We start from the raw sequence: 57671 nt of genomic DNA on the forward strand, positions 1-57671 counted from the left end.
TCAAAGTAACAAAGGTGGTGCGAAGTTCTGTCAATTCCGCAGGATAATTGTTCAAATCAATTTTTAGCGATTGTCCTGTTTGAAGCCCATGTTGAATAGAGTTTTTCGCCAACTCCAGCAGGCGTTGGCGATTCGCCTCATTCAATGACATAAGCACCGTAGCCGACCACTCTGGATTTATCTCCGGCGGTATCGCCGGAGTTACGTAGATCAATGTTGGTGACCGACAGCGACTTTTTTTGAGCCAGTTTCAACAAACCGCTGACAGGCACTTTACCGCAAGCGGATTCGGAGGTGAGCCGGTCATATTCCAGCTGTTCTATGACTTGGCTGGTTGATTTATCCATCTGTTGGGCTGTTGCATAATCATGATAATGGCTCAGGTCGGAACTGATCACAATCAGCGTTTCATCACCGCCCCACAGCGCATCAAGCACCTGACTGACTTGTTCCGAGGATGCTTCGCCGGCAACAATGGGCACGATTTTAAAATTATCCAGCACTTCTTGTAAAAAAGGCAGATGCACTTCCAGGCTATGTTCATAAGTATGGGCTTGCTCAATGTATTCGACAAAGGGTAGTTGGACTATGGCCTGCACTGCGGCTTGATCTACAAGGACGCGTCCCAGCGGCGTGGTAAATGTTTCCGCTCTGCTCACGGCCAAGCCCCTGAAAGCGACGCGATGAGAGGGGCCGATAAGAATCACGCGGGTTATTTGAGCATGGGCATTTTTTAACCGGGTATAAGCGCTTGCGGCGATTGGGCCGGAATAAATATAGCCGGCATGAGGCACGATGATCGCTTTGGGGGCTTTTTCATCGGTCGCCGCATTATTCAAAAACTGCTCCAGCATCAAATGGAGCTGTTTGGGATTTGCAGGATAAAAAGAACCTGCTACGGCGGGCTGTCTATTCATTAGCTTGTCCTATTATTTAATCTATACAGCTTCAGGGAGCAGGATAGCAGATGGAGATACTCTCTGCGGCTAGCAACCCCTGGTAGCGTTTTTTGGAATTTCAGTCCGCAAGATAGTAACACTTAATTACTAACAAGTTATTAGCAACCATTCAGCTGTGAAAAGCACTCTACAGCACAAACCGACACGTTATCGCGGCACGGGATGATAGAATCAAAGTCACCTGTCATCTATACGTATCACTACCTATATATGCGAAAGTCATTTATTTTGTCCCGGTGATAAGTCATGCTAAAAAACAGAAACCTTAGGATTCGAATAAAAGCCCCAGTTCGCTCTCTATAGAATGGCTGAGCTATTTAAATAAGTTTTCATGCGCTTTTGTTACACGAATAAAGTGGCAGCTTTTACTATTTATATAGACAGGAGAATAATCATGACTGATTTTGTTACGAACGATACTGTAAAAACCCGTTACTGGCATATTTTGGCGGATGGCCGTGTGCAATGCGACCTTTGTCCCAGATTCTGCAAACTGCACAAAGGCCAGCGCGGTCTGTGCTTTGTCAGGCAGAATCTGGATGACCAGATTGTGATGACCAGTTACGGCCGTTCCAGCGGCTTTGCGATTGATCCTATCGAAAAGAAACCGCTGAACCATTTTTTACCCGGCACCTCGGTATTTTCTTTTGGCACCGCCGGTTGCAATCTGGCCTGCAACTTTTGCCAGAATTGGGACATCAGCAAATCGCGGGAAATGGACACCCTGATGAGCAAGGCATCGCCCGACGCCATTGCACAGGCGGCACGGGATAACGGTTGTCACAGCGTCGCCTATACCTATAACGATCCGGTGGTTTTCCATGAATATGCGATTGATACCGCCCAGGCCTGTCGAAGCCTGGGCATAAAATCGGTGGCGGTATCCGCAGGTTATGTCTGCGCCGAGCCCAGGGTCGAGTTTTATCAATACATGGACGCGGCCAATATTGACTTAAAAGCTTTCACCGAAAAGTTTTATTACAAAATTGCCGGTGGGCATCTGGAACCGGTATTGGAAACGATTAAATATATCAAGCATGAAACATCGGTTTGGCTGGAGCTGACTACCCTGATTATTCCTGATGAAAATGACTCGGAAGCGGAACTGGAAGCGATGACGCAATGGGTCGTAGAGAATCTGGGACCCGATGTGCCGATGCATTTTACCGCGTTCCACCCGGACTGGAAGATGCGTAATAAGCCGCCTACGCCGCTTTCATCGCTATTGCTGGCGCGACAAATCGCGTTAAAAAACGGGATGCATTATGCCTATGTGGGTAATGTGCATGATAAAGCCGAGCAGAGCACTTATTGCCACAGTTGCAAAAATCTGCTGATAGGCCGCGACTGGTACGAATTGTCCGACTGGAATCTGGATGCGTCAGGAAATTGCCGCTTTTGCGGTGAGCGTTGTGCGGGGGTGTTTAATCCGGAGCATGGGAACTGGGGAGCGAAGCGAAAATCGGTTGTTATGGGTTGATCGGGATGGGTAATGCCGGAAGCTGATAAGTTGGGCCGTAAAAAAGATACAGCCCAACTGACGCAGTTTTATCTAAAGCGAATCGCCAATATATTTTTTATAAAAAGGCCAGGTTTTAACATGCAGATGTTTCCTGATCGGGGACTTAATAACCGATACGCATAAAGCGATAGAAAACAAACACCAAACCGCCGCATATTCGTTGGGATCGGTCGTGGTAATGTCGGAAATAAACGGGCCGATTAAATAATGGAAACCCACGAAACGCCAGGAGCCGTACATAAGCGGCAGATAAAAAGCGACCACGATATAAGTAAACGCATGCAAGCCCCAGTTAAAGCCGAACAACCAGCCGACAGGATCTGACATCAAACCATTTAATGGCATCTGCCAAGCGATATGCCAGGAGCCGGAAGTGGAACAAACGCTCGGTCCGCAAAAACCTTCGACGCCGATATTGCACGAACCCGCCCAGGCAAAAGGATACATCTTGATCAGCATGAACAGCGTGCCGATCGCGCAAATGGTATAAACCGTCGTCCGGATTTTCAGTTTGACGCTTTCCGGGATGAAATACATCGCCACCATGTTGACGAAAAACGGCTGGAACGAGACATGCAAATAACCCAGCAGCGTGAGTATCTGATTGCTCGGATTGTCGCATAAATCGATATAAACGTAAGTTGCTGCCTGCAATAATTCCATTAAGGCAAAATAAGTTAGCGGAATCCAGAGCTCTTTTGATTCCCCTTGTTTGATCGCAACATAAGCTGCGGTACTAAGACCTGCGACGGCTAAAACGCCTGACGCTTCACCACTCCAACACATATAACTGACCTTTTTTTAATTATTAAATACTGTCTACTGATAAACAGGCAGCAGTAATGTTTTTATTGGCTATGCATTGGATGGGTGTGTTTCTATTGAAAATCAACAGCCAACGCAGCTATAGCCTTGTTTTTATAACCCGCCGGCAGGAACATTACGCGATCGAAACAAACGGTTGTAAACCCGCCCATTGTATTACAAATAGCCGGGAATTGAGAAAGGTAATCCATTTTCCTTGAGACTTGGAAGAAAGGTTTCGAATAGGCAGCTAAATGCCTTTATAACCGGAAGTAATCGGGTAACGCCGGTCGCGGCCGAATGCCCTGTCGGTAATCCTGATGCCCGGCGGAGATTGCCTACGTTTATATTCGTTGCGGTCTACCAAACTGATGGCTCTTGCTACATCTTCGCGCCTGAATCCGGCAGCGATGATTTGATCGGCGGATTGATCTTTTTCGATATAACGCTCCAGAATCGGGTCCAGCACGTCGTAAGGCGGCAAAGAGTCGGCATCGACTTGGTCGGGAGCCAACTCAGCAGATGGCGGGCGGGTAATGACCCGTTCCGGTATCACCGGAGATAACGAATTGCGGTATTGCGCCAAGCGGTAGACCAGCATCTTGGGTACATCTTTGATCGGCGCAAAGCCGCCGGACATATCGCCGTATAGCGTCGCGTAACCGACGCTCATTTCACTTTTGTTGCCGGTGGTTAATAACAGCTTGCCCTGCTTGTTCGACAGCGCCATTAAAATCACGCCCCGGCAACGCGCCTGAATGTTTTCTTCGGTAGCATCTTTGGCCGTACCGGAAAAAATATCGGCCAGCATGCCGGTAAAGGCATTAACCGCGGGTTCTATCGGAATGGTATGGTAGTGCACGCCCAAGGCTTTTGCTTCCAGTACCGCATCTTCGTTGCTCATGTCTTGCGTATAGCGTGACGGCAGCAGCACGGCTTCGACTTTATCTGCGCCCAACGCATCGACGGCCAAAGCCAGAACCAGCGCCGAATCGATACCGCCGGACAAGCCCAAGATGGCTCCCTGAAAGCCATTTTTGCGTACATAATCTTTAATGCCCAGCACCAGGGCCTGATACTCGCTGGAGATTTCAATATAAGACGGCGCACAGGTATTTTTTACCGGGTGATTGCCGGCAAACTCGACTACGCTGATTTGCTCTTTAAACTCCGCAGCACGAAAGACGATGTCTCCTTGGGCATCAACAACAAAAGATGCGCCGTCGAAGATCAATTCATCCTGGCCGCCGACCTGGTTGACATAAACCAACGGGATTTGCGCGGCTTTAACCTGGCTGCAAATAACAGCTTCGCGTTGATGGATTTTTCCCGAGTTAAACGGCGAGGCGTTAATGGTCAGCAGTAATTCCGCTCCTGCTTGTTGGGTATCTTCAATAATGCCGGGACGCCAAACATCTTCGCAAATGGTCAGCCCTATAAACGTGCCGTTGAACTCAAATACGCACGGCTGGTTGCCCGCCGTAAAATAACGTTGCTCATCGAATACGCCGTAATTGGGCAAAGCCCGTTTGCGGTAACAGGCCAGTATAGCGCCTTGGTGTAGCACCGCTACGCTATTGTAAAGCTTGTCGCCGTCGCGTTCGGGAAAGCCGACGACCAGTGCAATGCCGGCAACGCGGTCGGCGAGTTGATAAAGCGCGTTATTGGCGGCGTTAATAAAATCGGGGCGCAATAACAGGTCTTCCGCCGGATAGCCGGTCAGGGTCAGTTCAGGAAAGACGATCATATCCGCGCCCAATTCGTCTCGGGCGTGTATGGCGGCGCGGGCGATGTTGTCGACATTGGCGAATATATCGCCGACCAGGAAATTGGTTTGGGCCAGGGCTATTTTTAGAGTCATTGAAAGTGCAAAATTAAAAGGTGCTGGCTACTTGTTGTCATTTAGGAAATCTTTAGCTTGTTTTCTTTCATTTTGGATTGCTAAGGGCTGCGCACATTTGCGCTGTCTCGTTTGATTATGATTAGTATGATTATCATTCATGACTGAAATCTCTCTCCATGCTTTGCTTGATAGATAAGTATTCGCCAACTTGTAGATTGGCACCCAAAAGAATGTTTGAGATTTTTCCAATGACGTCACGAACGTTACGAAGGTTAATGCGGCTGATACCGGGTAGCGATGGTTTTCCATCTTTGTCTTGAGGGTATCGGAAAGCCATAGAGCTGGGATCGACTTCCGAGAACTCATTTATGAGGCGGCCGATCTCTTTAAGTTCAGCTACCGAATCACCGGGTGATATGTCCGAAAGAAGTTTGTGACAAACCTCCCACAGTTTGTCGATCCGGTGGTTTTTAGGAAAATCGCCGGAGATGTCTTGAAGGTGACGGGATTGACGAATGAGGTCTTTTATTGCAAGTTCGAGGTATTGCCGATAGAGAAACAGTACCGGATAAACCAAGGTATCTTGGGAGGCCTTGCGTTCGTCAATGTGCTTGACAAGCAGATCGGCTGCTTCTTGGTATCCATCGGCGTAAAGGCTCCAACCGTTGGGATACCAGTTAAGGCATGCGTTGTTCCACCAGTCATCCGGCGAAGAGAAAAGATTATCATCAGGTGATGGCAGCAGTGGCAGAGAGAGAGGCTCAAGCGATTCCACGCAATCAACGGGTAGTATGGGATCAGTCATGCCATATTCTATCTTCACAAACACCCCTTCATCGCCACACCAATATCAGTCGGCGAGCTCACCACCTCAATCCCCGCCGCTTTAAGCGCGGCGACTTTGCCTTCCGCCGTGCCTTTGCCGCCGGTCACAATTGCACCGGCATGGCCCATGCGTTTGCCGGGAGGCGCGGTTTGTCCTGCGATATAGGCAACCACAGGTTTGGTGACATGGGCTTTGATATAGTCTGCGGCCTCTTCCTCTTCGCCGCCGCCGATTTCGCCGACCATTACGATGCCTTTGGTTTGGTCATCAGCTTGAAAACGGCTCAGCACATCGACGAAGTTCATGCCGTGTATCGGATCGCCGCCGATGCCGACACAGGTGCTTTGTCCCAAGCCTTGTGCTGTGGTTTGATGCACCGATTCATAGGTCAAGGTGCCGGAGCGCGACACAATGCCGATCAATCCGGGCAGATGAATATGGCCGGGCATGATGCCGATTTTGCATTCGCCGGGCGTGATCACGCCGGGGCAGTTGGGGCCGACCAGCAAAACGCCGGTACCGGCCATCGCTGCCTTAACTCGCAGCATTTGCAATATCGGAATGCCTTCGGTGATGCAGACGATCAGTTTAATCCCGGCATCGACCGCTTCCAGAATCGCATCGGCGGCATAAAAAGGCGGTACGTAAATGACGCTGGCGGTGGCGCCTGTGTCGTTTACTGCATCCTGTACGGTATTGAATACCGGCAAACCCAAATGGGTTTCGCCGCCGCGTTCCGGGGTAACGCCGCCGACTAATCGCGTGCCGTAATCCAGCGCTTGCTGGGAATGAAAAGTGCCTTGTTTGCCGGTAAAACCCTGGCAAATCACTTTGGTGTCTTTGTTGATTAAAATGCTCATGCGGCCTCCGCCAATGCAACGACTTGTTCTGCGGCGTGCGCCAAATCATCGGCCGCATATAGATTCAATCCTGTGTTGCTCAGCAAGGCCCGGCCCTGCTCGGCATTGGTGCCTTCCAGCCGCACAACCACCGGCACGGCGACATGCACCTGTTCGACGGCGGCTAAAATACCCGCCGCGATAATGTCGCACTGGACGATACCACCGAAAATATTCACCAAGACCGCTTTGACGCTGTGATCCGACAGGATCAGCTTGAACGCCTCGCAGACTTTTTCAACGCTGGTACCGCCGCCAACATCGAGAAAATTGGCTGGTTGCCCGCCTTTCAATTTGACCAAATCCATGGTCGCCATCGCGAGTCCCGCGCCGTTGACCATGCAGCCGATATTGCCTTCCAAAGTGATGTAATTCAGTCCGAATTGTTGGGCTTTATTTTCTTTTTCGTCTTCCTGAGCAGCATCTTTCATTGCGCCTATATCAGGATGGGCTTCAACCGCGTTATCGTCGAAATTAATCTTGGCATCCAGCGCGATCAGCTCGCCGCTGTCGGTTTCTATCAGTGGATTAATTTCAATCTGGCTGGCGTCCTTGGCTAAAAACAGGTCGTACAAGCCTTGCATGATTTTTCCTAAGGCTTTGATCTGCGCTCCTTTAAGCCCCAAAGCGTAGGCGACTTTCCTGCATTGATAACCTTGTAAGCCGGCGGCAGGATGAACGGGAACCGAGATAATCTGTTCCGGCGTTTCGTGGGCGACGGTTTCGATATCCATGCCGCCCGCTGCCGAGGCAATAAAAATAATGCGCTCGCTGCCCCGGTCAACCAACACGCTCAGATACAATTCGCGTTTGATCGGGTAAGTTTTTTCTACCAGTACCGAGTTAATCGGCAATCCTTCTGCGCCGGTTTGGTTGGTCACCAGCCGTTTGCCAAGCATGTCCTTGCTGAACGCGGCTACTTCAGCCGGACTTTTGGCCAGCTTAACGCCACCGACTTTACCCCGACCGCCGGCATGAACCTGGGCTTTAACCACCCAGCCGTCACCGCCCAGTTCTTCGGCAACCCGCTCGGCGCTTTCGGGCGATGTTGCATGCTTACCATCAGGCACAGGTATGGAGTAATGCAAAAATAACTGCTTAGCCTGATATTCATGAATATTCATTAATTACTCCTTGGATTAACCGGCAAAGTCCGGCGGGTATTTTTCACACACGATAACAACTAAATGCTACGATTAAACGCTCTATTGAGCATTTTAACGAAGTCCCTGCAAAACGCCATTTTAAAAATAAACATGCCGCCAAATACCAACGAGACTATCTTTCCGTGCCCTTTTTCCAAAGGTTACGGTATTCCGGCCCAGCAAGCCTGGATGTTGTTAAAGGTTTTTTTAGGTTACCGACTGATTTTGGCCGGTATATTTATCGCTTTGTTTTACAGTTACACAGATTCTTCATTGCTAGGCACTTACGATAGCCGATTATTCGTCTACAGCAGCCAATGCTATCTGATTCTCTCAATCCTATCCGGTATTTGCATAGCTTGGCGGCTCACAAGCTACACCACGCAAGCGCAATTGCTGATTTTTACAGATATACTCATCCTAACCTTGATAATGCACGCTTCCGGCGGCGTTAACAGCGGCATGGGGACTTTGCTTGCTGTGTCCATCGCGGCTGGCGGATTATTAATCGGAGGCCGCTGTGCGATGCTTTTTGCCGCGATGGCCAGTTTGTCCGTGCTGACCGAGCAAGTCGTTGCCGATTACTCGCACAGCTTTGATTCGACCTCTTACGCCAATGCCGGAATGCTGGGCGCAGCATTTTTTACCATCGCCTTGCTGTCGTATATCCTGGCAAAACGTAGCGAGCAGATCTTCCAGCTTGCCGATCAACAACAACAAACCATTATTAAACTGGAAGATCTCAACAAATACATTATCCAACATCTGCAATCGGGCATTATTATCGCCAACAAGCAGCAAGCCATTCAGATGGCCAATGAGTCTGCATTACGGTTGGCAAATTTATCGGCATTGCCGGTCAAGCTTGGCGACATTTCGGCCTATTTGGCTGAGGCGTTTCATATTTGGTTATCCGATCAGGAACAAAACCTTGTGTTGCTGCAACTGCCGAATCAGTCCGAAATTCATATCCGGTTCATGCCGCTGCCGACCGGGCATGAGTTTTTTTATATGATTATTCTGGAAGATATTGCGCTTTATAATCAGCAGGTGCAACAAAGCAAGCTTGCATCGCTGGGCCGGCTCACCGCCAGCATTGCCCACGAAATACGCAACCCGTTAGGGGCTATCAGTCATGCCGGGCAATTGCTTTCGGAAAACCCGTTGTTATCTGTCCAGGATCGGCGGCTGACAGAAATCATTCAGACCCATTCAATTCGCGTCAACCATATTATTGAAGATATTTTACAACTTTCCCGAAGAAACGATTCAAGGCGGGAAAAAATTCGTCTGAAGCCGTGGCTGGACAATTACCTGAAAAATTTCACACTTGAACATGCTGTTAATATGGATGCATTCAAGTTATTACATCCTGGTGAATCTTTGTGCGCGTTTATAGATCCCAACCATTTAAGGCAGATTATGGACAACTTGTGCCGGAATGCACTGAAATACGGCAAGCCTGAGACCGGGCCGATAATTTTACGTGCTTTTGCGATACAGCAAGCACCTTGCATCGAGGTCATTGATAACGGTTCCGGCATCAGCAGCGAGCACCAGAGCCATTTATTTGAGCCCTTCTTTACCACATCTTCCAGTGGCACAGGATTAGGGCTGTATATTTCAAGAGAATTAGCCGAATTAAATCAGGCAAAATTGAGCTATTATTTGGCTGATAATCATCGGAGCAGTTTTCGGCTCTGTTTGTTGAATGCGGAACAGACCCTAATTGATATATGAATAAACCATCGGCATTGATTGTAGACGACGAACCCGATATCCGTGAGCTGTTGGAAATCACTCTTAACAGGATGAATATCGAAACATTCTGCGCTGAAAATATTGCTCAGGCCAAGACATTATTACAGCAAAAATCCCTCGATCTTTGCTTGACCGATATGAAGCTGCCCGACGGCAACGGTCTTGAGTTGGTTGACTTTATACAAACACTGCCGATCCCGATAGCGGTTGCCGTTATTACCGCACACGGTAATATGGAGTCGGCGATTTTGGCGATGAAAAAAGGCGCTTTTGATTTTGTTTCCAAGCCGGTTGATTTGCCCGCATTGCGTCTGCTTGTTAACAATGCCTTAAAGCTTTCCGTTACCGGTTCTGTCAAAGAGAGACGAACAAGGCACACGCTATTAGGTGATTCATTAATCATGCAGGAGATCAGGGCCAAAATAGAAAAACTCGCCCGCAGCCAGGCGCCGGTCTATATCAGCGGCGAATCAGGTTCGGGTAAAGAGCTGGTTGCGAAGCTGATTCATCAGCAAAGTTCCCGTAGCGACCATGCTTTTGTCGCGATTAACTGCGGAGCGATCCCGCACGAGCTGATGGAAAGTGAATTTTTCGGCCATAAAAAAGGCAGTTTCACCGGGGCTGTCAGCGACAAAAAAGGCTTTTTCCAGGCGGCGGAAGGAGGCACTTTATTTCTTGATGAAGTCGCCGATTTGCCATTGTCCCTGCAAGTCAAGCTACTGCGCGCGATACAGGAAAAAAAAATCCGTCCCGTTGGCGAGCAGCAGGAAATCCCGGTCGATATTCGTTTGCTCAGCGCTACCCATAAAAATCTTAACGATATGGTTCGGGACGGCAGTTTCAGGCAGGATTTATATTACCGGATCAATGTCATCGATCTTCTCGTTCCGCCTTTACGAGAACGGCCTGACGATATTCCCGTTCTTGTCGACCATATATTAGCCAAGCTGACCGGTGCCAACAAACAGGATAGGCCAAGCTTATCGGCATCAGCATTAACGGCATTGCAACGATATCATTTTCCGGGCAATGTTCGAGAGCTTGAAAATATCCTCGAAAGAGCTCTAGCGTTGTATGAAGGCAGCAGCATAGAAAGGGATGATTTGAACCTGCCGATAGATGCGCATAATGCGGCTAAATCGACGGAATATGGTACAGCGTTGGAGTCGCTGGAAGATCATTTGGAAAAAATCGAAAGAAAAGCCATCACTGTTGCGTTGGAAGACAATAACTGGAACAAAACAGCCACCGCCAAACAGCTGGGGCTCTCTTTCAGATCGTTACGCTATCGCTTGAAACAGCTGGATATGGATCATTAACACCGAAAACCACACCAATCCCTCCAAAGCCAATATTTTTGACTCTCCTGTCATCGCTGCCAGTTGGCACACTAAGGTGGCCAAAAATGTGAACCGATTCACACTTTTTACTGGATAGCTGCATTAACGTCCGAATTCATCATGTTGTAATAAAGGTGATCTACCCTTGTCGCATTTTCAATATGAAGGGAAGTCAATGTTAGATCAATCCTTATTAAACCAATCGAGAGCGGGACTGTCTGAAATTGAGGCGGAATATATCGCCAGCAGTCTGCTAAAACTCTGTCCTACGGTATCGCCCCAACAAACTAATCTTGAAGTGACGAAATTGTTGGATGAGCATCACGACCTGATTTCTATTGCTGTGGTAGAGAATGGCAAGCCGGTTGGTTTGATTAGCCGTAATATTTTTATGGAAGGCATGGCTAAACCTTTCCATCATGATTTATTCGACCGGAAAAGCTGTATTGCCTTCATGGACAAAAGTCCGCTTATTGTCGATCAAAACATGAGCATTCAAACGCTCAGTTTTAAAGTGTTGGGTTCCGGTCGTAAAACCATCAACGACGGATTTATTATCACCGATGAACAAGGCGATTACCTGGGGCTTGGCACCGGAGAGGATTTAATTAAAGTGGTGTCTTTCTTACAGGCGGAAAAAAACCGTTTGGTAACAGAAAGCATTAATTACGCAAGTATCATCCAAAAGTCCTTCCTGCGTTCGTCAAGAGAAGACATGAGCGTCGTATTGCAAGACTACTTCATGCACTGGGAGCCGCGGGACAAAGTAGGCGGGGATTATTATTTCTGCAAAAAATTTGATGACGGTTTCTTTCTCGCATTGATCGATTGCACGGGACATGGCGTTCCCGGTGCATTTATGACGCTGATCATGGCTTCTTTCCTCGATCATATTTTGCTTGACGATAATCGTCACGACCCAGCCGGTGCGCTGGCGATAATGAATAAAAAGGTCAAGATGGCGCTTGGACAGATCAATGAAGCGGGTACTGAAGGCATTGATTTCGACAGGTTTTCTTCCGCGCAGAACGGACAATCCGATGACGGTATGGACACGGCTTTCTGCTGGGTCAATACTAAAAACGATACCCTCACTTATGCCGGGGCTAAAACACCTTTATTTTATATAGGCAACGAATCATCCGACGTACATTTGCTGGACCCTGATCGTAAAGGCGTAGGCTATATCGATACGCCGATGGATTATCAATGGACCAATCAACAGCTCCAGCTAACCAAAGGGATGTGTCTTTACCTGACTACCGACGGGATCATCGATCAGATTGGCGGATTAAAAAAAATCGCTTTCGGCAAAAAACGCTTTTCGGGGCTGATTCAGGAAAATTACCTCAAACCTATGCCGGAGCAAGAGTCAATTGTCATGCAAGCCTATTATGACTATCAGGGAAAACAAAAGCGTCGTGACGATGTCTGCCTGATGGGATTCAGATTTTAATTAACCGGAAAATTTTATGCTGATCGATCTGTTTACAGTATTCCGCGAAGAGGCGGATGCTAACGGTATTGTTTTTTATTATAGCGGTATTCTTTCACAGAATGTGATTACAACCATGAGCGATTCTTTAAAACAAAAATTGCAAATTCAGGATGAAAAGGGAGCAAGGTCTCGCAAGGTATTCTCCACTTTTATCGAGATGATACAAAATGCGATGCATTACTCACCCGGTATGCCCGATTCTGACGATACCAAAGAAGGCTCTGTTATTGTCGGCAAAAAAGAAGACAGATATTTTATTATTTGCGCAAATTTTATTCAAAAACAGCATGAAGGACGTATACGCGACAAGATTGACCCGATCCTGGAAATGAGCGCCGACGAAATCAGGCAAGCTTATCGCAGCCAATTGAAAAATGATCAGCACAGTGCCGACACAATCAGCAAAGGTGCAGGTCTGGGATTTTTAACACTGGCAAGAGATTCAGCCGAACCTATCCAATACGCTATCAGAGATGCAGTAGGGTATGAAGATGAATTGTCTTGTTTTTATCTGAAAGCCACTATTTAAGGGGAACTGTCATGACCGATTTATACATTCCAGCAACTTCCGATACACCTGAAATTAACTTTAAATTTTCAAACAACACACTGAGCATGTCCGGTGAAGCGTATCCTGAAAACGGTGTTGAGTTTTTCCGTCCTATTCTTCGGCAATTGCAAAGCCATTTAAAATCACTTAACGGCGATCCTGTTGAATTTAATTTTCAGCTCACTTATTTCAACAGCGTCAGTACTAAGATTTTTTACAGCATGTTTGAGTTATTGAACGAATATGCCAAAAATCATCCGAATTGTGTTTTATTGAACTGGCACCATGATGAAGAAGACGACACGATTCTGGAATTGGGACAGGATGTTCAGGAAGACTTTACCTGGATTGATTTCAACGCGATAGTGTTAGCGTAGCGACAGAAACAGTTCATAAAAAAAGGGAGGCGATGCCTCCCTTTACATTTGCAGTTATCTAAGTCTTACGCCTTATATTTATCCATGGCTTCCAGTTTTGCTATAGCCTCTTTTATTTTCGCGTCAACCTCGGCATTCAGTTCGTTAGCGGTATAGACCTTTTCCAACAAGCTTTCTGTAACCAAGGCCTCTTTTATCCAGCGTTTGGTAAATCGGTAATTGCTATAAGCCGTAGCAACTTCTCCTGTTTTTGGGTCTTTTAAGCCGGTGCTCTGCGCCGCGGCCACAGCAGTGGTTTTTTTAGCGGTTGCTGCGGGTTTGGCTGTAGTTGCCTTTGGAGCTTTAGTTGCCGTTGCTTTGGGCGCTGCTGCTTTAGCTGTTGTTACCGGTTTGGCGGCTACAGGGGGGGCTGTTTGGGTTACCGCCTTAGGGGCAACAGTTTTAGCGGCAGCCGGTTTAATTTCGGCTGGTTTTTCTGTTGCGACCGCAGCCTGAGCCTTTGATTGTTCCGCGGGTGCTGCCTGTACTTCAGGTTCTGCCGCCGGCGCTTTGGATTTAGCAGTTGTTTTCTGTTCGCCTATAATCGCATAAACAACATAAGCGACAAAAATAGTAGTTAATATAAATAACCCTTCAGTCATAATGGCTCTCCACCTCTTTAAAAATTAATTTTTATTATTACTGCTTTGAAATTAAGCGTCGTTGCTCAGCAGGTAACCCGTATTGCCAGTGCCGGAATATACCAGAAGCCGGTAGCCAGGGAAAACTCTAATTCGAAAAACTGCAAATCTGCCAGATGCTTAGGACGAAGTCCGGCAATTACCAGCATGTCTGCTTTTTTGCCAGTTTGGGTAAATCGGCACGCAAGCCCATTGCGTAACGGTTAAAATAAGCTTTGACCAGTGCGGTGTTATTAACCCGGTTCATTCCCTCTGAACGCAGGCCGACAAAGGGCTGTGCGGTCACGCTGTAGGTCTTGTTGAGCAGATCCATGCTCGACATCATCATCAAATTATCGCCTTTGCGCCAGCGTTCGTAGCGACGCAAGAAGCGTGAGCTGGATAACGGCCTTTTTTCCTGCCGGGTCTGAATGACCAGCTCCGCAATGGCTGCGGCATCCAATAACCCGGCATTGACGCCTTGCCCGGCCAGAGGGTGCATCGCATGAGCGGCATCGCCACAGACCGCAAAACGCTGATCGACATAGCGGTTTGCATATTGAAAGCGTAAAGGAAATGCGGCCCGTGGACCTACGTCCAGCATTTTACCCAGAATACCGCCGGAGGCTTGCTCCAGAACATGCAGGAAGTCTTCGTCGGCAAGCGCCAAATGGCTTTTTGACGTTTCCGAACTCAGGGTCCAAACAATCGAACACTGCCCGTTTTTTAGCGGTAAGAAAGCCAACGGCCCTTCATCGAGAAACCGCTGCCATGCGGTGAACTGATGACTCTTTTCAGTGCTTACCGTAGCGACCAGGCCGTCCTGATGATATTCCCAGCCGGTAACGTCGATGCCCGCCATTGTTCTTAATGCAGAATCACGGCCGTCGGCGGCAATTACCAAATCAGCTTCAAGGATTCGGCCGTCTTCCAGGCGTAACTGCCGACCGTGTTCGTTAAGCTGCATATCGACAACTTTTGCCGGGGTAATGCAAGTGGCCGAGGGCAGGGTATCCAGCACATCCCAAAGGGCGGCAACGGTGACTCTGTTTTCGACCAAATGTCCGAGTTCGGGGAAGTCGGTGTCGGCGCAATCAAAATGCAGTTCCCCACCGCCGCGAGCATCCCATACCCGCATGTCCCGATAAGCGCAAACGCCGCGCTGCACCATGCCCGGCCATGCGCCTAACATTTCGAGAATATTCTGGGAGGCTTTGGTTAAAGCGGAGACGCGAATATCGATAGGCTCCGGCGGCCACTGTCTTTCCGGGTTAAAAGTTTCCAGCAATGCAACCTTAATGCCGCCATGAGCCAGCGCGCAAGCTGTTGCTGCTCCCACCATGCCGCCGCCGACGACAATTACTTCATAATGTTCGGTCACTGCGTTATCTCCTGTTGCCCAATCTGGGCATGCGTCCGGCCAATCCCATCGCATGACGGGTCAGCATGGATTTTGCGGCAGGAATATGATCCAGTATCGCCAAGCCGATATTCCTGGCGGCAGCCAATGCCAGCCAATCGTTGGAAAATATTTTCACTACGCTATTGGTAAAGCCGATAGTCCGGTCATGATCTTTTTGCCTTGAGTCAGCGTAAGCCGCTAAAAAACCGGCGTCGCCAATGTCTTGACCTGCCTGATGCTGCTTGATGATCATTTCGGCCAGTTGCACAACGTCGCGCAACCCTAAGTTAAACCCCTGTCCGGCAACCGGATGCAACTGATGCACCGCATTGCCGATGACCACGGTTCGATCTGCGGTCATTTTTTCGGCGCGGATCAGTGACAGCGGGAACGCTCGCCGAGGGGCTGCCAAACTTAGCTCGCCCAGTCTATAGCCGAAACATTGCTGAAGCTCGGCCAAAAAGTCCGCCTCGCTGCCGGACATCAGTGCATCCGCATCTTCGCTGGTGCGCGTCCAGACCACGGCGCAATGATCAATATCGACAGGCAGCATGGCCAACGGCCCTGAAGCGGTAAAACGCTCGAATGCGACATTTTTATGGGGAAGGGATGTTTTAACCGTGGTGACCAGAGCTGTTTGTCCGTATTCGGTGATGTGCCGGGGTATTTCCAGCAGATTGCGCACCGAGGAGTTGCCGCCGTCCGCGCCAACCAGCAGTTTGGCCGATATGTTTAACGATTCATCGCCGCGTTTCAGACTGATGTTGACGGCATCATTACCGGCCATCAAGCCGACCAGCCGGGCAGGGCAAATCAGTTCTATACTACTTTCCTTAACCAAGCCGGCGACATGCGCTTCAATGTCTCTTGCGGTAATCACATAGCCCAGCGCTTCCACATTTTCTTTTTGCGCCGAAAGCCGGGTTTTACCGAAATGGCCCTGATCGGAAATATGGATATCTTTGATTGCTGTGGCGGCTTGGCTGATACCCTGCCAAATGCCCAGTGCCTCAAGCATTTTTACGGTACCGGCGGCCAAAGCCAAGGCCCTGTCACCGGCGGGAGAATTATGATGTTGTTCGCGGGTGCTTGCTTCGACTATTGCAATTTTCAACCCGGTTTCTTTTAATGCCAGCGCCAGACAGTTACCTGCCAGGCCGCCGCCGGAAATCAATAAGTCATAATCATGTTGCATCAGCTCGCCTGCATTAAGCTTTCAATTTCGGCAATGGTTTTGGGTACGCCGCCGGTCAAAATCTCATGCCCCTCGGCGGTTACCAGCACATCGTCTTCAATGCGTATGCCGATGCCGCGCCATTGTTCGTCAACGGTCAGGCAATCCTCAGGAATATACAATCCCGGCTCGATGGTCAGTACCATGCCGGCTTCCAGTAAACGCCATTCTTTATCCAGCTTATAGTCGCCGACATCATGCACATCCATGCCCAGCCAGTGGCCGATCCTGTGCATGTAAAACTGTTTGTATTTTTCATCCTTGATCAGCTTGGACACCTTGCCTTTCAGTAATCCCAGTGTTACCAGTCCTTTAGTGAGCACCTCAACCGACGCTTCATGCGCCAAATGCCACGGTAAGCCCGGCTTGATCTGTTCGATTGCCGCCGCCTGGGCATCCAGGACCAATTGATAAAGCTGTTTTTGCGGATCGCTAAAACGTCCTGAAACCGGAAACGTGCGGGTAATATCGGCGGCGTAATGGTCGCACTCGGCACCGGCATCGATTAACAGTAAATCGCCGCTTTTTAATTTATCGGCATTTTCAGTGTAATGCAGTACGCAGGCATTTTTTCCTCCGGCGACAATCGAAGGGTAAGCAACCGCACGCAGGCCGCCCTGGATAAAGTTATAAATGATTTCCGCTTCTACCTGATACTCATACAGTCCGGGTTGGCATTTTTGCATGGCCTTAACATGAGCGCTGGCGGATACGTCAGCGGCCCGGCGCATCAGCTTGAGCTCTTCAGGACTCTTGAATAGCCGCATTTCGTGCAGGATATGCTCCAGTGAAGCCAGCTCTCCCGGCGCAGTAACGCCGCTTCTGGACTGGCTGCGGATATGGTTTATCCAGACCAGCAAATTGTGGTCAAGGTCGGAATCCCGTCCTATCGGATAATAGACCTTGCCTTTGTCTTCCAGCATGCCGGGCAAAATATCGTCCAGGTCGTCAATCGGAAAAGAATCGTCCGCCTTATAATGCGTGGTCGCGCCTTCGAGACCGGCATGTGCGCCTTCCCACAGGGCCTTTTTCTCATCGAATTCCCGGCAGAACAAGATATATTCGCCTTGTTTGCGGCCGGGAATAAAAACGGCCAAAGAATCCGGTTCATTAAAGCCGGTTAAATAATAAAAGTCGCTATCCTGCCGGAACGGGTAATTGACATCCCGGTTGCGGGCTCGAACTGCTGCGCTGCCGATCAGTGCAATATTGCCTTTGCCGATGTGCTGCATTAATAGCTTGCGGCGTTTTTTAAATTCACTTTGTTTCATGTTTAATCAGGTAAGTTTCAAGGTAAAAGGTTCAAGACGTTTTTGATCTTGAACTTTTTTGATTTAATTCGCTCCGCAGCAATAACACAGCCGATCTCATGTATTCGGTAATTTCCATAAAATCGCTCTCATCTTCTTCGCCTTCAGCTTCGGTATCCAACTTGGTGAATTCGATAATGTCTTTTAGTATTTCCCTGGCTTCCTTGGACAAGTCGGAGGTGGCATGGGTAAAACCCACGCCCAGTAAAAAGCCCTGGCACCAGTAAGTCAGGGCTTCAACCTGCTCACCCAATAATGCGTCATCGCCGGGTAAAAGTAAGTCAAATTCAAATTCATCGCTAACCAATAAGTCTCGGGTATCTTCGAACAAATGGACCAAGGTCGTCCGCTCATCATCAGCTACGGGTGTTCCATGCTGAAACAGCTCGGTTAGCCATTCAGCACTTTGTGCCTGCTCATTGGCGCATAACATGCCGGTCGCCATGCCGTGAGCGTGCGCCGCCGATAGTTCGGCATCGCTATGTACAACTATTGCATTAATTACTTGGTAAGTCATAAATCCCACATAATAATTTCACTATCGCGGACTAAAAATATCGCTTATGCTACCATGATCATTAACTTGGATAATATTTGTTAATCTTGAATCGCTTGGTAAAGACGCAAAATGGCGCATCTTTACTTGCTCGCAACAACCTAGTTACCACCATGACAGAATTAAATCAATCTTTAGAGTTAAAAGACCTCGAAGACAAGCTGGATCAGCTTATCGAGCAGTACAACCATGTGAAAAATGAAAACAGTTCGCTGAAAACCAAACAAGATTCATTAGTTCGGGAAAAGGCCAAACTTTTAGAAAAAACCACTTTGGCCAGAACTCGGGTTGAAGCGATGATTACTCGTCTAAAAGCAATGGAGAACGGATCATGAACAAGAAACTCCAGCCTGTGTCGCTGACCATTATGGGCAAAGAATATAAAATTGCCTGTGCGCCGGACGAGCAAAGCGACCTGATTAGGTCGGCGGGACAGCTTGATATGCAAATGCGTCAAATGAGGGATTCCGGCAAGGTGGCCGGCGCAGACAGGATCGCGGTTATGGCGGCGCTTAATTTGGCGCACGAGTTACAAATGATAAAAAGCCAAAATGCCGCACTTAACCAAACATTGAATGAATGTCTGGCGAAAATGACTCACAAGATAGAAAACGTTTTAGAAAATCAGTAAACACGATAAACTATTGTCTTGCATTTCCTGCAGCGTTCGAGAGTGTGCTGGGTGTTTCCTGAACCTGTTTTTACCCCGGGGGCGGATACCAGTATTGGTGAGCATGCCCGTTTTATACGGGAAGCCTGATTTACCGGCCATGTCCCCACTTGAACCTTCGGTTCAAGGACGAAAGCACATTACGGCGCAGGCGGGAGATGCACCATAACATCTCATAAAGAAATCCCCATGAACTACTGGCTAATGAAATCCGAACCCGATACGTTCGGGATTAACGATCTTTACAACATGCCTAACCAGACCGAACATTGGGATGGTGTACGTAATTATCAGGCCAGAAATATGATGCGGGATGACATGAAACTGGGCGACCAGGTTTTCTTTTATCATTCCAATTGCAGCATGCCCGGCATCGTCGGCATTATGGAAATCGTCAAAGAAGGCTACCCCGATTTTTCCGCCTTCGATCCGGACGACAAGCATTTCGATCCTAAAAGCGATCCTGAACATCCTCGCTGGATCATGGTTGACATTAAATATGTCAGAACCCTGTCCCGCACCATCACCCTACAAGAATTAAAGCACGAAGAAGCTTTGGTAGACCTCGCGCTGGTCAGGCGCGGTAATCGATTATCCATTATGCCGGTAAGCAAAGATCAGTGGGAGTTTATTCTTTCACTGGAATAAAGCAGCAAGCTTAACTGATAAAATTTACGAATATATGCAGGTCAGGCCAAGCGGCCTTAAGACTTAGTTAAATTGGCTTGCCTATGAAACAATTGAATAATTCACCGGCCTCGATAAAAACAAGAATATGCTTAATATTGAAAGGACAATGATAAGAGATGTTTTAGTGATCCAAGTTCGATCGGTATTGTCCTTGTTAATCCCTTTGCAAGCGCTCTATACGTTTCTCACAATAAACCGCTGCACTGCTCCTGCTTCCCCTTCTTCATCATTAGAAGCGGACTTCATGCAATTACGCGGTTGTCATGTCCGATAAGATTATGGCTAACAGTTATGCGATTATTCTTGCCGGCGGCAGCGGCAGTCGCCTTTGGCCGCTTTCCCGAACATTGCGCCCGAAGCAATTGCTTCCTCTCAACGGAGAGCAAACATTGCTGCAACAAACGGCATGCCGTTTACTCAAGCATGTGGATGCCGGATGCTTGTTGACGGTAACGCACCAGGATCACAAGTTTGAGGTAAAAGGGCAGTTGGCAGAAGTCGACGCACAGCTTCCTGCGGCGGTATTGGCCGAACCTTGTGCCCGCAATACATTGCCTGCGATTGCATGGGCCGTGTGGGAAATTTTCAAGCAGGACCCGGAGGCGATAGTCGGCGTTTTTCCTTCCGATCACGCGATCGGCGACGAACAAGGTTTTCTTTCGGCCTGGCAATCGGCCGAGTTGGCGGCGGCGCAAGGTTATCTGGTATTGCTGGGTATTACACCCTCCGAGCCGGCAACCGGTTACGGCTATATTCAGCCTGCGGAGTCTTTGGGACTCAACGCAGCCGATCCGGTTTTGAGTGTGTCCCGATTTGTTGAAAAACCGGATCTTGAGAACGCAAAACGCTTTGTCGAAAACGGCTATTTGTGGAACAGCGGCATGTTTGTATTCCGGGCGGGCGATTTTATGCACATGCTGGAATGCCATCAGCCGGAAATTCATCATGCAATAACATCAATGTCGGGAATGGCCGTGGTGGAAGCCTCTTATGACCAGCTGCCGAATCTATCCATTGACTATGGTTTAGCGGAAAAAGAGAAAAAAGTGGCGGTCGTGCCTGTTTCGATGGACTGGAGCGATCTTGGCAGCTGGGAGTCAATCTATCAGCATCGCGGCAAAGATGAATCGGGAAATATCACGCAAGGCGATGTCCTGACGCTGGATACGCAAGACAGTCTGCTATGGAGTTCGAACGGTCTGCTGGCCACGTTGGGCGTACAGAATATTGCAGTGATTCAGACCGCGGATGCGACGCTAATTTGCGACCGCAATCGCACCGAGGACATCAAGCAACTGGTCGCGCAGGTACAGACAACCCATCCGCATTTGACTGAAACGCATTTGACCGTGCATCGCCCCTGGGGAATCTACACGGTTTTGGAACAAGGCCCCAACTTCAAGATCAAGTGTATTATGGTTAATCCGGGCGCCAAGCTTTCGATGCAAATGCATAAACACCGCTCCGAGCATTGGGTTGTGGTCTCCGGCACCGCTAAAATCACCAATGGTACGCAGCAAATCCAACTGGAAGCCAACCAGTCGACTTATATTCCCAAGACCCACCGGCACCGTCTGGAAAATCCCGGCACTCTTCCGTTGCAAATTATCGAAGTGCAATGCGGCGAGTATGTCGGCGAAGACGATATTGTGCGTTTCGATGACACTTACGACAGAGCTTAAACCCAATGAGTAAAATAGCATTAATTACCGGCGTTACCGGGCAGGATGGCGCTTATCTGGCTGAATTGTTATTGGATAAGGGCTATGAAGTTCATGGCATCAAGCGCCGCAGCTCCTTGTTCAATACCGCGCGTATCGACCATTTGTTCCATGACGTGCATGAAGAAGGCAAGCCGTTCTTTTTGCACCACGGCGATATGACCGACTCGTCGAGCCTGATTCATATCATTCAAAAAGTCCAGCCGGACGAAATCTATAACCTCGCGGCACAAAGCCACGTTGCGGTCTCGTTCGAAGAGCCGGAGTACACCGCCAACTCGGACGCATTGGGCGCATTACGCATTCTGGAGGCGATTCGTATTCTCGGCCTGGAAAAAAAGACGCGTTTTTATCAGGCTTCCACGTCCGAGCTATACGGACTGGTGCAGGAAACTCCGCAAAAGGAAACCACGCCGTTTTATCCGCGTTCCCCTTATGCGGTTGCCAAACTTTACGCGTACTGGATCACCGTCAACTACCGCGAAGCCTACGGTATCTATGCCTGTAACGGTATTTTGTTCAATCATGAATCGCCGATTCGCGGCGAAACATTCGTCACGCGCAAAATCACCCGTGCGTTGGCCCGGATCAAACTGGGCCTGCAAGACTGCCTGTATCTCGGCAACCTGAATGCCTTGCGCGATTGGGGTCATGCGAAAGACTACGTTGAGATGCAATGGTTGATGCTGCAACAGGAACAGCCGGAAGATTTTGTGATCGCCACCGGGGTGCAATACAGCGTACGCGATTTCGTCAATGCCGCTGCCAAAGAGCTGGATATAGCTATCACATGGCGCGGGGAAGGCGTTGACGAGAAAGGCTTCGATGACGCCGGTCACTGTATCGTCGCTGTTGATCCGCGCTATTTCCGTCCGACTGAAGTGGAAACGCTATTGGGTGATGCGAGCAAAGCCAGGATCAAACTCGGCTGGACGCCCCAAATCAGCTTCGAGGCATTAGTCAGCGAAATGGTGTGCGAAGACCTTAAATCTGCCGAGCGTGACGAGTTGGTAAAGAAGCACGGCTTTGTTGTTTATGATTATCATGAGTAAACAATCAGCATGAATAAGCGCGCTAGAATATATATTGCCGGACACCAGGGCTTGGCGGGTAGCGCCATTGTTCGGGAGTTACAGCGGCAAGGCTATACCAACCTGATAGGGCGCACTCATGCCGAATTGGATTTGGAAGACGCTAGGTCCACGCAACAATTTTTTGAGCAGGAACAACCTGAGATCGTATTTCTGGCCGCTGCGAAAGTCGGTGGTATTCAGGCCAATAATAGTTATCCGGTGGAATTCCTAATGAATAATCTGTCTGTTGAGTCAAATGTTTGCCGTGCTGCTTATGCGACAGGTGTCAATCGTTTAATATTTTTAGGTAGCTCTTGTATCTATCCTCGTGATTGCCCGCAGCCGATCAAGGAAGAATATCTGCTCACAGGACCGCTCGAACCGACCAACCGCGCTTATGCTTTGGCTAAGATTGCCGGTATTGAAATGTGCTGGTCGTACAATCGCCAATACGGAACTAAATGGCTGGCAGCCATGCCCACCAATTTATATGGTCCGGGCGATAATTATGATTTGAATAACTCACATGTATTGCCTGCCTTAATACGCAAAATACACGAAGCAAAAATTTCCGGTACTGAAGAAGTTGTGCTGTGGGGTAGTGGTATGCCTAAACGCGAATTTTTGTATGTGGACGATCTGGCGAATGCGTTAGTATTTTTGGCGTCATTAGATGATGAGCGCTACAACGCGTTGATTAACCCTGATCTCTGCCCATTGATCAACGTGGGTACGGGCGAAGACTTATCCATCCGAGCACTGGCAGAAATGTGTGCCGATGTAGTAGGGTACACTGGTAACTTTGTACAAGATGTATCCAAACCCGATGGCACGATACGTAAGGTATTAGATGTGTCCAAAATTGGTGAATTGGGCTGGAGAGCGAGTACCGGTCTCAAAGAAGGGATCAATCTGACTTACAAAGTATTCAAAGGCAATTTGGTATGAAAGCAGTCATTCTTGCGGGTGGAATGGGAACACGAATCAGCGAAGAAACATCCATTCGTCCGAAGCCGATGATTGAAATCGGCGGTCGTCCCATGCTTTGGCATATCATGAAAGTGTATTCCGCACACGGCATCAATGAGTTTGTGGTCTGCTGCGGTTATAAGGGCTATGTTATCAAGGAATATTTCGCCAATTATTTCCTGCATATGTCCGATGTGACTTTTGACATGCAGAATAACAAGATGGAAGTGCATCAACGCAATGCTGAGCCATGGCGCGTCACGCTGGTCGATACCGGGGAAGAAACCATGACCGGTGGCCGCATTAAGCGCATTGCCAATTATGTAACGGGCGAAGATTTTTGCTGTACTTATGGTGATGGTATTGGAGATATTAACATCACGGCGCTGATTAATTTTCATAAACAGCATGGCAAATTGGCCACTTTGACCGCAACACAGCCACCAGGACGCTTCGGTGCACTTAACTTGAGCGGAAATAACATTGTTAGTTTTCAAGAAAAGCCGCAAGGAGACGGTAGTTGGGTGAACGGTGGTTTCTTCGTGCTCTCGCCCGAAGTACTTGATTACATTAAAGACGATCATACGGTATGGGAGCGCGAACCGATGGAGCGACTTGCCGGAAACGGACAAATGGCGGCTTATTTTCATTCAGGCTTTTGGCAGCCTATGGATACTTTGCGCGATAAAAACCATCTTGAAACATTATGGGCAAGCGGCAAAGCGCCGTGGAAAATATGGTAGAACCCTCATTCTGGGCCGGTAAAGTCGTATTGCTAACCGGCCATACCGGTTTCAAAGGCAGCTGGCTTTCACTGTGGCTGCAAGACATGGGCGCAAAAGTCATCGGCTATGCACTGGAGGCGCCGACGAATCCGAGCCTGTTCGAGGCCGCCAATGTGGCTGAATGCATGGTCAGCATCGAATCGGATATACGCGATTTTGCCGCGCTGTCAGCCGTATTTGCAAAATATCAACCCGAGATTGTCATCCATATGGCAGCTCAGCCCTTGGTGCGCTATTCCTACGCCAACCCGATAGAAACGTATTCCACCAACGTAATGGGCACCGTGCATGTGTTGGAAGCGGCAAGACTGACGAGCAGTGTGCGGGCCATTGTCAATGTCACCAGCGACAAGTGCTATGAAAACCGGGAATGGGCCTGGGGTTATCGGGAAAATGAAGCGATGGGGGGCTACGATCCTTACAGCAACAGCAAGGGCTGTGCCGAACTGGTGGCGGCGGCTTATCGAAGCTCCTATTTCAATTCGCACAATTTTACCGATCATCGCGTCGCATTGGCTTCGGTCAGAGCGGGCAACGTGATCGGAGGCGGCGATTGGGCCGAAGACCGGCTTATTCCAGACATCATGCGCGCAATCATGCAGGGCAAGCCGGTGCATATCCGCAACCCGCATGCGATTCGTCCCTGGCAACATGTGTTGGAGCCGCTGTCAGGCTATTTATTGCTGGCGCAAAAACTTTACCAAGAAGGCGCAGTTTATGCCGAGAGCTGGAATTTCGGTCCGAGCGACGAAGATGCCAAGCCTGTGCAATGGATAGTGGAAAGCTTGACTCAATCCTGGGGCGAGGACGCGAGCTGGGTCTTGGATGATGGCGATCATCCGCACGAGGCCCATTACCTGAAACTGGATTGTTCCAAGGCTAAAGCCCGCCTGCATTGGCAGCCGAAATGGAACCTGGATCAAGCGTTGAGTAAAATCGTGGATTGGCAAAAAAAATATCAGCAGGGCGCGAATATGAAAGCGGTAACATTGAAACAAATTAACCTTTATTTGAAAGAGGCGCGAACATGACTGGCGTTTTACGTAAACAACTGACGGCAGATGCAAATCATACTATTCACATTGTTCTGCCCGCCGAAATGGGTGACGAAGTTGAGGTTGTCATTTTTCCTCGATCAGCTTCCAAAGCTGCGGCACTGGAAGAAAGCTCGGCGTTGGCGAAATTAATGGATGAAAGCGGTTTTGCCCAAAATATCCTTAACAGCGCGGAAGAGGATTGTTGGAATGACCTTTGAAATTACGCCTGGTACGATTTACAGCGCGTACTTTCCGTTTAGCGATCTCAGCAATAAAAAGAAAAGACCCGTGTTGGCATTGGCCGGCAAGGATGAAAACGAAGATGTACGCATTGCCTTTATTACTAAGGCGCCGGTCGATGAAGCGAATGGCTTTGCGTTGGAAGCTGCGGATTTTGTCGATGGACCGCTCAAGCATCCAAGCCATATTCGAATCGACAAAACGTTTAATTTGCATAGCAGCCGCATAGAAAAGCCGGTCGCTCAGTTGAGTGATACCGGTTATGAGCGTGTGTTGCGTAAATTGGTGATGTTGAATATTGATAATTTCGCTGATTTAAAATATCAGCATAAATCTTTTCAGGCCGGTACCAGCGTCATTCCTCCTTCCGGCAAAGTCCTCGGAGCTGCCGAACTGAAAAACATGGTCGATGCCTCTCTGGATGGCTGGCTTACCACCGGGCGTTTTAACGCCGCATTTGAACAGCGTTTTGCCGAATTTGTCGGCGTGCCTTACGCACTGACGACTACTTCAGGTTCGGCCGCCAACTTGCTGGCGTTTACTGCGCTGACTTCGTACAAACTGGGTGATCGCGCATTAAAGCCGGGTGATGAAGTTATTACCGTAGCGGCCGGTTTTCCTACCACCGTTAATCCCATTTTGCAGAACGGCATGGTGCCGGTGTTTGTCGATGTCGATATTCCGACCTACAATATCGACCCGCAAAAAATCGAAGCGGCGGTGACCGAACGCACCCGCGCGATTATGGTTGCCCACACACTGGGCAATCCGTTCGACCTGGATGCGGTGATGGCGATCGCGCAAAAACATAACCTGTGGGTGATTGAAGATTGCTGCGACGCATTAGGCTCACTATACAAGGGCCAGCATGTCGGCACTTTCGGCCATATCGCCACCTGTAGTTTTTACCCGGCTCACCACATCACCATGGGCGAAGGCGGCATTGTTTTTACCAAAGACCGTAAATTGAAAAAAATTATCGAATCGTTCCGCGATTGGGGCCGCGATTGCTACTGCGCGCCGGGCTGCGACGATACCTGCCGCAAACGTTTTGGCTGGCAACTTGGAACATTGCCTAAAGGCTACGATCATAAATACACCTACTCGCATCTGGGCTACAACCTGAACATCAGCGACATGCAGGCCGCTTGCGCATTGGCGCAAATGGATCGCTTGCCTGAGTTTATCGCCGCGCGCAAACGCAACTTCGCGTTCCTTAAAACACGGCTGCAATCCTGCGAACAGTTGCTGATTTTGCCCGAGGCGACCGCGGATAGCGAGCCGTCCTGGTTTGGCTTCCCGATTACGATCAGGGAGTCGGCCGGTATCGAGCGGGTCGAGCTGTTAAAATACCTGGACCAATACAAAATCGGCACGCGCCTATTGTTTGCCGGTAACCTGACCCGTCAGCCGTATTTTAAGGACCGTATTTATCGTGTCAGCAGCGAGCTGACCCGCACCGACGACATCATGAATAACACTTTCTGGATCGGTGTGTACCCCGGATTAAACGAGCCGATGCTGGACTATGTCTGCGAACGGATTGAAGAGTTTCTGAGCTTAAGTATTTAGCTTGTTATGCAAACTTTATTGATTACCGGCGCTACCGGCTATCTTGGCAGTCATTTGGTTCACGCACTATTAGCGGCAGGACACAGAGTAGCGATATTAAAGCGTGCCGTATCAAATCTTTCTCGGCTTGATGACTGCATGCCCCAGCTTGCTGTATTCAATATCGAGGATGACCTGGACCTGCCGTTTAAGTCGTTGGGACATATCGATGCAGTGATACATACTGCAACCTGCTATGGTCGGAGCGGAGAAAAGGCATCCGAGATATTCGCAGCCAATACGGTTTTTCCCTTGCAATTGCTGGAAACCGCAGCCTTCTTTAATACAGAAAGCTTTTTTAATACCGATACCATCCTTTTCAAGTATCTAAATGCTTATTCACTCTCGAAGCACCACTTTGCGGAGTGGGGAAAGGGTTTTGCCGATACCGGCAAGATAAACTTTGTTAATATCAAACTTGAACATATGTATGGCGCGGGTGATGACTCCAGCAAATTCTCAACCCATGTTATTAGCGCCTGCCTAAAGAATATTGATGAATTGCAGCTGACGTTGGGCGAACAAAAGCGGGATTTTATACATATCGATGATGTGGTTAGCGCTTATTTATGTTTGCTCGGAAATGTCGGCAAAGTTGGGAAAGGATTTTCTGAATTTGCTGTTGGTTCAGGACAAGCGGTTAGCATCCGTGATTTTGTTAATACCGTTCATCGGTTGACTGTTTCGCGAACTAAGCTTGACTTCGGCGCCTATCCTTATCGTGAGCATGAACTCATGCAGTCGGAGGCAAATTTATCCGGCTTATTGGCGCTGGGATGGCAATGCCGTTATGACCTTGAAACAGGATTAAAACAAGTAATCAACTTTGAAAGAAAACACTTATGAAACTTCTAATTACGGGCGGCTGCGGCTTCCTAGGTAGCAATTTAGCTGAAGACGCACTGTCGCGCGGCGATGAGTTAACCATATTTGACAATCTTTATCGCAATGGCTCGCGAGAAAATCTTGTCTGGTTGCAAGGTCAAGGCAATTTCCGATTCGAGCATGGCGATATTCGCAACCAGAATGATATTACTAGGGTAGTTCAGTCGTTTAAGCCGGATGCAATTTTTCATCTGGCTGGGCAGGTGGCGATGACTACATCAATCGCAAATCCGCGCATGGACTTTGAAGTAAACGTAGTAGGTACGCACAACTTACTGGAAGCGGTGCGCTTGTACGCGCCCGATGCGACGGTAGTTTATTCATCGACTAATAAAGTGTATGGCGATTTGGAACAGTACGCTTATCAAGAAACCGATACACGCTATGAATGTATCGATAGGCCAGAAGGTTTTGATGAAACAACGTCGCTTGAGTTCCATTCTCCTTATGGATGCTCCAAAGGAGCGGCAGATCAATACATGCTTGATTATGCGCGTATTTTTGGTCTAAAAACCGTCGTTTTCCGGCATTCCTCTATGTATGGCGGCCGCCAATTTGCAACTTACGATCAAGGCTGGGTTGGTTGGTTTTGTCAGAAAGCGGTTGAAGCCAAGCAGGCTGTTGCTAAAGAGCCTTTCACCATATCAGGAACGGGTAAACAAGTACGCGATGTGCTTCACGCGGATGATATGAAGCGTCTCTATATGGCGGCTGTCAATAATATAGATACGGTCAAAAGCCAAGTTTTTAATGTTGGCGGCGGCATTGAAAACAGTTTATCCCTGCTAGAACTGTTCTCGTTGCTCGAAACAATATTGAATATAAAACTGAGATACATACACCTGCCTGTACGTGAAAGCGACCAGCGGGTATTCGTTGCGGACATCGTTAAAGCCAAACAGCGGCTTAACTGGCGGCCAATGGTGTCAGCGCAAGAGGGTGTCGCGCGCATGGTTCAGTGGGTGAGTCAGACATAATGAATGAGACTGTCTCAAAGGAACGAACCCATAACTATGTGCGCCAAATTAAGGGAGCGGTTGTATATAAAACGGTCTCTATGGCGGCCTCGTTTCTCGCTATTCCGTTGATGATTCGTTATCTTGGGCAAGAACAGTTTGGAGTGTGGTCAACTTTATTGACAGTCATGTCATGGATCGTATTCTTTGACCTAGGTGTCGGCAATGGTTTGCGTAACAAAGTGGCCGAAGCCCTTGCAAAAAATGACAAGGCTGAAGCCGCGGGCTATATCGCTTCGGGTTATAGCCTAGTTGGATTGATTGCTTTTACACTGTGGGCCTTGGTCACTGCGGCCTCATTTTTTGTGCCTTGGCAAATAGTCTTCAATACCCACGCAATTCAGGAAGCAACTTTGCGCCTGACGGTGCAGATTGCAACTTTCTTCATTGTATTAAATTTCTGGATTGGTTTGATCGGTGCGCTACTCGGAGCGATGCAAAAAACCTCGCTGACTGCACTGGGTCAATTGATCTCAAACGTCCTGGCCTTGATACTTGTCTTTGTTTTGACCAAAACAACTGATGCATCAATAAGTAATTTGGCCTTTGCGTATGGCGTTTCGCTGGTTATCGCAAACCTTTTGTTGAGTCTGTGGCTCTATCAACAGAACCCAGAATTACGCCCCAAGCCTTATCTGGACAAACAGCATGTGCATCCATTGCTGTCTGTTGGCATGCAGTTTTTTATTATCCAGCTTGCCGTACTGGTTATTTTTACAACTGATAAAATGCTAATTACACAGTTGTTTGGTCCGCAGTACGTCGCTCAATATGAAGTTGTCTTCAAGCTCTTCAGTGTGATTATATTTGCGCATACGCTCATCTCGGCGCCGCTCTGGTCTGCTTATACCGACGCCTATCATAGAAAAGACATCGGTTGGATTAAACAAATGCTGCAAAAGCAGATGGCTATTTATTTTGGAGTTGTACTTGCTGTTATCTTTATGGGACTGTTGGCGAGATCCATAATTGCCGTGTGGGTAGGTCGTGAACTGGAAGTGACATCGCCATTGGTAATTACAGTGGGGTTGTTTGTGTTGGTTTCTATCTGGAATAACGTCTATGCCATGTTCGTGAATGGAATAGGTAGAATTAAAGCACAGCTATATACAGCGGTGATTGCAATGCTGGTAAATATTCCTTTGGCGTTGCTCTTTACCAAGCATTTTGGCTTCGGGTTAAGCGGAGTTGTGCTGGCGACTTGTATAAGTTTGCTGATTGCAGCGGTAGTTCTTCCGATTCAAGTTCATCGCATAGTTTGTGATGGAATGAGAGGGGTTTTTGAATGACTCAAATTCAAGCATATATACCCAAAGTCAGTATCCTGATACCGGTTTACAATCGTAAAGACTACATCGCCGAATGCATCCAGTCTGCACTGAATCAAACCTTCATGGATTTTGAAGTCGTGGTGGTAGATAACGACAGTGAGGATGGGACATGGGAAATTTGCCGGCAATTTGCCGCAACCGATCATCGGGTACGAATATTCCAAAACGACACTAATATTGGCCCGGTGAGGAATTGGTTGGTATGCGTGGAGAAGGCGCAAGGGGAATTTGGAAAAATACTGTTCAGTGATGATTTGATGTTCCCTAAGTTTCTTGAGCACACGCTTCCGTATCTTGAAGATCCTGAAATTGGCTTCGTTTCTACAGCGGCATTGATTGGCGAATCACCGGATAATGCCGTTGTGTTTTATGCAGCACCTACTGAATTACAGAAAATATCAAGCAAACGTTACTTTAATTTACTGATTCCTCGAAAGCAATCTCAAATACCGTATTCGCCGGGCGCAGCCCTTTTCCGCATGGCAGACATCCGCGCTAATTTACGAGTTGAAATTCCTACAAAAATTCCTCGCGACTTTTCTAAGAATGGAGCTGGGCCTGATGTGTTGCTGTTCACATTGACAGCATTGAGCTATAAAACGGTGATGATGATTTCTCAAGCCGAGGTGTTTTTTCGTTCTCACCCAGGCTCGTTTGCAACGCTTGATACGGGCAATGAAGTGACTGAAGGGTATAGGGCAGCTATTGCATGGTTTTGTAAAACACAGTTGACTGAAAGACATTGGGCAAGCTATGTGGCGAGAATATGGTTGGCGGACATAAATAAAACTCGTGCCGTCATATTGCCAAGCAAATATTTATGTCGATATGAAGGCACGGGGTTTTTATCTGAAACAATATCTGTCGTTTTATCTATATTGAGGTTGGTAGCGTCAAATGTATTAATATTTTTAAAAGCTTGTGTTTATAAATCATGACTTCTCTCTCTCCCGATTTAATTTCGGTTATTGTCGCGGTATTTAATGGCATTGATACATTGCAGCAATGCATCGACAGCATTGCACAGCAAACTTATGCCAATAAAGAGCTGATTATTATCGATGGAGGCTCTAAGGACGGAACTGTTGATGTACTCGAATCCAACCGGGATAAGCTTGGTTATTGGGTTTCCGAGCCGGATAGCGGCATCTACAACGCATGGAATAAAGGGTTATCCCAGGCGAAAGGCGAGTGGATATGTTTTTTGGGGGCGGATGATTTTTTTTGGGACGCACAGGTACTGGAGCGGATGGCTTCGCAATTAATGACAGTTCCTCCCGATATTCGTGTGGCGTATGGGCAAATTATGCTTCTGAACAATAATGGGGAAAACCTGTATCCGATCGGCGAGCCATGGCAGGGAGTTAAAGAACGCTTTAAACAGGTTATGAGTATCCCGCACCCAGGTTTAATGCACCGGCGCAGCTTATTTGAGCAGCACGGAAATTTTGATGAATCGTTTCGCATCGGCGGTGATTATGAGTTATTGCTGCGCGAGCTAAAGGAAGCCGATGCGGTATTTGTTCCCGGCCTTATTATGATTGGGATGCGTCAAGGCGGACTCAGCAGCAGTCCGGCAAACTCTGTTGAATCGATGTGGGATGTCAGGCGCGCTCAGAAGATGCATGGCCTGCGTCTTCCCGGTTTTTTCTGGGTAATGGCGATGATAAGGGTTTATATCCGTTTGATATTATGGAATTTGATCGGGGAAAGAATGACGAGGAAATTTATTGATTTTGGTAGACGAGTCAAGGGCTTGCCGCCGTATTGGACAAAGACATAATCAACCCGCTGTTTATGTAAAAAAACAGGGCGCAGTTTATATGGAAACGCTAAGCGCTTCACTCGCAAATTTCAGGTTCGCTGGTCTGGCGTCCGGAATACAGAAAACACATTATGCCGGTAGTTGAAAGCATGCAAAACAGAGTGTTCATACATGCGACCAACGTGCATCAAGGCGGCGGGCGATCTTTGCTTCAGGCTTTGCTAAAAGCGCTCGACGGCAAAGTGCAGGTGGTGCTGTCCTTGGACAGCCGTATGCCTGCTCCGTCGAATATGATTCATAACGTCGAAATCAAGCGAGTGCAGCCCTCCGTCATACAGCGTTTGAAGGCGGAAAGATGGCTTGCTGACAGTGTTGGGCCGGAGGACATTATTTTATGTTTCGGCAACCTGCCACCCTTATTTAAATTGCGAGGACGCACAGTGGTCTTCGTGCAGAATCGGTATTTGATCGATGACGTCCAGTTGAATGGCTTCCCGCTTAGGGTGCGGTTACGGCTTGCTATAGAGCGGCTGTGGTTCTCTAGAACACTGTCAAACGTCAGTGAATTCATCGTACAAACGCCGACGATGAAAAGATTGCTGGATATAAAGACTCAGGGAAAGGTGCCTGTGCGAGTGCTTCCTTTTGTGGCGGAGCCAAATGGCGATGCGTATAGAGAGCTGCAACCGGAAGCGCAAAAAGAAAAGCACTATGACTTCGTGTATGTTGCGTCCGGCGAACCGCATAAGAACCATTGGCGACTCATTGAAGCTTGGTGTCTATTGGCTGAAGAGGGGCTATTTCCTTCGCTATGCTTGACTTTGGATGAGGCTCGCTTTGCTACGTTATACACGGAGATAGGTGCGATGCGTCAACGGTACGGGCTGAAAATAACGAATAAAGGAGAGTTACCTCATAACGGTATATTGGGACTCTATGAAAATGCGAGTGCGTTGATTTATCCTTCGACTTTCGAATCGTTTGGTCTGCCCCTGATTGAGGCGCACCAAGCTGGATTATCGGTGCTGGCGGCGGAACTGGATTATGTTCGCGATGTGCTTGACCCTGAGCAGACCTTCGATCCGAATTCGCCGGTTTCGATTGCGCGTGCTGTGAAGCGTTATCTTGGCGTCGTCGAGAGGCCTTTAAAAATAGTAGATGCGGGAGATTTTTTAAATATGCTCATAAACAGGCGTTGTTAATGTCTTGTTACGCTTCAAAAGCGAACCCGCAAAACTGTTATCTTCCTGTTAGTGTTTGCGAATGGAAAGGTTGTCAGGTGTTGGCTGAAAATCTGCGGCAGTTGTTTTGATGTCCGTTACACCGCTTTGCGTAGTTTCGGTCGAAATGGCGCGACGCAAGAAATCTCAAACTTTGCTCAAGCTCAGCGTTTCCAGCAAATTACCATAAAAAGCTGTTTCCCTCTCTCAGCCATAAGGTAGAATGCTGATATTGTCGTTTGCTAACAGGCATGTTTTTAGTAAAAATTCGGTTATTCATAAAGAGTTAAACGCACCCTCGGCGAACATCCGGCGGGGAAACAGGTATTTCGGGCATATTAAATGATTTTAGTAACAGGCGGCGCCGGGTTTATCGGTGCGAATTTTGTATTGGACTGGTTGGCGCAATCCGGCGAAACGGTCATTAATCTCGACGCACTGACTTACGCAGGTAATCGTGAGAACCTTGCCTCATTGGATGGCGATGAACGGCATATTTTCGTGCAAGGGGATATCGGCAATTCCGAGCTGGTGACCGATTTACTCGTCCGGCATCAGCCTCGAGCCATTATCAATTTCGCCGCAGAAAGCCACGTGGACCGCTCCATTCACGGCCCGGAAGATTTCATTCAAACCAACATCGTCGGCACTTTTCGATTGCTGGAAGCGGTGCGTGCCTACTGGGGCAACTTGCAAGACGAAGCCAAACAAAACTTTCGTTTTCTGCACGTATCGACTGATGAAGTATACGGCTCTCTTGCTAAAGACGATCCGGCTTTTACCGAAACCTACCGCTACGAGCCTAACAGCCCTTACTCGGCGAGCAAAGCCGCCAGCGACCATTTGGTGCGGGCTTATCATCATACCTATGGTCTGCCGGTGCTGACCACGAACTGCTCCAACAACTACGGCCCTTATCACTTCCCGGAAAAGCTTATCCCGCTGATGATCGTCAATGCGCTTGCGGGCAAGCCACTGCCGGTGTATGGCGATGGACAGCAAATCCGTGACTGGCTCTATGTCAAAGACCATTGCAGCGCCATTCGCCGGGTACTGGAAGCGGGCAAGGCCGGTGAGGTATACAACATCGGCGGCTGGAACGAAAAACCCAATATCGACATTGTCCATACCGTTTGTGCGTTACTGGATGAGTTCCGCGCCCGTGAGGATGGTAAAAGCTATCGTGAACAAATTACCTATGTTACCGATCGCCCCGGTCACGATCGCCGCTATGCGATTGACGCGAGCAAGATAGAACGTGAGCTGGGCTGGAAGCCGGCGGAAACTTTCGATACCGGCATCCGTAAAACTGTCCAGTGGTATTTAGAAAATCAGGATTGGGTAGCCAACGTCCAATCCGGCGCTTATCGCGAATGGGTGGAAAAAAACTATACAGGTCGCGCTGCATGATAAATACGCCGCGAGTGGATTTGCATGTAGTCGCCGGAAAAATGCCAGTCAAGGATAGATAATAATGAAGATTCTTTTATTCGGTAAAGGCGGTCAAGTCGGCTGGGAGTTGCAGCGAAGTCTTGCTCCGTTGGGTGAGTTAGTAGCCCTGAGTACTGACAGCCGGACATTATGCGGTGACTTCAGTAATCCGGAAGGCATCGCTGACACTGTTCGAGCTGTCGCCCCGGATATTATCGTCAACGCCGCCGCATATACTGCGGTCGATAAAGCCGAGAACGAGCTAGATCTATGCCGAACCATTAATGCGACGACCCCCGGTGTGCTGGCTCAAGAGGCCAAACGTAACGGGTCGTGGCTCATTCATTACTCTACCGATTACGTGTTCGACGGCAGTGGAGACAAGCCATGGCTGGAAAGCGATCCTACCGGCCCTCTGAGTGCCTACGGCAAAACCAAACTGGAAGGCGAAGAGGCTATTCTTGGCACTGGATGTAAACACCTCATTTTTCGTACCAGCTGGGTTTATGCCGCGCGTGGCGGTAATTTTGCCAAAACCATGCTGCGCTTGGCTCAAGAACGAGATTGTCTCTCCGTCATAGACGACCAGATCGGTGCGCCTACCGGTGCCGATCTGTTGGCGGATGTAACCGCTCATAGTATTCGCTCGGCTCTGCAACGTTCCGATGTTAGCGGTCTCTATCATTTGGTGGCCGGAGGCGAGACTTCTTGGCATGGCTATGCGAGTTTCGTCATTGATTTTGCCCGTCAGGCCGGGCTCGACATCAAGGTTGCGCCGGATGCGATCCAGCGGGTACCGACCAGCGCATTCCCATTGCCCGCTACACGGCCTAAAAATTCACGCCTGAATACCCGCAAACTGCAAAACGCCTTTGGCCTGGATCTGCCTCATTGGCAATCCGGTGTTACCCGCATGCTTACCGAAATTCTTGAGAAGTAATTATGACCCAACGTAAAGGCATTATTCTGGCCGGTGGCTCCGGTACCCGGCTTTATCCGGTGACCAAAGTAGTCTCCAAGCAATTGCTCCCCATTTACGATAAGCCGATGATTTACTATCCACTCAGTACGCTGATGTTGGCGGGCATTCGAGATATCCTGATCATCTCCACGCCGCAAGATACATCGCGCTTTGAGCAACTGCTTGGCTACGGCAGCGACTGGGGGCTGAATCTGCAATACGCCGTGCAACCCAGTCCGGATGGCCTTGCCCAAGCTTTTATCATCGGCAAAGATTTTATCGGTAACGCCCCGGCTGCATTGGTGCTGGGTGATAACATTTTTTACGGCCACGATTTACAGACCCAGCTTGAACAAGCCACTGCACGGACTCAAGGCGCAACCGTCTTTGCCTATCATGTACAAGACCCCGAGCGTTACGGCGTGGTGGCGTTCGATGAACAAGGCCGCGCCACCAGCCTGGAAGAAAAGCCTGTCAATCCCAAGAGCAATTATGCGGTTACGGGACTGTATTTCTATGATAATGATGTCGCCGATATCGCCGCCAACCTCAAGCCGTCTGCACGGGGCGAGTTGGAGATTACCGACCTGAATCGCATTTACCTTGAGCGCAACAAGCTTAATGTGGAAATCATGGGACGAGGTTACGCTTGGCTCGATACCGGTACTCATGAGAGCCTGATCGAAGCCAGCAATTTCATTGAGACCATTGAGCACCGTCAGGGCTTGAAAGTGGCTTGCCCGGAAGAAATTGCTTATCGCAAAGGCTTTATTGGCGCCGAGCAACTGGGGAAGCTGGCGTTGCCGCTGGCAAAAAACGGTTACGGTCAATACCTGCAAAGATTACTGAAAGAAGAGAGGTAAGTGTGAAAGCTATCCCAACTGCTATTCCCGATTTGTTCATCATCGAGCCTAAAGTATTCGGCGATGACCGCGGCTTTTTTTTTGAAAGTTTCAACCGCCGCCAGTTTGCCGAACTGACCGGGCGCGATGTTGATTTCGTACAGGATAATCACTCGCGTTCGGTCAAAAACGTATTGCGCGGACTGCATTATCAGATCCAACAGCCCCAAGGTAAACTGGTGCGGGTGGTGCAAGGCTCGGTCTTTGATGTGGCTGTTGATATTCGCAAAAGTTCGCCCACATTTGGCCAGCATGTCGGAGTGGAACTGTCCGCCGAAAACAAGCGCATGTTTTGGGTGCCTGAAGGCTTTGCGCATGGTTTTGTGGTGCTTTCCGATACCGCGGAGTTTCTCTACAAAACCACCGATTACTGGGCGCCCGAATTTGAGCGCAGCATTGCCTGGAACGACCCGGCCATCAGCATCCAATGGCCCAATCAGGGCGATCCCATTTTGTCCGCAAAAGATCAACAAGCCAAACTATTGTCGGAAGCGGAGCACTTTGCATAACTTTCAACGTTGTCCAAGTCCCATTTTTCCTGACAATAAGCAAAAGCTTCCGACGCTGCCACTAGCTCATCGTATAAATACGAAGTTGTCATCCAATCCCAGTTTAAAGACACCCGCTAAGCGGTGGCATTCCAGCAGCAGGGTAATGTTTAAAGTTATGAAAACTGCTGATTTTCCTTTCTAAAAATCCGGCTTGAACGAACAAGTCAGTAATCTAGTGATTTTGGAGTCATAAAGATAGGATTACTGAAACTTCCAGCTGTTTTGCACTGTGTATTGAAAAAGCTTCTCTATCAATTTAAACACAAATATGCAAAAATATAATGATTTTCAAATTGTTGTTGTCTAAGTAATGAAAGTAAGTAATAAGTCCGATTTAGAAGAAGCGCTGAAACTTTGTAAAGGCGCGTTTCTATCTGCAGCTGGTTTCAGCCTGCTCATCAATTTTTTGATGATTACTCCGTCTATCTATATGTTGCAGGTGTATGACCGCGTAGTTGCAACCGGCAACCAGTCAACGTTATTGATGTTGACGCTGATAGTGGTCGTTCTGTTTATCACCTTGGCTGCACTTGAGTGGGTACGCTCACAAATTCTAGTTAGGGTCAGCACTCGCTTGGAGTTGCTGTTAAATCAGCGATTATTTCAAATAGCTTTTAAGCAATCGCTGTATTCCGGTGGGCAGCGAGCAACAACTCAACCGCTGGATGATTTGACAGGTTTGCGTCAGTTTCTGACCGGTAATGGTTTATTTGCTTTTTTTGATGCACCGTGGATGCCGGTGTATTTGGCTCTACTATTCATATTTCATCCATGGTACGGCTGGTTTTCAGTATTTACCGCGATCTTGTTGTGTATTGTCGCTATGGCTACTGAGAAGGCTACCACCAAGATACTCAGTGAAGCCAATAATGTCGCCATGGCGACGCGCGGAGCCCTTGGCAAAAACCTGAGAAACGCTGAAGTTATTGAGTCAATGGGAATGTTAGTCAGGATAAGGCAACGCTGGATGGTGGGCGCCGTCAAAGTTTTGAATTTACAGGCTGTTGCCAGTTCGCGTGCAGGCTTGTTAATGGCATTGTCAAAAGTCATCCGTTTGTCCTCACAATCCCTGATTCTAGGTCTAGGGGCTTATCTGGTTATTGAGCGCGAAATATCTCCCGGTTTAATGATTGCCGGCTCTATTCTGATGGGCCGGGCGATGGCGCCGATTGATCTTATTATTGGTTCATGGAAAGGGTTTATTGCCGCCCGCGACCAGTACCATCGTCTTAATGATCTTCTGAGGCAAATTCCGGCCGATAAAGAGCGTATGCTGCTTCCCGATCCGGAGGGCCGCATTCAGCTGGAGAATGCCGTTGTTACGCCACCAGGCAGCAGAGTGCCGGTAATTAAAGGCATCAATCTGGTGATTGGAAAAGGCGATATTGTCGGTGTAATAGGTCCCAGCGGCGCAGGTAAATCCACTTTGGCACGAGCCATATTAGGTATTTGGCCTACCTCCAATGGCTCGATACGTTTGGATGGTGCTGAAATCTTTAACTGGGATCGTGAACATCTTGGTGGTTTTATAGGTTATTTGCCGCAAGATATTGAACTGTTTGAAGGGACAATTAGCGAAAACATCGCCCGTTTTGGAGACATTGATCCGGAGCAAGTCGTTGCGGCGGCAAAAATGGCTGATGTGCACGAACTCATCTTACAATTTCCCGAAGGTTACGATACCGTTATCGGCGCCACTGGTGGCAACTTGTCAGGCGGACAGCGGCAACGTATCGGTTTGGCCCGAGCGCTCTATGGTAATCCGGTGTTGGTGGTGCTTGACGAGCCTAACTCCAATCTTGATGAGCAAGGCGAAGCCGCCTTGGAAAAAGCACTGCTACAGCTCAAGCAAAAACAATCCACCGTATTAATTATCACTCATCGCAATAATGTGTTGTCGAAAGTCGATAAGCTATTGATTCTCAATGATGGCATGCTGGCGGTTTACGGGCCAAGAGATCAAGTCATTGCCCATTTGCAGCAATCGCAACAACAAGCACCTATCCCAGCTACGCAACCCGCATAATTTTAAGGGAACCTCTGTTATTCAAGTGTAAAAATAGTTCTTATAGGTTTCAATAGCTTAAATTAGCCGGTGTTATCAAAAAGCCATTAGTTAGAGGTCTTCTTAAAATATTATGATAGAAAAAACCGCTGTAAGTAGCACTCCTTCCCCTGCCTTGCATACCAATGATCGCCCCATTCGTAACATCGGCGCAGCAATAGTTTTTGCAACTTTCGGGGTTTTTGGCATTTGGGCGTTTTGGGCTCCTATGGATAGTTCCGCTCTGGCGCCGGGTGTTGTGGTAGTAAAATCTTACAGAAAAACCGTACAACATCTTGATGGTGGTATCGTCGCCAAAATCTTGGTTAAAGACGGTGATTTAGTGAAAGAAGATCAGCCGTTGCTAATCCTGGAGGATACCCAAATTAAAGCTCAGTTGGGAATAGCACGCGCTCAAAATATAACTCTTGCCGCCCAGGTAGCGCGGCTGCGCGCCGAAAGAGACCAGCTTAAACAAGTTGACTATCCTGAATTACTCGATGATGCTTCCGATCCTAGAACAACAGAAGCCAAATTGGCTGAAAATAATGTTTTCAAGTCCAGAATAAACGCCCACGAAGGGCAAATCGCTGTGCTGAAACAGCGTATCAGCCAGATTTCCAGTAAGATAAAAGGGCTTCAAGGTCAGGTCGACAGCAAAAAGCTATTGATCACTTCTTTTGCCGAAGAAATTCGCGATCAGAAGGAGCTGTTAGCCGAAGGCTTCGCAGACAAACAACGCTTGCGTGATGTAGAGCGTAGTCATGCATTGCAAATGGGTGAAGTTGCCCAACTCAATGCCGAAATCGCTACCAATCAAATGCTGATCAGCGAAACTCAGTTGCAAATTTTACAAGTGCAAAAAGATTTTCAGGAAGAGGTAACCGGTAAACTCAGCGAAGCCCAAGCACAGCTTAACGATGCCGCGGAGCGATTGGCAGCCAACCAGGACAAACTGAACCGTATTGTAATTAAAGCGCCGGCAAGCGGTATGGTGCTTGGTTTGACTGTGCATAACGAAAACGGAGTTATTGCTCCGGGGCGGCCTATTCTTGATATTGTTCCCCAAGATGCCGAGTTAATTATAGAAGCCCAAGTTTCGCCTATGGATATTGATCGGGTTATTGTCGGTCTACAGGCAGAAGTCCGCTTTAGCGCCTTCAAACAATCGAAAACACCCAAAATGACCGGCAAAGTTATTCATTTATCCGCCGACCGTCTTAGCGATGACAAAGGTAATTCTTATTATCAAGCCCGAATCGAGCTGACTCCTGAGAGCCGCAAAGAGCTTGGTAGTTTGCAATTATTGCCGGGCATGCCGGCAGAGGTTTTGATTAATACCGGCGAAAGAACGCTATTTGAATACCTGGCTCAACCTGCCACTAACTTCTTTGCACGCTCATTCACAGAAGACTAATCGCCATGAACATATTCAAATATTGGCTTATAGTCATTATGTTTGCGTGCGCCCAAACTGCGGTAGCCGAGGATTTACTGACGGTTTACAGGCAAGCGTTGGAAGCTGATCCGCAGCTAAAAAACGCCGAAGTTAAAGCCGAAATCGGTTCGGCACAAAAAGGCCAAGCCTTAGGACAGATGTTGCCGCAAATTATTGCCAGCGGTAATTGGTCGAAAAACAGGTACGCTTCAACAGCAAAAACACTAGCAGGAGGAAGTGTTGACTATGCTCAGCATTACCCAGGTACTCGTTACTCTGTTTCGCTCAGTCAAACCTTGATTGATTTTGGCAAGTTTTGGGAATGGCGGCGTGCAGCGAAAGTAGAGGATCAATATGCGGCCGAAGCCATCGAAGCCAACAACCAGCTGATGTTCAATGTGGTGGATCGTTATTTCAGTGTGCTGGAAGCAGAGGACGAACTTAATTTTACTAAAATGGAAAAGCAGTCGACCCAAAAACAACTTGAGCAAATACAAAAGCGATATGCCAAGCAGCTATTAAAAGTCACTGATCTTTATGCGATGGAAGCACGGCTGGATCAGATTATTGCCGCTGAGATTTTGGCTGAAAGCAAGCGTGTGACGGCACAAGAGAGCCTTAGGGAATTAACAGGCGCTACCCCGGCTACCCTGAATAAGCTTCGGGAGTCCGTTGATTACCAGGAAATTGAAGGCGATCTTCAGCAATGGGTTGAAATGGCGCAAAGTCAGAATCCGGGTATTTCAGCAAAACAGCTTGCTATAGAAGCGGCAGAAAATAATGTGGCGACTCAAAAATCCAAACATTTGCCGGTGGCTGAGTTGCAGCTTAACTATTATGATACCAATACTGGTTATCAGAGTGCTCAAGCTGCGCCATATCAAGTTGACGTTGCTGCAATTAACGTCAACGTTCCCTTGTTTTCGGGGGGGACTACCACTCACCAAGTGTATGAAGCTCAGCATCGCTTGCAGCTTAGTAAAAACGACAATGAAGCTTTGATGCGCGCTATCACTAAAGAAACCAGCGATGCATTTCTTAGTACCAATGCCAATGCTCGACGCATCAAAGCCGCACAAAAAGCGCTGGAATCCACCAGTAAATCACGGGAAGCCATGGAGCGCGGCTATCACTACGGCGTAGTGACTATCAGCGATGTTATCAAAGCGGAACAGGAGGAGTTTTCGGCTAAAAATGATTTCGCACAAGCCAAATACGACTACATCAAGAATCGCATTCGTTTCATGCATGCCATCGGTTCTATATCTGAGGAAAATTTGCAAGAAGTTAATGGCTGGCTGGAAGCAAGTAACCAGTGAAAGTAAGTCCGTTGCTAAACCATTTAGATTTTTTACCTATCGACTGCCTTGTATTGGTAAGGCGGCAAGAAGGCGAATTAAATACTTGGTTTTTTAATCAACTTGATAACAAATTCAGTAGTTAAACTTTAGATTTGTTTGCCGGCCTAAGTCTTTTATTCAAAATATGCCACACATTTATTACCGAGACATTCCGACCGGATTGAATTTGACGCCGTTTGCGCCACATTTTCGGAATGCCTTTGACCGCATCTAATTTGGCTTTTAATATCACTTTGCCTTGCCCGTATATTGAAAAATGGACAATAGTGGAAAAATTTAAAAGCAAATGAATGGGGAGTAATATCCAAAACAAAATTCCCGGCATATCTTTAATAAATGTCCACACCAAGTTGCGGTGGCCATGATACATGCAAAAATCGCTATGTTGTCCGCCGGTCGTGCCCGAGCCGACGTGATGCGCTACAGACTGAGGCACATACAGACAGCGGTATCCCGCCAGCCGCAAGCGAAAGCCGAGATCCACATCTTCCACATAACAGAAGTAGTCCTCGTCGAATCCTCCGACTTCATGCAAAGCACTACGCCGATAAAGGGCTGCCGCCGCACAGGGCGAAAACACTTCGCGCGAGTTCTCCACAGAAGTCGGCACAGGAGAGCCATGCCCCATGCGCCAAACCAGGCCGCTTACGTGGTAGGCATCACCGGCCCCATCCAGCAACGTTGGATCGGACGCGTTGATTAATCTGCTGCCGAATACATCGAATTCCGGATTAGATTCTGCCTCCTCCAACAGTGCCTCCAGCCAACGCGGTTCGGCGAACGCATCGGGATTGATCAGCGCGATCCATCCTGATTCGGCAGAAGCCGCCTCAATAGCCAGATTATTTCCGCGCGCGAAACCGGTGTTCTGGTTGAGTTGCATCAGCTGCACTTTAGGGAATTGCCGTGCGATCTTAACCGATCCATCGGAACTTCCGTTATCCAACAGGATAATCTCGTGCGGTTTGAGTATTTGATTGATCAGCGCGGTCAAACACCGCTCTAGAAACCTTTCACCATTCCAATTGACGATGATGACTGTGACTTTACGGTTAAATACATTGTGTTTAGAACTGCCAGTATTCAACCCGGTTTTCTCGCGACAATGACAAACTGCCCGCCAAGAAACCACCATATGGGGGGGAATGCTAAATAAAGCCTGACTAAAATAGGCCATTGCGGCAATCGGCTGGCTGTTGAAAATGGAACGAATTTGGGAATCACTTCCTCAACTATAAATCCCGCTTTTTCAAAAGCCTCTTTGCAGGACAAGTGGCTTAACGGCAGGATATGATCGTAATAATCCCAGTATCTGCCCGGCTCATAACGGATGTTGGGTTGCATTGTTACATACAGGCCGTTAGGCTGTAGTACGCGGAATGCCTCTTTCAAAACATCGTCCATAGTTTGCCTGTCAGGAAGATGCTCAAAAAAGTTACTGCTGAAGCAAACATTGATCGATGCCGAATCAATATTATCCATTGCACTTGCGCTTGAAAGATACAGCTCAACATCGTCCTTAAGATATTTCCGGGCATCAGGATTCAGGTCTATTGCGATTTTCCGCCCGGCTTCGATATGGTTGGAAAACTCGCCGTATCCGCAGGCAATATCTAAAATTGTATCTGTCGGCTTGACGTAGCGGCTAAAGAAACAATCGCACAACACTTTCCAGACAGCATCTTTTTTGGCCCTGTCTTCTGCACTAAACCTGATTTCGTACAGCTCTTTTAATCCCTGCATCGCCATATCAACTCCGATCTCTGCCATGAGGCAAATGGTATGTATCCGAGAATATTTCTTTCCGCATGCTCAACATATCGCTTATGGTAAAAATGATATTTTTTATTGATGTAGCCGAACCTGCGCCAAATTCTCGCGGAAATGTTTGGATTCCAACTTCACCAACCGGGGTACCGCTGAGCATGGTTTTGATTGCCATTTCCGCTCCAATAAATGGGCTGTTTGAGTTTAATTCAACATACTCAAGAACCGAGCGATTGAAAAGCCTTATTCCTGTTGAAATGTCTCTAAACCGCGTATCAAACAGAAACCTTAGAACCGCATTGTAAATATGCGAGATAAATATTCTTTTTGTCGAATACAGTTTCTTGTAGCGAAAGCCGATGATCAGTCCGTAATATTGGCGCAACGCCAACATTCTTTTAAGGTCGAGAATATCGTACTCATCATCACCGTCCACCATGCAGACCCAATCATATTTTGTATTGGCGATACCGGATTTCACCGCAGCGCCATAGCCCTTGTTTACTTCATGATGCACGACTTTAACTTGAGGATATTCGAGCGCAAGTTGATCGGCAATTTCTCCGGCTTTATCAGGGGATGCATCATTGACAATGACCACTTCATATTGATTGGCAATTTCATCGAATAGCTTAATGGCTTTTTCAGTGACCAATCGTACAGTGCTTTCATCGTTATAAACGGGAAAGAAAAAACTAATGTCAGGCTTATTCATTCACTCTCCAATCAATTTTAAAACTTTAAGTGTTTATAAATCGGCCACGGAATTAACTTGAGTATCATCGCTATAATCAACCAGTAGCGAGGGAAGAAACTCACGCCGATATCTTTATTAATATCGCGATATACCCGTTGCGCCAGTTCGCCGGGCGAGCCCTTAGACAAGGGTACGTTATACGCGAAGGCCAAATTTGTATCCATATATCCTAATACGTAAAACTGTACGATAATCTGTTTACCGACACAGGCATGGCGCAAGCTCTCAAAATAAAACTGCATCGCTGTTTTTGCCGTCGAATAAATCATGTTGGCTCCACGGCCGCGTATGGATGCAATACTTCCAAAACCAACAATAGATATCGCGCTGTCTTTGTGCGTTCTTTTTAATATTTCGGTAATGAGGCTGCAAATGGACAAGCAGTTCACCCTGAATAGTCCATCGATTGCTGATGCTTCTATTTCCAGGCTATCAGTATCGATCACAGCGCCCGCCGGAACAAGCATTCCTTTAAAAGCCTTACCTGCCAAATCGACGGCTTCCAGTATCTCCGAAAAGTCCGGCTGCGGAGCTGCAAGGTCTAATGTTACAGACGTGACCGAAATATCGAATCGTAGCATCAAGTCTAATGCGACAGCGTTAGTATCCCGTTTTTCACGGGAAACGAGCAGCAGGTCGTGTCCCTTTGCAGCAAATATCTCTGCAATAGCCCTGCCCACTCCTGAAGATGCGCCGACGATTATATACATATTAAACGCCTATCCTGGTACTTAACTCTGATTGATACATACGCAAAGGGTCAAATGTTTGCAATCGGGATTTGAATCCTGCGTAGCTAGGCAATGTTTGAGACACCACTTCTGCTGGAACTCTTGAGTCTTTGCTTAAATTAGGTTGCGCTCCCGTTTCAATAGCCAATTGATCGAGCAGCTTCAGGAAACCGGGCAGCCTACTATTTCGTTTAAAATTTAACGCGACCAGATAGCCTTCACCCGACATACTTAATGATGTTTGTTTGCCGAGGAACATTTTCAGGGAAATCATCACTAAAGGCGGATTATGTTGGTCGATCAAATCTTGAAGCTTCTGAATAAACGTTTCGGTAATCTGCTGACCGACAAGCACCTGTATTTCGGAGAAACCTTTCCGCCCGTAGAAACGGTGGTATAGCGTGTTATAAGCGAATGGGAATGTCGCTTTGTTCACGTCCATAATTTCAATGGGTCTCAATTTGTTCATTGCCATAAAGACGCGGTTCGCAACGGTTACTGTAGCATTATTCCAAAGTGAAAACCGTATCCCCGCGCGACTACGGGCAGTCATAGTCTTCTTTTTCGAACAAATGCCAATATCGGTTTGTTTGCCTTTCAACCAACGGCCCGAAAAGATTATCCCGGCACCAAAAGTCTTTCCTCGCCGCGTGCCGTCATGCCAACTGTAGATAAAATCCGATTGATCACTGTATTCGGCGAGTTTTTGCATCGCTTCGTTAAGCGAGGTTACCGGTATTTTTTTTACTTCAAACGCGTTTGAGGGTAATTCAATCAGCTGTAAAGTAACATCGAGAATAATCCCGGTCATACCGAACCCGCCGCAGGTCAGTTCGAATATTTCCGGATTTTCATTCCGGGACAACCGCATATAACCGTAAGTAGGATGGAACAAATTGATTTCTGTAACCCATTCCGAGAATGTTCCGTCTTTCCATGGATTCTTACCATGCGCATCTACTGCAACGCATCCTCCGACGGTTATTTCCGGGTAACCCGGCAGCACCGGAAAATACAAACTTCGTTGCATTGCCCAGTCCACCAGCTTTCCGAGGGGCATCCCCGCCTCAACTGTGACGGTCTTACGAGATTGATCGAAATTTAGAAAACGATCAAAATTATTCATCTCCTGAACAAGCGTGTTTTCGCCAAAACTGGCCGCCGAGAAAGAGTAGCCGCCACCGCGGGCTATTCGAGCCTGGCTGCCGAAATCCATTTCAAGATGCCGATAGCGATCCGGTCTTTGATGACGCGTACATAACTCCACCGCACCATCAAAAGAAATAAATGTTGATTCTTTTATCAGTTTTTCACTCATGTCTAATGCGCCTAAGTGCCTGTCTCGACTTCGAGTCAAATGTGAAAATCAGTATACCGACAACAGTAATACTGCCTAATAAAACGCCTTGAACCAACAGCGACGCCGCGACGCCAACTGATTTATCAAGATGCAACATTCCAAACGTTAACAGGAATGCGTATTGCAAGGTGCCTATGCCTGCCGGAGCGGATGGGATGGCGGCGGCCAAGCCGGTAATACCTTCCAGTAGTAGCACTTCCGAGAACGAAAGCGATACGCCAAGTGATTTAATGATTGCCCATATCGCTAAAGTATTAAATGTCCATATCAATAGGGTTTCTACAATAACCAGAGATAAATTTTTCGGCTTCAGAAGGATGTTAAATCCCTTTTTAAAATGCCCGAATCTTTCATGAAAAAACAATACCAGCTTATTCGAAAGCAGCCTGTTTTTGGTTAACAAATATAGCCCGCCGAGCATGAGAATACCCACTCCGGCGATTAAAAATGTAAAGCCCATATTGGACATTGCTCCCAATTGGCTCAATATCTCGAATGCTCCCCAGCAAGTCAACAAAAGCACAGCGGCAACATCAATCAGTTTTTCCAGCACTATGGTTCCCATAAGGGAAAAACGAGAAATATTTCTTTGAATGCCAAGAAGATGGGCTCTCAAAATATCCCCGACACGGAACGGAAATATATTATTTGCGGCAGTACTGATGCAGAACGAATTACTTACTGATGCGTATCGGATGGTATCATCCACACTAACCAGGATCCGCTTCCATCTAAGTATCCTTAACAGTATTTCGGCCCAATAAAATAGTAATGCGATCAATAGCCAGAATACATTTGTTTGCTGTAATAATTGGCTGATGTTGGCCACATCAACTTGCTTAACCACCAGGAAAATGAAGCACAAGCTTATCGCTATTCCAACATATCCTTGTAACCTGGATGCCATTTTCATTTTCTCAGGCCAGTATCAAGCTTTTACCGTGGCGCATGTTAGCCAAGCTGATAATAGAACCAGCCCATCGTTTTTGGAAACCATGACTTCTTGCGGATCAGCGACTGCTCCAATGGCGGCTACTTGTCGCGTGTTAAATATTCCCAGTGTATCTGCGCGCGCGCCGAGCAAGGCTATATTTACTGTAAGCTGAATAATCACCAGAAACAAAAGCGCTCTGCTGCTGGTACGATTTTGCATCCATTTCATCGATAGCAAAATTAATATGGGGAAGATTGCTTGAAAACCATGCAACGCGGGAACAGAAGGCGTACTAAAAATCATAACCAGCAGAAGTCCCGGCACTAAGATGCCGTAAAGAATAAGAAACTTATGTTCAGCAAAATATTGCTGACAGCCAGCATAGGCTTGGGCAAAAAACAAAATTCCAATTGCGCCTGGAATGCAAACAAGAGAGGCTTGCAATATCTGGTCGCCATTAAACGGGAATATTTCCAGGAACCTTGGGCTGACAAGCAGATAGAGATTAGGAATACGCACCCAAGCGGTATTGACGAGCGAGCCCCCGTTAAAAAGATTTTGAGCAATGAGGTCCGATGGCAATTTCAAAATGAATTTTGTCCAAATAAACCAAGGCGCGACAACGACTGAGAACGCTCCGCCATAGTGGATCAATTGCCGGTAAGATAGCGTATTGTTTTTAACCTGGTATCCAAGGTATACGGCAAAGCTCCCTGCAAATACTACAGCGTAAGGATGAGACAGATAAGCAAGTGCCGCAAATAACCCTGCCATAGCCGGCCAGCCTCGAACCGACAAGGTATGGATTGCTAAAAGAATATAGAACGCAGCCAAGGCTTTAGGCCATGTAAATATGACTTGAGAGATAAAATAAGGATTAATGACCAGAAGCAGCAGCCCGGCAACGGTAAACTCCCTGGTGAGCCCGAAGCTTTTGAACAGCAATGCAGCCCCTAGTATAAACATCGCATTTAAAACAATACCAACAACAAGAAATTGCCTGAAATATCGATCTTCACCCAATGTGCCTACATCGGGCCATAACGCGCCTACATATTGAAATTTAGGTAAAGGACTGTTTTGTCTGGGCGGGGGATCAAGCGCAGCCCGAAAGGGAATGGCCACGAGTGCCATAAGTATCGGTCTATTCGTCACTTCCTGGCCGGGCAGTATAGGATGTTCATCCTGAAATGAAATACCCCTTAAAAAATACTCTTCCACTAAGTAAGGTAGATAATTATCCGCAGGCAAATGGCCGGTTATCGTTTGTACTTTGACATGCAGATTATGATTCTTGAAGACATAGGGACCATCAAATAGGTCGTCCGGAAACTTTATAGTAGCGTGACTGATTGTTATGCAAATAAGTATTAAAAGTAACCAGGCAGACCAAGCTGTTGTTACACTTAGAGTGGTGTCAGTCTTCAGCTGAGCGAATAGCTTGACCTTCGACCAATAGACCGCGGCGATAGTATTAATGCCGATAATAAGGGCTATAGCAACGGCTTGCTGATGCGAAGGAATATTGCCGACAATCGAACCTATCACCGCATAAAAAAGAATACCGATGCCGGCCCCATAAGTGAATATTTCCAGCCGATCAAAGTTAAACCGACCGGCAAAGGCATAGAGCATGGCAATTCCGACAAACGGCAATGAGAGGGTAAGGAAGGTTGCAAAGATAAAATCAAAAACTACCGAATCAGGTGGAATAAACATCATCAAACTCCGTGTGACATTAAAATTGTCAGCATTTGCTTTGCCCTGGAAAAATAAGTATGGTCGTTCAATGTTCGAACTTGGGCTGCCTGTTGAATGACGGATGTATCTAATCGGCCTTCAGATATTTCCACCATAATTTCTTCGAACTCAGCTGCCGAATTGAACAGGATAATTTCCGTATTGGGCAGGTAATAGTCTTCTATTTCCAGGCTTTCGACAAAATAGAGCTGAGTCGTTCCGGCCATCGCAGCCTCGAATGTCCTCGGGCCGGGGGTAGAAGGAACTAACTTATACCGGTCGTTCGCATAATGAAAGTCGCGGCCAATGTTCAAAGTCAGCTTGGAGCGCGCATAAAAGTCGCTAAGCTCATCGTTGGCTAGTCTTAGGTTTTTTGCAAATGAGAGTTTGTTCTCGGGCCATTGATCGCCCAATACAGTTGTTTTGAATTTATTCAAAACAAGCTTAAGATCGTCTACCAACCTCACACGGTTCGGAAAAGCGACGCCACAGAAAAAAATGTCAATATCCTTGACCTGGGTCAATGGCCTCCAGTGGGCGGTCTTGCTCGCTGCAAGAGGTAAATGGAAAACCCGGTCATGATCGTAGTGTAGCGACGACCATTTGTCATTTGAAAAAATATAGTCGGCTATCGTGCAAACCTTGCTACTGTAATCAAATTCGTATGGATCGTCATGTAGCCAGAAAGCAAGCACAGCATTATTTTTATCGCACGCATAGCGTAATGCAAAATAATCCGCATCATCAGGCATGCATGACCCGAAGCAAACCACCAAGTCGGGGCTGTTTTGTTCGGTGATTCTGGCTGCCTGCTCCAACGGGCAATGGACAATGTTGTTCATGCCTGGCAATTGTTGAAAGCCTTCTACCACGTAGTTTCTCAATACAGTATTACGATTGGTTTGATCGGGAGATGCGCCTGTAATGAGTATGTTGGAAATACTCATAATATTTTTCTCTTCGCTGTTCGATAGAGCGCTATTTTTATCCCGTATATGACGCGTAACGCAGTTTTTTTAGTGCCGTGATTTCTTTTATATAGAAAAAGTTTATGGAGTAGGGATTCAAGTTTCTGAGGTTGATTGCTAATGACAGTCTGGGCTTGGCGATCATTGTTATGTTTAAACCATGTGTTCCGGTTTAGGACAATGCCGCAGTCGGATAAAGATAGACCTGATCCAGAAAGATGTTTTTTAGTAGACGCGTTCACCAAATAAAAATCCTGTAATAATTTGCCGTACAGGCCTTCGAGCCACGACATGTGTCCCTCGTTTGAAGCAAATAAACCGGGATTGATTTGGGAGCGTATTTTTTCAATCCGATCCGGCTGTGCAATAAGTTGTCTTAGGATGTCTACGACTGCACCAGGTTCCCCGATCGGAACCTTAAAGCCGTTTATGTCGTGGGTGACGCGTTCGCCGAGCGCGCCGATATCAGACACAATAGGCACCACGCCGGCCCGCCAGGCTTCCGATAAAGTAATGCAATAAGTTTCCGGCCAAATTGAAAGGTGCAGCGAGAGGGATGTTGCTTTCAGTCGGTCTACAATCGAACCCGCTTGAAATTCGCCATGAATTTTAACATTCGGATAGGCAAGGCGGCCGAAAAGTGTAGCGTAAGGCTCGGTAACCGTACCGAATACGTGAAATTGTACAGGGTCATCGCGCATTTGATTTAATGCATGTATAAGAACGTCGGCACCTTTATTCTTGGTAAAGTTACCGATGATCGCAATATGAATCGGATCTGATGAGCGCACATGATTTTTTATCGGATCAACGGCGCTATCGGCCGGCATTGGAATACCGTAAATTTGGAGTTGATTGCTCAAGCGCAGATTCGGGAACATTGCTTTGAACAATGCGGCAACGCTATCGGTATTTGCATGGAGTACGTCGACTTGCTCAAGAACACGGCCAAAGAACGCCCGGCGAACCGCTTGACTACCGGTTGCTGCATTGTCCATCGCATTTAAGCAAATATCACAGCTCACTGGCGGTAAGGCCGTTACATTGCAATAGCCCCCTTGATACCCGATTAAGTTGAAGTGACGACAGATGGCATAATAATCATGAAGGCTGGCAACGCTGGGTATACCTAATGCTTTTGTAATAAAAGGAAGTGAAGGTACGTGTCCAATTAAGTGCTGGAAATGGACGAGGTCTATTTCCAATAGCGATAAGATTTCTGAAAACTTGCGTTCCCGATTTGGGCATGAAAGTACGGTGTCGTCGATATCATTATCGAAATTGTGCGACTGGATAACAGCCATATCTTCATCATATAACGTATATTTTTTACCGAGCGGTAGTGCGGTACGGTCGACCGAATAAACAAAAAATCTGAAGCGCTCTTTGAGCGAATTGATAATTTCCTGTTGATAGACCTCTACGCCGCCATAAGGCTGTACATTTAATATATTGTGCGTGACAAACAAAACGTTTGGGCGTTGGTTATGAATATGGCTCTGCTTGGGTTTGTCAAGTTTGGCTACTTCAGAATAAATGGTGTCTATTCGATGAGAATACAAATGGGCATTTAATGCGCGTTCTTGTGCGGCCTTGGCTATCGCTATGCGTTTGTCCGGATTCGACAAAAAAAACTTAAGTTTCTCTATACACTCCTCCGGTGTGTGAAAGCCGGCAAATTGGGTATCTTCATCAAAGTATTCCGTTACCTCGGGTAATGACATATCAATTAATTGGAAACCGCCTGCCAAAGCGACCTCGAACAGACGTGGGCCGGGTGTTTGTGCCGCCGATATATTTCCAGACGCCGAAAAATCACGATGCAAGGTCAAGGTTACCCGGCTTCTATTTGAAAATTTGGCAAACTCGGAATTGGGCGTTTTCCATAGATAAGCGCTGGGCGCCATATTGAGCTTCGGTGCCGGTATATGGGGATTATATGGCAGTGCTATCTTTACCTTTAATCCTGCTAAACTCGACTGAAGACGCTTAATAAACTCTACCCGGTTTGGCCATGCGGTACCTACAAAAAAGAGGTCGTAAAGAAAGTCGTCATTCTGTTCGAAGCGAGTTTCATGAAAATGTATATAAGGGCTCGCGGCGAAAGGGAGATGGCGGCCTTTCTGCCCGTAAGTGTTAACGCTGCTGCTATTATTGGTGAAGATGAGATCAAAAAGATCCGCGTTCACCTGATTAATGCTGTTCTCATAAGGATCTTCAGTAACCCAGAGCAAACTTGTTCCGCAAAGCGTAGCGAGGCGGGCGCAAATACCGCGTTCAACTTCTTCACCATCAAAAGCGACGAACAGATTGCAATTGTTGGCAAGCGCTCGAGTGATGGCATTGCCGTAATCCGCTTTTACAATTTTTTCAGTCTGTGGATGCGCTTCAAACGCTTCTTTAATTGCGAGGCAGATATAATGATTCGGGTTACTTTTTTTAGTGTCTAAGAGCAGAACGCGCCACATTTTTGTCATCGTCAACGTCCTCTCACTTCGTAGTAGAGCTGATAGTAAAGAAAGATTTTGTGGCTCTTAATGGATAAGTTAAGCGCCAACTAGATGAGGCTAAGATTTGGTGTATTTCACGATCCTGCTCCGTCACGGTTTGATTAAGCTTGGCAATATATTCATCGCGTTCGACCACGGCTTGACGGAGGTTGGCGATTTGGCTGTCGCGATCGTCAATGCCCTGCTTGAGGCTGACGATTTGGCTGTCGCGATCGTCAATGCCCTGCTTGAGGGTGACGATTTGGTTGTCGCGATCGACTAGGTCTTGGTTGAGGTTGGCTATCTTGTTGTCGCGTTCCGCCAGTTTTTGCTCCAGGTCGAGTGCGCATTGGGCAAGGCCGTTTATTTCTTTTCCGGTCCACAGTAGGCGCCATTTTTCGAACAGCCGCTCACGGCCTTGCTGCTGCATATCTTCGTTTGCTATCAGGCCCACACCGGAATTTCCCTGCGCTCGATAGACAGCACTAATTTTGTTCACATGCAGGAAAGATGTGCGGCGTGAAAGTTGGAGCCAGAAATCCCAATCCTCATAGACATCCATATTTTCGTCGAAACGCGCCCCGCCGTCTCCAATTAGGCTGCGGGAAAACAGTAATGCATGGATAGGTATGAAGTTGGATGCAAATAACCTCTTTTGATCAAAAGGGAAATTGAAATCGCCCTTTACTTGCCCTTTATCATCTTCCACCCGAACACCGGCATAAACAGCATTGATTTGAGGATGTTGATGTAGTGCTTGAATCAGGTTAACGATGTGATCGGGATCAAGCGTATCATCATCGTCGAGGAAGATCAGCCACTGTCCCTTGGATCTTTCCAGTGCCAGATTAGCAGCATGTGCACGCGAAAGAGAGCTGCCGTTAAGGGCGAATTCCAAGCGCAGGGGAAAACGCCCACAGGTTGCTCCGATGGCGGGATGAGTTTTGCCGCAGGCCGCAACCGCTACTACCTCAATGTGACTATAGGTTTGCAAGCTCACTGAATCAAGGGTTTCCCTCAAGGTAGGCCGGTTCATACTGCGGATCAGGATCGATACTAGTGGCAAATCATCGGGTACTTGGGGTAGCTGGAGGGTATGTTGCCGGGCATATTCGGGTTGATAAAGAAGCAGCGGATCTCGCGCTAATTCCGAGCTCGTCACTAGTTGATAGGCTTCTGCAGCCGCGATCTCTTTGGGTAGGGTGTAAGCGCGGTAGCGGTTCAGTGCGAGGATGTGTTCGTCGTAACGCTGGAGTTTTAACTGGGAAACGAAGCAGGACATCGCTGCCTGTTTCCTATTCAGCAAGTCACTGATGTCGAGCAAGAAATTGGGTTGTTGCAGTGGAATACCGACCTCATACATAGCCAGGCGCAGGGTGCCGTCGAGTCGACGCACGGCCTCGACGACTGCCATCGCCAGCTGACGGTGGTCGGGGTGCATCTCGCGCAGGGAAGGGGCATACACAAGCAGGCCGTCTTGATGAGCTTCCATCGTTTGGACGAGACGTTCAATTAGCGCTTCTCCATATTCAATGCCGCGATCCGGCAGGCGCCAGAATTCGGGCTCTGGATACCCAAGTAGCTCGGCGGCAGCACAGCTTTCCGCCTCGCGGGCTTCGACCAGCGTCTGACGTTCCGCATCGCCCATATGGAACGCGCCATCGCTCAAAATCACCACATGCACTGGTACGCCCGCCGCGACATGGCGCATGATCGCTCCGCCACAACCGAAAATCTCGTCGTCGGGATGGGGTGCGAAAACTACTACGGAGTTCGCGTTAATGCATTGAACGGCTTGATAAGGGATAAGTTTGTTTTCCATTGGGGGTTAATCTAGGGGGGTTAAAATAGATTAGGCTGTGGGATCAATGAAAGTCCGTATCGCCGCCCATCAACCACCAGCGATCTTGCAATTCACTGGCAGAAATGCCCGGCGTCCAGCAAAAATTGGGCAGCACAATGTCGGTCGATGTTATCTCTCCTGTTTCGCCTGCCAACAGGGGCGCATGTTGCGCGGTGATCCAGGCATATGCGAGTGATTTGTCCAGATTCCAAGCTAGGCGACGGACATTGTGCACCAATATCGGCATGTGTTTTGGCGGTGCAATGAGATCCAAAAGTTCCACGCTGTCTTCCAATATCCGTACTACGAAGATGCCAATAGGGCTTCCTGTTAAGCGCGAAGAAACTAAAAATACTTGGTAATTTATAGTCGGATGACTGAGATAGCGGTGCTGCAAGTAATTCCAATCACGCACGCCGATGACTTGATCGCGCATGGCTTCGGCCATTTGATTCCATAACAAGTCAACTGTCGTATGCTGATCGGGCTTCAGGATGCGGGTGCTGGTTTTTAAGCTTGGGCGGGTTTTCAATGCCGGCCAAGCGACGCGCATGATTTCCCCGATTTGCTCGTAAAGGCCCAGAAGAGCGCCCAGACGATAGGCTCTTTCCGATGGGAACCCGAAAGCCAAGGAAAATGTCTTGCCCTGTCCGACAAAGCGCTCTAAAAAATTTGAAGCTGCCAGGTAAAAAGGACCTTTACGCGTCAATATTCCGCGCTCTTGCGGATGAATCATCACATCGCCGATCTGCACGGCGGTTGCCGAAGAACCGAATAAGCGGACAGCACGGGGCAATCCGCCGTAAAAGGCCACGGGGCGATTATCGCGGCGCACCATAGCACCCAGAGTATCCAAACCTTGATATTTCCACCGCCAGAGTTCGGGAGGCATTTCATGCCCGAAAGCCGCACTGAATAAGGTTAATAGCTCGGCTTCATTTTCGGGATGAGCCCATTCCGTTATCCAGGCGCGCTGCTCGGACGTTTTTTTCTTGAGTTGCAAGAAGCAGTATCCGTAACGCCCATCGCGGTATTTATTGAGATGATTTTGGAGGGAATGGATCAATCCGTCAATTTGTTCGCCGGGTAAATCGAGATCGCGAATCAAGTCCTCGCGATACCTCGTAACGGCGTCCAAGAGATAGGCATTGGTCGGCGCAGCTTGGCTACTTAAGTCAAGTCGTTCGATAATATCGAAACCCGATGCGTCGCTCAGGGAAATGTAATCATCGATCAGCGGTAGGCCGGGCTCGGAGGATTTATGTAGCGATATTTCATCCATAATGATGATTTGGCCTTCGTCACGCAATAAGCTGGAGGCTTTACGAAAGAGGGTTTCGGTATCGATATATTGCGCACTTTCCTGGAAAATAATCAGGTCGAATTTTTGTGTATCGGTAAAATCTTCCAATCGCTCGCAGAAGGTGGGCAGGTTTTCTCCATGGAGATTTTTTGCGTAGTTGATTTGGTTTGCGTCAGGGGAGATCCCTGTCGCATCGTAACCTGCTTTTACCAAGTTAGAGAGCGTGATGCCTAAGCCAATGCCGATTTCAAGGATTCTGCATGGGCACGGTGGCAAATGCGAAAAAAGAAAGTCGGTTGCGCGTTGTTGCGCTTTGTCGAAGCTTTGGTTGTCTTGTTCGAACAGGCCGTAGTGCAGATGCCGGAAGTTGCCGTAATCCTTGTAAAGGATATGGGAGTATGCGTTCAATGGGAATGTAAAGTTTTTATACAGTAGCATGATTCATTCTCGCCGCATTACTTGTTCAAACTGAAGACAATGCTTTTGTCGGTGAGCTCTTGCAATGTTTGCTGCTTCACGAGCAGCAGGTTTTCAAGGATAGGTCGGGGATAACCGCATTCTGTTGCTGCTTTTACAGCGGCGTCGGCGATCGAGGCGTTACTATGTTTTCTTAATTCCGATGTGAGTCCGATGAAATCAAGCTTGGTTAAACAGTCCAGTTCTTGTTTCAGCTGGTCATGCTCCAGTGGCGACCATACCGTACCGTTATAGGCGATGGCGCTGAAGCCCTGGTTTTCAATCCATTCCATCCATGTAACAGGCTGAATACCTGCTTCCATCATCGAAAGAGGGGAAAATTCACATAAAATTTTTACGTTTGGGCTTGCGGCCAGTGTGTTACTTAATCCTCGCAACGCAAATATTTCGTAGCCTTCGATGTCGATCTTAATAAAGTCGAGAGGAGCCAGGGCAAGGTCATCGCCGCAGCAGACAGGAACTTCCATGAAAGATTCGTCGCAGCAAATGGAGTCGTAGAGCCGGTGCATGCCGATATTGTCTTTACTACGGAAAAGTTTGGCGGTGCCGGTAGCTGCGCCAAGCGCCAGCGCATGCAGGCGAACGCGATTAGTTTTTTGAAAATCCTGGGTATTGGCGTCCAATAAGGCGAAATTATCCGGATCCGGCTCAATAGCATCCACAATCCCCGACGGTCCGACCCAATCGGCGAACAAGGCTGTGTAATAGCCGATGTTCGCGCCTATATCGAATACCCGGTCTCCCGGGTTTATAAGTGCCTGCGCCAATGCGGTTTCAACCGGTTCAAAAATGCCGGTTTTGGCTAGTTCCAAACTGTCGGCATAATCAACCCAGAATGGGCGGCCGGTAAATAATTTGGTCAATTGCCGTTCGGCACTTTTCGAACGCAAGATAGGGGCTGATAGGGGGGCGTGAC

The 57671-nt window shown here is 47.9% G+C and carries 53 protein-coding genes and 1 other RNA gene (2 of these 54 cut by a window edge); 30 read left to right on the forward strand and 24 right to left on the reverse strand.

Annotated features, from left to right (window positions below; all coding sequences use genetic code 11):
* Window positions 1–151 carry the start of an AmmeMemoRadiSam system protein A gene (gene amrA / locus V7051_RS05450; RefSeq protein WP_333873929.1) on the reverse strand. 407 nt of this gene lie to the left of the window's left edge, so 151 of the gene's 558 nt are visible here — the first part of the coding sequence; it begins with the start codon at window positions 149–151; its stop codon lies off the left edge, out of view.
* Window positions 138–917: an AmmeMemoRadiSam system protein B gene (gene amrB, locus V7051_RS05455; protein WP_333873928.1), complete on the reverse strand. Its 780-nt coding sequence runs from the start codon at window positions 915–917 to the stop codon at window positions 138–140. The genes amrA and amrB overlap by 14 nt, the downstream gene beginning before the upstream one ends.
* Before the next feature lie 436 nt (window positions 918–1353).
* On the opposite strand from amrB, the gene amrS reads away from it, so the two are divergent.
* A complete protein-coding gene (gene amrS, locus V7051_RS05460) occupies window positions 1354–2439 on the forward strand; it encodes an AmmeMemoRadiSam system radical SAM enzyme (protein ID WP_333873927.1) in 1086 nt (361 codons plus the stop codon).
* A 72-nt stretch (window positions 2440–2511) separates the two neighbouring features.
* On the opposite strand, the gene V7051_RS05465 is transcribed toward amrS, so the two are convergent.
* The 5 genes from V7051_RS05465 to sucC all read right to left on the reverse strand — a co-directional run bounded on the left by V7051_RS05465 (window position 2512) and on the right by sucC (window position 7977).
* Window positions 2512–3267, reverse strand: a complete 756-nt coding sequence (locus V7051_RS05465; RefSeq protein WP_333873926.1) for a DUF5765 domain-containing protein — start codon at window positions 3265–3267, stop codon at window positions 2512–2514.
* A gap of 268 nt (window positions 3268–3535) precedes the next feature.
* On the reverse strand, window positions 3536–5146 hold the full coding sequence (locus tag V7051_RS05470; protein ID WP_333873925.1) for an NAD+ synthase: 1611 nt from the start codon (window positions 5144–5146) through the stop codon (window positions 3536–3538).
* A gap of 133 nt (window positions 5147–5279) precedes the next feature.
* On the reverse strand, window positions 5280–5933 hold the full coding sequence (locus V7051_RS05475) for a hypothetical protein (protein WP_333873924.1): 654 nt from the start codon (window positions 5931–5933) through the stop codon (window positions 5280–5282).
* 14 nt (window positions 5934–5947) lie between these two features.
* Window positions 5948–6814, reverse strand: coding sequence for a succinate--CoA ligase subunit alpha (gene sucD, locus V7051_RS05480; RefSeq protein WP_333873923.1), 867 nt, complete (start codon window positions 6812–6814; stop codon window positions 5948–5950).
* Window positions 6811–7977, reverse strand: a complete 1167-nt coding sequence (gene sucC / locus V7051_RS05485) for an ADP-forming succinate--CoA ligase subunit beta (protein WP_333873922.1) — start codon at window positions 7975–7977, stop codon at window positions 6811–6813. The genes sucD and sucC overlap by 4 nt, the downstream gene beginning before the upstream one ends.
* A 63-nt stretch (window positions 7978–8040) precedes the next feature.
* On the opposite strand from sucC, the gene V7051_RS05490 reads away from it, so the two are divergent.
* The 5 genes from V7051_RS05490 to V7051_RS05510 all read left to right on the forward strand — a co-directional run bounded on the left by V7051_RS05490 (window position 8041) and on the right by V7051_RS05510 (window position 13524).
* Window positions 8041–9738, forward strand: coding sequence for a sensor histidine kinase (locus V7051_RS05490; protein WP_333873921.1), 1698 nt, complete (start codon window positions 8041–8043; stop codon window positions 9736–9738).
* Window positions 9735–11078 carry a sigma-54-dependent transcriptional regulator gene (locus V7051_RS05495; RefSeq protein WP_333873920.1) on the forward strand — a complete coding sequence of 448 codons (1344 nt, stop codon included), beginning with the start codon at window positions 9735–9737 and terminating at the stop codon, window positions 11076–11078. The genes V7051_RS05490 and V7051_RS05495 overlap by 4 nt, the downstream gene beginning before the upstream one ends.
* A 196-nt stretch (window positions 11079–11274) precedes the next feature.
* Window positions 11275–12555: a SpoIIE family protein phosphatase gene (locus tag V7051_RS05500; protein ID WP_333873919.1), complete on the forward strand. Its 1281-nt coding sequence runs from the start codon at window positions 11275–11277 to the stop codon at window positions 12553–12555.
* Window positions 12556–12571: 16 nt separating this feature from the next.
* The gene (locus tag V7051_RS05505; protein WP_333873918.1) at window positions 12572–13126 is read left to right on the forward strand and encodes a SiaB family protein kinase; all 555 of its coding nucleotides are present in this window, start codon (window positions 12572–12574) and stop codon (window positions 13124–13126) included.
* An 11-nt stretch (window positions 13127–13137) separates the two neighbouring features.
* Entirely contained in the window at window positions 13138–13524 is a 387-nt protein-coding gene (locus tag V7051_RS05510) for a DUF1987 domain-containing protein (protein ID WP_333873917.1), read from the forward strand.
* A gap of 65 nt (window positions 13525–13589) precedes the next feature.
* Here the strand turns inward: V7051_RS05510 and V7051_RS05515 are convergent, their stop codons facing one another.
* The 5 genes from V7051_RS05515 to V7051_RS05535 all read right to left on the reverse strand — a co-directional run bounded on the left by V7051_RS05515 (window position 13590) and on the right by V7051_RS05535 (window position 18646).
* Window positions 13590–14165: a hypothetical protein gene (locus V7051_RS05515; RefSeq protein ID WP_333873916.1), complete on the reverse strand. Its 576-nt coding sequence runs from the start codon at window positions 14163–14165 to the stop codon at window positions 13590–13592.
* Window positions 14166–14343: 178 nt separating this feature from the next.
* The gene (locus tag V7051_RS05520) at window positions 14344–15564 is read right to left on the reverse strand and encodes a UbiH/UbiF/VisC/COQ6 family ubiquinone biosynthesis hydroxylase (RefSeq protein WP_333873915.1); all 1221 of its coding nucleotides are present in this window, start codon (window positions 15562–15564) and stop codon (window positions 14344–14346) included.
* A gap of 4 nt (window positions 15565–15568) precedes the next feature.
* Entirely contained in the window at window positions 15569–16780 is a 1212-nt protein-coding gene (gene ubiH / locus V7051_RS05525) for a 2-octaprenyl-6-methoxyphenyl hydroxylase (protein WP_333873914.1), read from the reverse strand.
* Window positions 16780–18090 (reverse strand): Xaa-Pro aminopeptidase, encoded by a 1311-nt coding sequence (gene pepP, locus V7051_RS05530; protein WP_333873913.1) that lies wholly within the window; start codon window positions 18088–18090, stop codon window positions 16780–16782. Before pepP ends, ubiH begins: the two co-directional genes overlap by 1 nt.
* Before the next feature lie 31 nt (window positions 18091–18121).
* The gene (locus V7051_RS05535; protein WP_333873912.1) at window positions 18122–18646 is read right to left on the reverse strand and encodes a UPF0149 family protein; all 525 of its coding nucleotides are present in this window, start codon (window positions 18644–18646) and stop codon (window positions 18122–18124) included.
* 152 nt (window positions 18647–18798) lie between these two features.
* Between V7051_RS05535 and V7051_RS05540 the strand changes: the two genes are divergently transcribed.
* The 24 genes from V7051_RS05540 (at window position 18799) to V7051_RS05655 (ending at window position 42344) form a co-directional block, all read left to right on the forward strand.
* Entirely contained in the window at window positions 18799–19020 is a 222-nt protein-coding gene (locus V7051_RS05540) for a TIGR02449 family protein (RefSeq protein WP_333873976.1), read from the forward strand.
* Complete coding sequence (locus V7051_RS05545) at window positions 19017–19316, forward strand: cell division protein ZapA (RefSeq protein ID WP_333873911.1); 300 nt, start codon at window positions 19017–19019, stop codon at window positions 19314–19316. Before V7051_RS05540 ends, V7051_RS05545 begins: the two co-directional genes overlap by 4 nt.
* A gap of 21 nt (window positions 19317–19337) precedes the next feature.
* Window positions 19338–19517: non-coding RNA, 6S RNA (gene ssrS / locus V7051_RS05550), on the forward strand.
* A gap of 27 nt (window positions 19518–19544) precedes the next feature.
* Complete coding sequence (locus V7051_RS05555) at window positions 19545–20003, forward strand: EVE domain-containing protein (protein WP_333873910.1); 459 nt, start codon at window positions 19545–19547, stop codon at window positions 20001–20003.
* Window positions 20004–20308: 305 nt separating this feature from the next.
* The gene (locus tag V7051_RS05560; RefSeq protein WP_333873909.1) at window positions 20309–21727 is read left to right on the forward strand and encodes a mannose-1-phosphate guanylyltransferase/mannose-6-phosphate isomerase; all 1419 of its coding nucleotides are present in this window, start codon (window positions 20309–20311) and stop codon (window positions 21725–21727) included.
* A 5-nt stretch (window positions 21728–21732) separates the two neighbouring features.
* Entirely contained in the window at window positions 21733–22818 is a 1086-nt protein-coding gene (gmd, locus tag V7051_RS05565) for a GDP-mannose 4,6-dehydratase (protein ID WP_333873908.1), read from the forward strand.
* 9 nt (window positions 22819–22827) lie between these two features.
* Window positions 22828–23787 carry a GDP-L-fucose synthase family protein gene (locus V7051_RS05570; protein WP_333873907.1) on the forward strand — a complete coding sequence of 320 codons (960 nt, stop codon included), beginning with the start codon at window positions 22828–22830 and terminating at the stop codon, window positions 23785–23787.
* On the forward strand, window positions 23784–24551 hold the full coding sequence (gene rfbF / locus V7051_RS05575) for a glucose-1-phosphate cytidylyltransferase (RefSeq protein WP_333873906.1): 768 nt from the start codon (window positions 23784–23786) through the stop codon (window positions 24549–24551). The genes V7051_RS05570 and rfbF overlap by 4 nt, the downstream gene beginning before the upstream one ends.
* Window positions 24545–25624, forward strand: a complete 1080-nt coding sequence (gene rfbG / locus V7051_RS05580) for a CDP-glucose 4,6-dehydratase (RefSeq protein WP_333873905.1) — start codon at window positions 24545–24547, stop codon at window positions 25622–25624. Before rfbF ends, rfbG begins: the two co-directional genes overlap by 7 nt.
* The gene (locus V7051_RS05585; RefSeq protein ID WP_333873904.1) at window positions 25621–25848 is read left to right on the forward strand and encodes a hypothetical protein; all 228 of its coding nucleotides are present in this window, start codon (window positions 25621–25623) and stop codon (window positions 25846–25848) included. The genes rfbG and V7051_RS05585 overlap by 4 nt, the downstream gene beginning before the upstream one ends.
* The gene (gene rfbH, locus V7051_RS05590) at window positions 25838–27442 is read left to right on the forward strand and encodes a lipopolysaccharide biosynthesis protein RfbH (RefSeq protein ID WP_333873903.1); all 1605 of its coding nucleotides are present in this window, start codon (window positions 25838–25840) and stop codon (window positions 27440–27442) included. The genes V7051_RS05585 and rfbH overlap by 11 nt, the downstream gene beginning before the upstream one ends.
* A 6-nt stretch (window positions 27443–27448) precedes the next feature.
* Window positions 27449–28327 (forward strand): NAD-dependent epimerase/dehydratase family protein, encoded by an 879-nt coding sequence (locus V7051_RS05595; RefSeq protein WP_333873902.1) that lies wholly within the window; start codon window positions 27449–27451, stop codon window positions 28325–28327.
* Window positions 28324–29343, forward strand: coding sequence for a GDP-mannose 4,6-dehydratase (locus V7051_RS05600; RefSeq protein WP_333873901.1), 1020 nt, complete (start codon window positions 28324–28326; stop codon window positions 29341–29343). Before V7051_RS05595 ends, V7051_RS05600 begins: the two co-directional genes overlap by 4 nt.
* A complete protein-coding gene (locus V7051_RS05605; protein ID WP_333873900.1) occupies window positions 29343–30671 on the forward strand; it encodes an oligosaccharide flippase family protein in 1329 nt (442 codons plus the stop codon). Before V7051_RS05600 ends, V7051_RS05605 begins: the two co-directional genes overlap by 1 nt.
* Window positions 30668–31651 carry a glycosyltransferase family 2 protein gene (locus V7051_RS05610; protein ID WP_333873899.1) on the forward strand — a complete coding sequence of 328 codons (984 nt, stop codon included), beginning with the start codon at window positions 30668–30670 and terminating at the stop codon, window positions 31649–31651. The genes V7051_RS05605 and V7051_RS05610 overlap by 4 nt, the downstream gene beginning before the upstream one ends.
* Window positions 31648–32496 (forward strand): glycosyltransferase family 2 protein, encoded by an 849-nt coding sequence (locus V7051_RS05615; protein ID WP_333873898.1) that lies wholly within the window; start codon window positions 31648–31650, stop codon window positions 32494–32496. Before V7051_RS05610 ends, V7051_RS05615 begins: the two co-directional genes overlap by 4 nt.
* A 113-nt stretch (window positions 32497–32609) precedes the next feature.
* Window positions 32610–33680, forward strand: a complete 1071-nt coding sequence (locus V7051_RS05620; RefSeq protein ID WP_333873897.1) for a glycosyltransferase — start codon at window positions 32610–32612, stop codon at window positions 33678–33680.
* A 360-nt stretch (window positions 33681–34040) separates the two neighbouring features.
* On the forward strand, window positions 34041–35108 hold the full coding sequence (rfbB, locus tag V7051_RS05625) for a dTDP-glucose 4,6-dehydratase (protein ID WP_333873896.1): 1068 nt from the start codon (window positions 34041–34043) through the stop codon (window positions 35106–35108).
* A gap of 64 nt (window positions 35109–35172) precedes the next feature.
* Entirely contained in the window at window positions 35173–36069 is an 897-nt protein-coding gene (gene rfbD, locus V7051_RS05630) for a dTDP-4-dehydrorhamnose reductase (RefSeq protein WP_333873895.1), read from the forward strand.
* 2 nt (window positions 36070–36071) lie between these two features.
* Window positions 36072–36953 (forward strand): glucose-1-phosphate thymidylyltransferase RfbA, encoded by an 882-nt coding sequence (rfbA, locus tag V7051_RS05635; protein WP_333873894.1) that lies wholly within the window; start codon window positions 36072–36074, stop codon window positions 36951–36953.
* A 2-nt stretch (window positions 36954–36955) separates the two neighbouring features.
* On the forward strand, window positions 36956–37501 hold the full coding sequence (gene rfbC / locus V7051_RS05640) for a dTDP-4-dehydrorhamnose 3,5-epimerase (RefSeq protein WP_333873893.1): 546 nt from the start codon (window positions 36956–36958) through the stop codon (window positions 37499–37501).
* Window positions 37502–37853: 352 nt separating this feature from the next.
* Complete coding sequence (locus tag V7051_RS05645; protein ID WP_333873892.1) at window positions 37854–39569, forward strand: type I secretion system permease/ATPase; 1716 nt, start codon at window positions 37854–37856, stop codon at window positions 39567–39569.
* 112 nt (window positions 39570–39681) lie between these two features.
* Entirely contained in the window at window positions 39682–41004 is a 1323-nt protein-coding gene (locus tag V7051_RS05650) for an HlyD family type I secretion periplasmic adaptor subunit (RefSeq protein WP_333873891.1), read from the forward strand.
* A gap of 5 nt (window positions 41005–41009) precedes the next feature.
* Complete coding sequence (locus V7051_RS05655) at window positions 41010–42344, forward strand: TolC family outer membrane protein (protein ID WP_333873890.1); 1335 nt, start codon at window positions 41010–41012, stop codon at window positions 42342–42344.
* A 121-nt stretch (window positions 42345–42465) separates the two neighbouring features.
* Here V7051_RS05655 and V7051_RS05660 read toward each other — a convergent pair whose 3' ends face one another.
* The 12 genes in view from V7051_RS05660 to V7051_RS05715 are tightly spaced (at most 43 nt apart) and all read right to left on the reverse strand, a layout consistent with a single transcriptional unit that may run on beyond the window.
* Window positions 42466–43473 (reverse strand): glycosyltransferase family 2 protein, encoded by a 1008-nt coding sequence (locus V7051_RS05660; protein ID WP_333873889.1) that lies wholly within the window; start codon window positions 43471–43473, stop codon window positions 42466–42468.
* Window positions 43470–44156: a class I SAM-dependent methyltransferase gene (locus V7051_RS05665; protein ID WP_333873888.1), complete on the reverse strand. Its 687-nt coding sequence runs from the start codon at window positions 44154–44156 to the stop codon at window positions 43470–43472. The genes V7051_RS05660 and V7051_RS05665 overlap by 4 nt, the downstream gene beginning before the upstream one ends.
* Entirely contained in the window at window positions 44137–44868 is a 732-nt protein-coding gene (locus tag V7051_RS05670; protein ID WP_333873887.1) for a glycosyltransferase family 2 protein, read from the reverse strand. Before V7051_RS05670 ends, V7051_RS05665 begins: the two co-directional genes overlap by 20 nt.
* Before the next feature lie 17 nt (window positions 44869–44885).
* Window positions 44886–45620, reverse strand: coding sequence for an SDR family NAD(P)-dependent oxidoreductase (locus V7051_RS05675; RefSeq protein WP_333873886.1), 735 nt, complete (start codon window positions 45618–45620; stop codon window positions 44886–44888).
* 1 nt (window position 45621) lies between these two features.
* On the reverse strand, window positions 45622–46959 hold the full coding sequence (locus V7051_RS05680) for an FAD-binding oxidoreductase (protein ID WP_333873885.1): 1338 nt from the start codon (window positions 46957–46959) through the stop codon (window positions 45622–45624).
* Window positions 46952–47908: a lysylphosphatidylglycerol synthase transmembrane domain-containing protein gene (locus tag V7051_RS05685; protein WP_333873884.1), complete on the reverse strand. Its 957-nt coding sequence runs from the start codon at window positions 47906–47908 to the stop codon at window positions 46952–46954. The genes V7051_RS05680 and V7051_RS05685 overlap by 8 nt, the downstream gene beginning before the upstream one ends.
* Window positions 47909–47929: 21 nt before the next feature.
* On the reverse strand, window positions 47930–49657 hold the full coding sequence (locus V7051_RS05690) for a hypothetical protein (RefSeq protein ID WP_333873883.1): 1728 nt from the start codon (window positions 49655–49657) through the stop codon (window positions 47930–47932).
* Window positions 49657–50622, reverse strand: a complete 966-nt coding sequence (locus V7051_RS05695; protein ID WP_333873882.1) for a CgeB family protein — start codon at window positions 50620–50622, stop codon at window positions 49657–49659. Before V7051_RS05695 ends, V7051_RS05690 begins: the two co-directional genes overlap by 1 nt.
* Window positions 50619–53120: a glycosyltransferase family protein gene (locus tag V7051_RS05700; protein WP_333873881.1), complete on the reverse strand. Its 2502-nt coding sequence runs from the start codon at window positions 53118–53120 to the stop codon at window positions 50619–50621. The genes V7051_RS05695 and V7051_RS05700 overlap by 4 nt, the downstream gene beginning before the upstream one ends.
* Window positions 53121–53133: 13 nt before the next feature.
* Window positions 53134–54954, reverse strand: coding sequence for a PIG-L family deacetylase (locus V7051_RS05705; protein WP_333873880.1), 1821 nt, complete (start codon window positions 54952–54954; stop codon window positions 53134–53136).
* Window positions 54955–54997: 43 nt separating this feature from the next.
* Window positions 54998–56716: a methyltransferase domain-containing protein gene (locus V7051_RS05710; RefSeq protein WP_333873879.1), complete on the reverse strand. Its 1719-nt coding sequence runs from the start codon at window positions 56714–56716 to the stop codon at window positions 54998–55000.
* Between the two features lie 17 nt (window positions 56717–56733).
* Window positions 56734–57671 carry the 3' end of an FkbM family methyltransferase gene (locus V7051_RS05715; RefSeq protein ID WP_333873878.1) on the reverse strand. It continues 1219 nt past the right edge of the window, so the window shows 938 of its 2157 coding nt (coding positions 1220–2157); the start codon falls outside the window, past its right edge — the gene reads right to left on this strand; the stop codon is at window positions 56734–56736.

This window comes from Methylobacter sp. (assembly GCF_036845245.1).
Lineage (GTDB): Bacteria > Pseudomonadota > Gammaproteobacteria > Methylococcales > Methylomonadaceae > Methylobacter_A.

Bases quoted from the DNA above. Each gene is read 5' to 3' on its own strand.
- V7051_RS05670 (WP_333873887.1), bottom strand. From the start codon at position 44,868: ATGAATAAGCCTGACATTAGTTTTTTCTTTCCCGTTTATAACGATGAA.
- sucC (WP_333873922.1), bottom strand. From the start codon at position 7,977: ATGAATATTCATGAATATCAGGCTAAGCAGTTATTTTTGCATTACTCC.
- V7051_RS05615 (WP_333873898.1), top strand. From the start codon at position 31,648: ATGACTTCTCTCTCTCCCGATTTAATTTCGGTTATTGTCGCGGTATTT.
- pepP (WP_333873913.1), bottom strand. From the start codon at position 18,090: ATGAAACAAAGTGAATTTAAAAAACGCCGCAAGCTATTAATGCAGCAC.
- V7051_RS05710 (WP_333873879.1), bottom strand. From the start codon at position 56,716: ATGCTACTGTATAAAAACTTTACATTCCCATTGAACGCATACTCCCAT.
- V7051_RS05620 (WP_333873897.1), top strand. From the start codon at position 32,610: ATGCCGGTAGTTGAAAGCATGCAAAACAGAGTGTTCATACATGCGACC.
- amrB (WP_333873928.1), bottom strand. From the start codon at position 917: ATGAATAGACAGCCCGCCGTAGCAGGTTCTTTTTATCCTGCAAATCCC.
- V7051_RS05560 (WP_333873909.1), top strand. From the start codon at position 20,309: ATGTCCGATAAGATTATGGCTAACAGTTATGCGATTATTCTTGCCGGC.
- ubiH (WP_333873914.1), bottom strand. From the start codon at position 16,780: ATGCAACATGATTATGACTTATTGATTTCCGGCGGCGGCCTGGCAGGT.
- V7051_RS05650 (WP_333873891.1), top strand. From the start codon at position 39,682: ATGATAGAAAAAACCGCTGTAAGTAGCACTCCTTCCCCTGCCTTGCAT.
- amrS (WP_333873927.1), top strand. From the start codon at position 1,354: ATGACTGATTTTGTTACGAACGATACTGTAAAAACCCGTTACTGGCAT.
- V7051_RS05510 (WP_333873917.1), top strand. From the start codon at position 13,138: ATGACCGATTTATACATTCCAGCAACTTCCGATACACCTGAAATTAAC.
- V7051_RS05545 (WP_333873911.1), top strand. From the start codon at position 19,017: ATGAACAAGAAACTCCAGCCTGTGTCGCTGACCATTATGGGCAAAGAA.
- V7051_RS05605 (WP_333873900.1), top strand. From the start codon at position 29,343: ATGAATGAGACTGTCTCAAAGGAACGAACCCATAACTATGTGCGCCAA.
- sucD (WP_333873923.1), bottom strand. From the start codon at position 6,814: ATGAGCATTTTAATCAACAAAGACACCAAAGTGATTTGCCAGGGTTTT.
- V7051_RS05695 (WP_333873882.1), bottom strand. From the start codon at position 50,622: ATGAGTATTTCCAACATACTCATTACAGGCGCATCTCCCGATCAAACC.
- V7051_RS05680 (WP_333873885.1), bottom strand. From the start codon at position 46,959: ATGAGTGAAAAACTGATAAAAGAATCAACATTTATTTCTTTTGATGGT.
- V7051_RS05475 (WP_333873924.1), bottom strand. From the start codon at position 5,933: ATGACTGATCCCATACTACCCGTTGATTGCGTGGAATCGCTTGAGCCT.
- gmd (WP_333873908.1), top strand. From the start codon at position 21,733: ATGAGTAAAATAGCATTAATTACCGGCGTTACCGGGCAGGATGGCGCT.
- V7051_RS05555 (WP_333873910.1), top strand. From the start codon at position 19,545: ATGAACTACTGGCTAATGAAATCCGAACCCGATACGTTCGGGATTAAC.
- V7051_RS05465 (WP_333873926.1), bottom strand. From the start codon at position 3,267: ATGTGTTGGAGTGGTGAAGCGTCAGGCGTTTTAGCCGTCGCAGGTCTT.
- V7051_RS05535 (WP_333873912.1), bottom strand. From the start codon at position 18,646: ATGACTTACCAAGTAATTAATGCAATAGTTGTACATAGCGATGCCGAA.
- rfbG (WP_333873905.1), top strand. From the start codon at position 24,545: ATGGTAGAACCCTCATTCTGGGCCGGTAAAGTCGTATTGCTAACCGGC.
- V7051_RS05655 (WP_333873890.1), top strand. From the start codon at position 41,010: ATGAACATATTCAAATATTGGCTTATAGTCATTATGTTTGCGTGCGCC.
- V7051_RS05685 (WP_333873884.1), bottom strand. From the start codon at position 47,908: ATGGCATCCAGGTTACAAGGATATGTTGGAATAGCGATAAGCTTGTGC.
- V7051_RS05610 (WP_333873899.1), top strand. From the start codon at position 30,668: ATGACTCAAATTCAAGCATATATACCCAAAGTCAGTATCCTGATACCG.
- V7051_RS05705 (WP_333873880.1), bottom strand. From the start codon at position 54,954: ATGGAAAACAAACTTATCCCTTATCAAGCCGTTCAATGCATTAACGCG.
- rfbF (WP_333873906.1), top strand. From the start codon at position 23,784: ATGAAAGCAGTCATTCTTGCGGGTGGAATGGGAACACGAATCAGCGAA.
- V7051_RS05495 (WP_333873920.1), top strand. From the start codon at position 9,735: ATGAATAAACCATCGGCATTGATTGTAGACGACGAACCCGATATCCGT.
- V7051_RS05490 (WP_333873921.1), top strand. From the start codon at position 8,041: ATGCTACGATTAAACGCTCTATTGAGCATTTTAACGAAGTCCCTGCAA.
- V7051_RS05690 (WP_333873883.1), bottom strand. From the start codon at position 49,657: ATGATGTTTATTCCACCTGATTCGGTAGTTTTTGATTTTATCTTTGCA.
- V7051_RS05500 (WP_333873919.1), top strand. From the start codon at position 11,275: ATGTTAGATCAATCCTTATTAAACCAATCGAGAGCGGGACTGTCTGAA.
- rfbH (WP_333873903.1), top strand. From the start codon at position 25,838: ATGACCTTTGAAATTACGCCTGGTACGATTTACAGCGCGTACTTTCCG.
- V7051_RS05600 (WP_333873901.1), top strand. From the start codon at position 28,324: ATGAAACTTCTAATTACGGGCGGCTGCGGCTTCCTAGGTAGCAATTTA.
- rfbD (WP_333873895.1), top strand. From the start codon at position 35,173: ATGAAGATTCTTTTATTCGGTAAAGGCGGTCAAGTCGGCTGGGAGTTG.
- V7051_RS05470 (WP_333873925.1), bottom strand. From the start codon at position 5,146: ATGACTCTAAAAATAGCCCTGGCCCAAACCAATTTCCTGGTCGGCGAT.
- V7051_RS05700 (WP_333873881.1), bottom strand. From the start codon at position 53,120: ATGACAAAAATGTGGCGCGTTCTGCTCTTAGACACTAAAAAAAGTAAC.
- V7051_RS05570 (WP_333873907.1), top strand. From the start codon at position 22,828: ATGAATAAGCGCGCTAGAATATATATTGCCGGACACCAGGGCTTGGCG.
- rfbB (WP_333873896.1), top strand. From the start codon at position 34,041: ATGATTTTAGTAACAGGCGGCGCCGGGTTTATCGGTGCGAATTTTGTA.
- V7051_RS05505 (WP_333873918.1), top strand. From the start codon at position 12,572: ATGCTGATCGATCTGTTTACAGTATTCCGCGAAGAGGCGGATGCTAAC.
- V7051_RS05665 (WP_333873888.1), bottom strand. From the start codon at position 44,156: ATGGCAGAGATCGGAGTTGATATGGCGATGCAGGGATTAAAAGAGCTG.
- V7051_RS05595 (WP_333873902.1), top strand. From the start codon at position 27,449: ATGCAAACTTTATTGATTACCGGCGCTACCGGCTATCTTGGCAGTCAT.
- V7051_RS05515 (WP_333873916.1), bottom strand. From the start codon at position 14,165: ATGACTGAAGGGTTATTTATATTAACTACTATTTTTGTCGCTTATGTT.
- V7051_RS05645 (WP_333873892.1), top strand. From the start codon at position 37,854: ATGAAAGTAAGTAATAAGTCCGATTTAGAAGAAGCGCTGAAACTTTGT.
- rfbA (WP_333873894.1), top strand. From the start codon at position 36,072: ATGACCCAACGTAAAGGCATTATTCTGGCCGGTGGCTCCGGTACCCGG.
- V7051_RS05540 (WP_333873976.1), top strand. From the start codon at position 18,799: ATGACAGAATTAAATCAATCTTTAGAGTTAAAAGACCTCGAAGACAAG.
- V7051_RS05585 (WP_333873904.1), top strand. From the start codon at position 25,621: ATGACTGGCGTTTTACGTAAACAACTGACGGCAGATGCAAATCATACT.
- V7051_RS05675 (WP_333873886.1), bottom strand. From the start codon at position 45,620: ATGTATATAATCGTCGGCGCATCTTCAGGAGTGGGCAGGGCTATTGCA.